This is a genomic window from Rhodococcus sp. KB6, from assembly GCF_001445685.1.
Lineage (GTDB): Bacteria > Actinomycetota > Actinomycetes > Mycobacteriales > Mycobacteriaceae > Rhodococcus_F > Rhodococcus_F qingshengii.
The window spans coordinates 113,786-169,413 of record NZ_LNAK01000122.1; the positions used below are offsets into that span (position 1 = coordinate 113,786).

The following is a 55,628-nucleotide window of genomic DNA, read 5'->3' on the forward strand; positions in this document are numbered from 1 at the left end:
GCATTCGCGCGCACCGTGCCTGCTTCGGAAGTGCAGGTCGGTGACATCGTCAGCGTCTACGACAGCCAAGGCACGCGCATCACCCATCGTGTGGAATCAATAGATCAGCAGGGCAACAACCTTGCAATTGCACAGCTGCGCGGTGACGCAAATCCCGTCACAGACCCAGATCCTTACGTCATCACCGAAGCGGATCGAGTCTTCTTCAGCGTCGACCGACTCGGCTACGTGGCCGTCTGGCTGTCCGGACCGAGTGGGCTTGTGCTTGGTGCGATTGCCGGCGGAGGACTGCTGTACATCGCATTTCGCCCACGAAAAAGGCCGGATGAAGGGGAACCCAGCCTGGATCGTCGGGACGCGCACGGCGATTCCCACGCCTTCAAGGCAATCGTCGCATTGGCAACGGTCGGCCTCACTGCTGTCGGTGCGTCCCAGATCGGTGGCACCAAGGCGGGGTACACCGACACGGCCACGGCAACAAGCATTCAGTTCGGCACTGCTGCAACCTTTCCCACGTCTCCAAGCACAGCCAGTTGCGCGGTGAATTTTGCGCTCGTTGTTCCGGTCGCGGTGACAATCACCTGGCCCGCGACGGTCGGAAGCTCATACCGTCTCATTGCCCGCGATAGCAACGGATCCTTGTTGGGATCGAACGACTACACCGCAACGTCTATTACAGGCTCCATGAGATACGGCTCGGGCGGTACAACAGTCGCGTTCCCGCTCATCGTCGGCACCTACAACATCGAAATCCATGGACTGAGCGGCACGTCGGTCACTCCGTCGTACTCCGGCTACCAATTCAGCATTCTCGTCGGCCTGCTCTACTCGTGTGGCGGTCCGATCAGCGGGACATCTGCTCTCAGTCGATCGGCAGCGCCGGCACTGGCGGCAGACGCTCCGAGCACTCCTACCACGGCCGTCACTTCCACGACCGCCTCATCCACCACACCCACCACGCCCACCACGACATTGGCGCCGGCTGTGACAACCACCAGCACAACTGCACCGTCGACAACCACCAGCACAACTGCACCGTCGACAACCACCTCGTCACCGGCTACAACTACGGCGCCCCAGACGACGACCGCTACAACGACAACGACAACGACAACGGTGCCACCAACTACGACCACCCCGAGCGAGGTTCCCGTCGACGCCCCGGCGACCACGACCGGTCTCAGCGCCCAGAAGCTCTCGACTGCCAGCGGAACGGTTGTGTCCGTGTCGAATTCATCGGGCGCTGAGGTATATCGAGGTCCCGTTGACAGCGACGCTGTCCTGCATTGGCTCACCGGAACCGATCAGTTGTATGTGATCACCACTGGCGGCGTCACCGTCATCGACACGTCAACGGGAGTCTGGGCCGAATCTCCTGCCCCGAGCGAACTTCCGGACGAGATCAAGGCGCTGGTGCCGTGATGAGAAAGACAACGAAAGCTGCCATGGCAGTTGCCGCGGCCGGAGCCGTATTGCTCGGCGGTTCGGGCACATTGGCGAAGTGGACCGACAGTGCGACCCTGACAAGCGCCGCTGTCCAGTCCGGGACCCTGGATCTGGGAGCATGCGTGACCACGAGCGGCGGGGGCTGGTATTCGCAGGTCTACGTCAACGCGCCCACCAATCCGAATCCACTCGTATATATCCCGGACATCACTACCTACCGGCTCAAGCCCGGATTCAACTACACGTATTTCTGCGATTCGAAGGTGATGGCCACCGGCCCACGTCTGAAAGCGAACGTGACAGTCGACAAGACCAAGTTGAGCGGCGGGCTCGCAGCCGCCAACATCGACCTTCGCACGTACGTCACGGATCAGAGCAACAATCTGCTGTACGACAGCACAGCACCGACGCCGAACCTCATCGCGGTCACGTCGGCCCTGAACAACACCAATCTGACGGCGCAGGTGTTGTTCACGATCTACCCCACCGACACGACAAGCTCAGGTCTCACACTGAATACGACGGCGTTGACGATCGACGTCAAACAACTGGGTCTCACGCCCGCACCGTAGAACGCCTTGCCGTCGGAAGTTCGAGGCAAGGCGCTCCAGCGATTCAGCCGAGTGCTCGCTTCAGATCAGCCAACAGATCAGCCGTGTCTTCGAGCCCGACGGACAGACGGACAACGCCGTCTGTAAGACCCACTGCTGCACGGCCTTCCGGCCCCATGGCCCGGTGCGTTGTCGTGGCGGGGTGAGTGATCAACGACTTGGAATCTCCCAAGTTGTTGGAGATGTCGATGACGCGCAGGCCGTTGAGAACCTCGAACGCCCGCTTCTTGCCCTCTCCGTCAGGCGCATCGAGCTCGAACGTGACAACCGTTCCGCCACCGCTCATCTGAGACTTCGCGAGCTCGTGCTGCGGATGCGACGTCAGGTACGGATACTTGACCCACTTGACGCCGGAGTGTCCTTCGAGGAATTCGGCGATCTCGAGTGCCGAAGCCACGGAGTGCCGAATACGAACCGGCATCGTCTCCAGGCCCTTGAGCAGAGTCCACGCATTGAACGGGCTGAGCGCAGGACCGGTGTGCCGCATCAGTTCTCGAACGGGACCGCTGATGTATTCCTCGGTACCGAGAATCGCGCCACCAAGCACGCGCCCCTGACCGTCGATGTGCTTGGTGCCGGAGTACACCACGACGTCGGCCCCCAGATCGAGGCTGCGCTGCAGAAGCGGCGTCGCGAAGACGTTGTCCAGCACTACCTTTGCACCGGCTGCATGAGCAAGCTCCGACACCCGTCGAACGTCGACGAGAGATTGCATCGGGTTGGACGGCGTCTCGAAGAACACTGCCGTGGTAGGCACGGACAGCGCCTCTTCCCACTGCGCGTTGTCCTCACCGTCGACGAAGACGACCTCGACTCCCCAGCGCGGAAGAATCTCGTTGCACACCACGAAGCAGGATCCGAAGAGACTGCGCGCAGCCACCAATCGGTCGCCGTTGGCCAACAGTGCGCCCAACGCCGTGAAGACTGCCGACATTCCGCTGGCAGTCGCAAAGCAGGCTTCTGCACCTTCGATGAGACGCAGACGCTCTTCGAACATCTTGACGGTCGGGTTGCCGTAGCGGGAGTAGACAAAATGATCCACCTCGCCGGTGAAGGCTTGTTCGGCGGCTTCTGCACTCTCGTAGACGAATCCGGAGTTGAGGAACAGCGCTTCGGAAGTCTCCTCGAACCCGGTACGCATCAGTCCGCCGCGAACACCGAGGGTGCCGAGACCGACGTCGTCCGGCAGCGCTCGTTGAAATGCGCCACCCTGGGGAATTCCGCTCACTGCTGCCTCCATGGCAAGCCGATGGCCCGCCAACCTACAAGTCCGCGATGTCCGTCGGCACCCAATGCGCCTTCGAACCCGTCGAGCACGTTGTACGACGGGCCGATGCCCGCCGCAGTCGCAGCTTCCGCCGCACCGATGGAACGTTGTCCGGATCGACACAGGAAAATCACCGGACGCTCCGACCCGGAGGAATCAGCAGTGATGCCGGCTTCCTTCAACTGGTCGACGAAGTTGTCATTGCGCGCGCCGGTCGGGTGGCTCACCCATTCGATCAGTGCAGCCTGCTTGCCGAGGGAGGACACATCGGGGACACCGACGTACTTCCACTCCGCATCGGTCCGCACGTCGACCAGCACGGCGTCGGGGTTTTCGCGGAGCAGCTCCCAGGCTTGCTCCGGCGTCAGATCGCCTGCGTAACTCACGTAGTCCATGTTTTCACAAGACTGCCGTGAGCGCCTGAGCGGGCCGTCAGTTGCAGACGACCCAACGGTTGCCGTCACGGGTCAGGGCCCAGGTCGAGACTCGCTCGCCCGCTCCGCCACCGGTGATCGTCACGTCGGCCCGGGCGCGATCGCCGTTGACCGCGACCCCGTCCACACCCTTCAGCTCGACCGTCCCGTCGACGCCGGCCATAGGACCGTTGCTCGAATTGAAGCTCGCGCAGGTCAGGGTCTTGATCGTCTCCGCGTCATTCCGATTCTCGGCATCGACGTAGTCGGTGACGGAGCGGCTCACGCGGTCCGACTCGGTGACGTTCTCCTCGGCCGGCGAGATCCACGATGCGACGAAGATTCCACCCAGGATCAAGGCGACGATGGCGACAGCCAAGAGGAACGGCCCCGCAGACGCCTTCTTGCCATCGATGTTGTCGGATTCGCGCAGCTCGTCACTCATAACGCCAATAGTCCCCCACAACTAGAAATTGTGGCCCGTCAAGGATCAGGCCCCTACCCCGGATACCCGAGACAACAGGAGAATGGGAGGAAAGAATAGGTTTACCCACAACCGATCGAGTGAGAGTGTGGATCCGTTCGGCCGCAACCGAGGCACTGTGCTTAGGTTCGGCTAAATTGGATACTTGTCGATATGTTGTCCGAACTTCGAAGAAGGTAGCTGTCCTCACGATGACTGACTCCAACCGCCCACTCCGGGTCGCGATCGTCGGCGCCGGCCCCGCCGGCATCTACGCCGCCGACGCCCTCATGAAATCCGACACCGCAGTTTCCGGCCGCGGCGTCAGCATCGACCTCTTCGAGCGCATGCCCGCGCCCTTCGGCCTGATTCGTTACGGCGTCGCGCCTGATCATCCGCGCATCAAGGGCATCATCACCGCCCTGCACAAGGTGCTCGACAAGCCTCAGGTACGCCTGCTCGGCAACATCGACTACGGCACCGACATCACCCTCGACGACCTGCAGTCGTTCTACGACGCGGTCATCTTCTCCACCGGCGCCAACGCCGACCGTGCGCTCGGCATCCCGGGCATCGAACTCGACGGCAGCTACGGCGCGGCCGACTTCGTCTCCTGGTACGACGGCCACCCCGACGTACCGCGTACGTGGCCGCTCGAAGCCGAGAAGGTCGCCGTCCTCGGCGTCGGCAACGTTGCGCTCGACATCGCCCGCGTTCTCGCCAAGACCGGCGACGAACTGCTGCCGACCGAGATCCCCGCCAACGTCTACGAGGGCCTCAAGAACAACAAGGCCGTCGAGGTTCACGTCTTCGGACGCCGCGGCCCGGCCCAGGCCAAGTTCACCCCTCTCGAACTGCGCGAACTCGACCACTCGCCGACCATCGAGGTCATCGTCGACCCCGAGGACATCGACTACGACGAGGGTTCCGAGCAGGCTCGCCGCAACTCCAAGCAGGTCGACATGGTTGCGAATACGCTGCAGGACTGGGCAATTCGCGACGTCGGAGCCCGTCCTCACAAGCTGTTCCTGCACTTCTTCGAATCTCCCACGGAGATCCTCGGTGAAGACGGTAAAGTCGTCGGCCTGCGCACCGAGCGCACTCAGCTCGACGGCACCGGCAACGTCAAGGGCACCGGCACGTACAAGGACTGGGATGTCCAGGCCGTGTACCGCGCCGTCGGTTACCTCTCGCAGAACATCACGCAGTTGCCGTTCGACGACCAGGCCGGCACCGTCCCCAACGACGCCGGACGCGTCGTCGCCGACGACAACGCCGAGGGCGCAGCCCGGTTCATGCCGGCCACCTACGTCACCGGCTGGATCAAGCGCGGCCCCGTCGGCCTCATCGGCCACACCAAGGGTGACGCCAACGAAACCGTCGCGAATCTTCTCGAGGATTCCGTCGACTTCGCGGGCGCCGCGAACCCCGACGAGAACGCAGTCATCGAGTTCCTCGAAGGCAAGCAGGTTCCGTACACGACCTGGCAGGGCTGGTACCGCCTCGACGCGCACGAGCGCAGCCTGGGCGAGCCCGAGGGCCGTGAGCGCATCAAGGTCGTCGAGCGTCACGACATGCTGAAGGCATCCGAGCCCGACCGCGCGAACTGAGTGCGCGGAAGTAACTGAACAGAAGCCCTCCACCGGCCCGACGCGACCCAGGTCACATCGGGCCGGTGGTGTGTGCAGGGACCCAGGGCAACAGGGCAAAATAGACCCCGTGTTTGACGCCCATGTGCATATCATCGACCCGCGCTTCCCGCTGGTCGAGAATCACGGGTACCTGCCTGAGCCCTTCACCGTGGCCGATTACCGGGCCCGGATTGCCTCGCTGAAGGGCCTGAGTGTTGACGGCGGCGCGGTGGTGACCGCGTCGTACCAGGGCAATGACCAGGAATACCTGAAAGCTGCCTTGTCCGAGCTCGGCGAAGGCTGGGTGGGCGTCACTGCTTTGCCACTCGATGCGACGGACGAAGACATCGTTGCTCTGGACGCGCTGGGGGTGCGCGCCGTCCGATTCAATTTGCGCCGCGGCGCCACCGACCTGCGTCTACTCGCCGATCTGGCCAATCGCGCATTCGATCTGGTCGGCTGGCACGCCGAGTTCTACGTCGATGCCACGCTGTTGCTGTCGCTGGAACCCGTCTTCGCCAAATTGCCGGCGGTGAGCATCGACCACTTGGGAATGTCCACCCGCGGACTGCCGTATCTCCTCAACCTCGTAGACCGCGGGGTACGCGTCAAAGCCACCGGGTTCGGACGCACCACCATCTCCGACGTCAGCGATGTGCTGCGCCAGATCCACGCGGTCAATCCCGCTGCGCTGATGTTCGGCACCGATCTACCCGGTACACGGGCACGTCGAGCGTTCGAGGTCCACGACCTGGACGTGATCGCCGACGCTGTCGGCGACGACCTGCCCGCGGTCATGTGCGACAACGCCCGCTCCTGGTACCGCTGCGCTCAGGTGAACGCAACGGCTCCCAGCCACAGCCCCGCCGCGATCAGCGCTCCGAACAGTTCCACCAGCATGGACAATCCGACTGCCTTCACCGCGTGAAGCGTCGACGACCAAGCGATGTCGTAACGGCGCAGCCGCGCTAGTTCCGCGAAATACGTTCCGACGATGAATCCCAGGAACAAGCCCACGACCGGAATCACGAAGAACCCGATGATGCCGACGACGCCGCCGACCACCACCGACAGGTTGGGCACTCCCCCGGACTTCATCCGCTTGCCCGGCCACGTGTACTTCACGATCCCGGTGACCACCAGTGCCAGCGCGGACAGCGCGAACACCGTCCACGCCGTGGCACCACCGGTCATGATCGCCCACACCAGAATTGCACCGAAAACGAGAAGCGTCCCCGGGAGAATCGGAACGACGACACCGATCAGACCGACCAGGATGACCAGCCCGACGAGGACCTCGGCCGCTGGACTCATCCGACGGGACGCACCTTCGACGCAGCCTCGCGAGCACGGTCGCGTGCAGTAGGCACATCGGCGGCCGTCGACACTGCAACACCCATGCGACGACGCGTGAAGCTCTCCGGCTTGCCGAAGAGCCGCAGGTCCGTCTCGGGAACCGCGAGCGCCTCGGCGACGCCGTCGAATCCGATCCCCTTTGCCTCCACTCTGCCGTAGATCACTGCCGATGCTCCCGGAGACGTGAGCGTCGTGTCGACCGGCAAGCCCAGGATCGCGCGGGCATGCAGTTCGAACTCCGAAAGTCGCTGCGTCCGCAGAGTCACCAATCCGGTGTCGTGCGGCCGTGGGCTCACTTCGGAGAAGAAGACGTCGTCGCCCTTCACGAATAGCTCGACGCCGAAGATGCCTCGCCCGCCCAGAGCCGTGGTCACCTTCTCGGCGACGTCTCGGGCCGAGGCGAGGGCAACGGCGGACATCTGCTGCGGCTGCCACGATTCGATGTAGTCTCCGGCCTCCTGCAGGTGCCCGATCGGTTCGCAGAACGACGTCTCGACCTGACCGCTCTCACCGACGGCTCGAACTGTCAATTGCGTTATCTCGTAATCGAAATCGACAAAGCCTTCGACGATCACCCGGCCGTGATTCACACGACCTCCGGCCATCGCGTAATCCCATGCGGCGTCGAGATCTTCGGCGGATCGAACCGTCGACTGTCCCTTCCCCGACGAGGACATGACTGGCTTGATGACGCACGGGAAACCGATTCGGTCTGTCGCTGCCTGCACTTCGGCAAGCGAGTCCGCGAAAGCGTACGGCGAAGTGGGCAGGCCCAACTCCTCGGCCGCGAGCCGACGGATTCCCTCACGGTTCATCGTGAGCTGGGTGGCTCGGGCGGTCGGAATGACCACCGCACCCCCGCGTTCTTCGACGAGTGCAAGCGCATCCGTCGCGATGGCCTCGATCTCGGGAACCACGAAGTGAGGCTTTTCCAACTCGATGACGGCAAGCAGCGCTTCCGGATCGGTCATGTCGACGGTATGAGCACGATGAGCCACCTGGTGCCCAGGGGCATCGGAATACCGATCCACCGCAATCACTTCGATCCCCAGACGCTGCAGCGCGATGACAACTTCCTTACCCAACTCGCCTGATCCCAACATCATCACGCGGATGGAGTTCTCGGTCAGTGGGGTTCCGAATCGGAGCGGAAGCGTCGGCAGGGGCGAAGGCGTCGAATCAAGCTGCATGGGTGCGACTATATGCCAATCCCGATGCAGGTCAGCGCGGTTATCGGCCGTCCACCACACCTTCGCGGCCAAATCCTCGCCGGATCGTTCGGGGTAGCGCAGGTTTGCGATAGGTGCGGGTGGCAGTGTCCGGCTCGGAATTCCGTTGCGGCACGGTGTCGTTGCCGACGCGGTGCACTTTCACGAGGTTGCGCCCAGCACGCTTGGCGTCGTACAGAGCCTCGTCTGCGACGCTCATAAGGGTCGACAGCGCCGGCGTCGCATGATCGACCCACGCGACGCCGACGCTGACGGTGCTCGTCACATCTGATTCGGCCGAGTACTCGACTTGCGCGCCGCGGACCGCCTCGGCGACATCGATTGCTCGCGCGTAGCTGCAGTCCGGAAGCAGAACGGCGAACTCCTCGCCGCCGAGCCTTCCGATCAGATCGCCGTCCGACAATCGGTCAGCGGCCCGCTCGGCGAAGTTCGCGAGAACGCTGTCACCGGTCATATGTCCATGCGTGTCGTTGATGCTCTTGAAGTGGTCCAGGTCGAGCATCAGCAGGCCGACCGGAGATTGTGTGCGAGTCGCGTCGGCAAGTTCCGCTTCCGCGTGGCCGAGGAACGCACCGCGCGAGAGGACCCCGGTCAGATGGTCGAATTCGACGGCAAGGAAGAGCTCACGCTCGGCAGCACGGCGTTCCTCGGTCGCACAGGCAACCGCTATCGGCCCCAACGCGATCAGGGTGACCGCTATGGATGTGATGACGTCCTCGTTCCACGTCGAGGCGGCTTGATCTCCGATGTCGAGTCGACCGCTACCCGCCATCATGAGTGACCACACCGACCAGACCACTGAAACGAAGGCAGTGCTCGGAACCGAGATGCGAGTGGCACACCAGAGGAGAGCTGGAATCGGCAAGACCAGCGCAATCGGCCCTTCGATACTGAGGGCGATCGGCACGCAGGCTGCAGTGGCGAGTAGCGGAACGCTCAGAGCGGCGACAGTTCTGGCGGTCAGTTTCCTGCGGAACTCGGCAAGACTCGATGGGATGGTGAGAGTGAGAATGAGAGGAAGGACCAGCAGGTACGCCATGACCTCGGTGGCACCCCAGTGGAAAAACGTGTCGGCAAAGGACTGACCGCGTAAGAGCCGGTCCAAGGCGCCGGCCGTGGCCGCGGTACCAGTCGCCGCGACGAACGAGACAAAGACCATCCATACCAGCGACTGCGAATCGACCAATCGGAACGGTGTGCGCTTCAAGTAGTACAGAACGAGAACACCGAGCGTCACTCCGGCGAGGTTGGCCCCGTTCAGCTGCAGGGCAAGCGACAGCGAGTTGCCCGTAATCAGGTCAGCGCAGACGTATCCGACGGCCGCGGCGATCCACGTCCGCCATTCGATCAGGACCGGCCATCTGACCATCATTCCCAGCAGAATGGCGTTGGCGCACCAGAAAGTCGCGAGCAAACCTGGTGGGCGCGTGAGGATGCCGATCAACGATGCCGCAAGTACGACGGCCAGCACTAGGAGAAGGCGCAGAAAGCGACTCGTCCCTACCATGCGTCACCTCGCGGTCGGCTACCTCTGAATTCGGGAGCACCGGACGTCGCGGTGACCGTATGCCGATGTCGTCGAACCATCGTACGCAGGTGCTGCCACTCGCAGTTCTGTGTTCACATGCCAAAACGGCAGCTGCGACCATCTCCGCAAACGCGAGTGCCCTCCGGCCACGACAGTGGACAGAGGGCACCTGCATGCAATCCGATCGGCGGAGCCGAATGGACCTGCCGGAAGGGATGACTACTCGGCGGATCCGCTGGACAGACCCGAGAGTGAACCGGTGGACGAGCCCTCGCCCTTGCCGGACAGCGATTCGGTGGGAACGGACTTGAGGAAAGCTCCGAGCGCGGTGAGCAGGGGTCCGAGGGTGCTGAGTGATCCGAACATAGGAGGTTCTCCTGTATGTGAGGTGATGTGATGTTCCAGCGCCATTCCGGCCGCAGGCGGTGGCCGAGATGGTTCGGGAACTTCTGCCGCACGGATGGCTGAACCGCCCCCCGAACAACATCCCGAGCTGTGATGTAGCGCACTTACTTGGCGCTACCTGCATTTATAGACCGGCTTTCCACACTTGTCTAGCTACCTAATAGCTATCAATGCGGACTTTCGGTCACACCTTTACGGATAATTGCAGTTCAAAGGGCAAATTCACCCTCTAGAATGTCCCGTAATGTGATTTAGCTCACAGCGAAAAGCCGAAAAGTGTGACCCGCAGACAACTGCGAGCCACACTTTCGGACAAACTGGACTTACTTATCGGCCGCCGATCCCGTCCCAGGGGTGAGAGAGCCACCACCGAGTGCCGTGAACAGGTCCTTGAGCACCGGAATGAACGTCTTGACGACGCCGCTGAAGTCTTCGAATGAACCCATGTCGGGCCTCCTTTTGTCGGAATGCAGTTGAGATGAAGTGAGGACCGAGAACTACTCGGCGGCCGAACCGGCCGAACCCGAGCCGTCTGCCGATCCCGCGTTCAACTTGGTCACGAATGCAAGAACGCTCTTGAGGAAGGCGTCGAGATTCTGAATCGAGGTCATGCGACTACTCCTGTGTTGTTTCGGAAGATTTCTCGAGGTCGAACGTCAGGAGTTCGAGCTCGCGGTGTCCAGCCCCTGAAGGGTTTTGAGCATGTTGACCAGGGGCAGAAGCTGGAGAATGCCCCAGCCCATACCGTTGGCCTTGAGGAGGTTTCCGAGGGATCCCATATGTGACTCCTTGCATGAATATCTATGACGCGGCGCACGTTTTGTTCGCTCCACGTCTTTGTAGCCAAGCTAAATACGTACGTCCAGTTTGTTTCTGTCCAAGCGAAAACGTGACACATTGGATGAATATGTAAACCTGCAGTTCACGTGCTGTGACCTGAATCCAATCTCGAATTCGAGTGTGTTCGAGATCACAGTCAATTAGGACAAAAGGATGCAATCGTCAGAGTCGGTGCCAACCTCGACCGCGATCTGTCATACCGTGTGCGTGTGATCAATCGCGAACGAGCGGCAACCGAGGCAACTCACCGGGAACCGTCGTGCTAGCAAAACTCCTCAAGACGTACCTGCCGCCGTACCGCTGGTTGCTTGCCGGGGTCCTCGCACTGCAACTCTTCGGGGCCATCGCGTCGTTGGTCCTCCCCACACTCAACGCGCGGATCATCGACGACGGCGTCGCCCGAGGCGACACCGGATTCATCATGTCCACCGGCGGGATCATGCTCCTGGTCTCGCTTGCGTCGATCATCGCGTCGGTCGCATCGACCTATCTGGCTGCAAAATCGTCGATGGGCTTCGGCCACGACGTTCGAGGCGCCTTTTACAAGGCAGTCGGCAGTTTCTCGGATCGCGAATTCAACAGTTTCGGTGCGCCGACGCTGATCACACGCAACACCAACGACGTCCTGCAGATCCAGGCCCTGGTCATGCTGACGTCCTCGATGCTCGTCAGCGCCCCACTTATGTGCATCGGCGGCATCATCATGGCTCTGCGCGAGAACCTGCAGATGTCCTGGCTCCTGACGATTTCGGTGCCACTGCTCGGCATCACCGTCTCGGTCGTGGTGGCCAAGCTGATCCCGCATTTCCGGACGATGCAGACGCGCATCGACAACATCAATCGATCACTGCGCGAACAGCTCACCGGTATGCGTGTCATTCGCGCCTTCGTTCGCGAACCCGACGAGACGATCCGCTTCGACAAGGCCAACAAGGAACTGACCGACACTTCGCTCCTCATCGGCCGGTACCAGGCGGTTCTGCTGCCCACCGTCATGTTGATCGCCAACCTGTCGAGCGTGGCGGTCCTGTGGTTCGGCGCGCATCTGGTCGACACCGGGGACATGCAGATCGGACAGATCAGCGCCTTCCTCGCCTACGTCATGCAGATCCTGATGTCGGTGGTCATGGCGACCATGTTGGCCGTCGTGATCCCCCGCGCCGCCGTGTGCGCCGACCGCATCACCGAAGTACTCGACACCGAGGCGACCGTGCCCGCGCCGGCCCAGCCCCTTCGCCCGACCAGCCCATACGGCGTGGTCGAGTTCGGTGGAGCCGGATTCACGTATCCGGGAGCAGAAACGCCGGTTCTGTCGAATGTTTCGATGCGATGCATGCCAGGCACGGTCACCGCGATCGTGGGCAGTACGGGCAGTGGCAAATCGACCCTCGTCTCACTCATCCCCCGGCTCTTCGACGTCACAGCCGGCGCCGTCCTGGTCGACGGCTTGGACGTCCGTGGCTGGGATCAGGACGAACTCTTCGCCAACTTCGGATACGTGCCCCAGAAGGCCTATCTGTTCGCCGGCACGATCGCGAGCAATATCCGCTACGGAAACCCGACCGCCACCGACGACGACATCTGGGCAGCCCTCACCATCGCCCAGGCAGACGACTTCGTCCGGGAACTCTCCGACGGTCTCGAGTCACCGATCGCGCAGGGCGGCGGCAATCTCTCGGGCGGACAGAAACAACGTCTCGCCATCGCCAGAGCGGTGGTCCGCAGACCCCGGATCTTCGTCTTCGACGATTCGTTCTCCGCTCTCGACATGCATACGGACGCCGCGGTCCGACGCGAACTCCGGACGGTTTCGACTCATTCGACGGTCATCATCGTGGCTCAGCGCGTCGCATCCATCATCGATGCCGACCAGATCATGGTCCTCGAAGACGGTGCGCCGGTCGGCCTCGGCGACCATCAGTTCCTTCTGGCCAACTGTCCGACGTACCAAGAGATCGTGGCTTCCCAGATTCCCGCGGAGATGAGCGCATGACCAGCCCGCAGGACCCGACATGGGGCGGCCCCAACAGCCAGTACTTCGACGATGCCCCGACGGTGGTGTTCGCCAAGATCCCGAGCGAACCTGAATCCGCGGACGGGGATGCGAAGTCGAGTAACCCCGAGACCCCCGACAAAGAGCCGAAGCCCGCGCTGACCGCGACGGACACCAAACCTCGCCACTTCAAGGCGACGATGAAGCGGCTTCTCTCGCTTCTGCAGCCGCACAAGTTTGCGGTCTTCTGTGTCGTCGTTGCGACGATCGCCAGCATCGCACTCTCCGTCGCAGTGCCGAAGATCCTCGGTCACGCGACAGACCTCATCTTCGCCGGGTTCATCGGCAAGAGCCTGCCCGCCGGACTGACCCGCGAGCAGGCCGCAGACGCCATCCGGGCATCAGGGAATTCGACGTTCGCCGATCTTGTCGCCAACTCGACCGACGTCGTTCCCGGTGTGGGTCTGAACTTCGACGCCATCGGCAAGGTCGTCATGCTCGCGATCGGCGTGTACTTGCTCTCGTCGCTGCTTGCCTGGTTGGAAGCATTCCTCCTCAACATCATCGTCCAGAAGACCATCTACAACCTGCGTGCCTCGGTGGAGGCGAAGCTTCACCGTCTCCCCCTTCCGTATTTCGACAAGACACCGCGCGGCGAGATCCTCAGCCGCGTCACCAACGACATCGACAACATCTCGTCGACGCTGTCGTCGACGTTGACCTCGCTCCTGACGTCGGTGCTCACCGTCCTCGGCGTCCTGACGATGATGTTCGTCATCTCTCCGATGCTTGCCCTGATCGCACTAATCGCGGTGCCGGTATCGGTGCTCCTCGTTGCCAGGGTCGCCAAGCGAGCACAGGTGTTGTACAAGGCTCAGTGGACCGAGACGGGCAAGATCAACGCGCAGATCGAGGAGAACTACAGCGGTCGCGACCTGGTACGCGTGTACGGGCATCAGGCCGAAGCCGAGCGTGAATTCGCCGAGCAGAACAAGAAGCTCCTCGACGCGTCCTTCGGCGCACAGTTCCTCTCCAGCCTGATCATGCCGGTCATGAACTTCGTCGGAAACATCACCTACGTGCTGCTCGCTGTGGTCGGCGCTCTCAAGGTCGCCAGCGGCAACATGTCACTCGGTGACGTTCAGGCCTTCATCGTCTATTCGCGCCAGTTCAGCCAGCCACTGACGCAGATCGCGTCCATGTCGACGAGCCTGCAGTCCGGAGCCGCGTCGGCGGAGCGGGTCTTCGAGCTTCTCGACGAACCCGAGCAGTCGCCCGACATCGACGTGCCGCTTCTCCCCGAGCCCGCCGGACGTCATCGCAACGTCGGTCACATCGAGTTCGAGAACGTCTCGTTCCGGTACGAGCCGGACAAGCCGTTGATCGAGAACGTGTACCTCACGGCCCGGCCCGGGCAGATGGTCGCCATCGTCGGGCCCACCGGTGCCGGCAAGACCACCTTGGTCAACCTGCTCATGCGCTTCTACGAAGTCGACTCCGGCCGAATCACTCTCGACGACGTCGACATCTCGCAGATGCGCCGCTCCGACTTGCGCAAGCACGTCGGCATGGTTCTGCAGGACACCTGGCTCTTCGGCGGCACGATCCGCGACAACATCGCATACGGCCGACTCGACGCCAGCGAATACGAGATTCACGAAGCCGCACGCGCTGCCTTCGTCGACCGCTTCATCCACACCCTCCCGGACGGGTACGACACCGTGCTGGACGAGGAGGCGTCGAACATCAGCTCCGGCGAGAAGCAGCTCATCACGATCGCTCGTGCATTCCTGTCGGAGCCGTCGCTGCTGATTCTCGACGAGGCGACGAGCTCGGTCGACACACGTACGGAACAGCTTGTGCAGCAAGCAATGTCCGCGTTGCGCGTCGGGCGGACCAGCTTCATCATCGCGCACCGGCTCTCCACCATCCGTAACGCCGATCTGATCGTCGTGATGGAGGCGGGCAAGATCGTCGAGCAGGGCACACACGACGAACTCATCGCAGCGGCGGGCGCGTACTTCCGTCTCTACAACGCTCAGTTCGAGGGTGCCGCCGTCTAGTGATCGGCGCCTCCCTCGGTGGACACAGTGCCCCGGAGCACACCTGATCGATTCGACACGTTACCGTCGGGTCAGAAGTGTTGTCACCGTCTGAATTGGGAGTGCGTGTGTCTGCAGAAGCTGTGGAGAAGAAGGGCCCGCTCGCGGGCATTCGGATCGTGGAATTCGCTGGATTGGGACCGGGCCCGCACGCCGCGACACTGTTGGCGGACATGGGCGCCGACATCGTCATCGTGCAGCGCGCAGGGCAGATTCCGCAGGACTCGAACGCAACCGACCAGATCAAGCGCGGCCGCCGCATCGTCGAGGCCAACCTGAAGGACCCGGCCGACGTCGCGAAAGTGCTCGATCTCCTGGGCCGCGCCGACGTCCTCATCGAGGGTTTCCGCCCCGGCGTCATGGAACGCATGGGACTCGGACCCGACGTGGTCTCGGAGCGCAATCCGCGCCTCGTCTACGCCCGTATGACGGGCTGGGGACAGGAAGGACCGCTCGCCAACGCCGCCGGTCACGACATCAACTACATCTCACTGACCGGTGTCCTCAACGCCATCGGACGCAAGGGTGAACGTCCCGTCCCGCCGCTCAACATGGTCGGCGATTTCGGCGGCGGTTCCATGTTCCTGATCTTCGGCATTCTGTCGGCTCTCGTCGAGCGCTCGACGTCCGGTAAGGGCCAGGTCGTCGACGCGGCAATGGTCGACGGAACCCTCGCGCTCTCCCACATGATGTGGGCATTCCGCGGTCGCGGCGTCTGGTCCGACGAGCGCGGCGTCAATCTCCTCGACACCGGCGCTCCGTTCTACGACACCTACGAGACCTCCGACGGCAAGTACATGGCCGTCGGATCCATCGAACCCCAGTTCTACGCATTGCTGCTCGAGGGCCTCGAACTCGATCCCGCGACGCTCCCTCACCAGATGGACACGTCCAAGTGGGACGACATGAAGAAGCTCTTCACCGAAAAGTTCCTGTCCAAGACTCGCGACGAGTGGGCCAAGATCTTCCTCGGCACCGACGCCTGCGTCTCCCCTGTCCTGACTTTCGCCGAGGCTCCGTCCAACGAACACATCGCGGCTCGCGGTTCGCTCATCGAACTGGACGGCGTCACCCAGCATGCTCCCGCACCGCGCTTCTCGCGCACGCCCACCACGACGCCTGCTGCGCCGGCGCGTGAGGCGACGGATATCGATACGGTCTGGACCTAGGGCCTTCGGCCCCTGTGCGCCTTTTTGGTAGTTACTGCAACCAAAAAGGCGCACGGGGCGTCAGCCCAACCTGTAGAACCTGAACATCTCGTGCTCGATCGGCAGCACGTCCACCCGCTCGAAACCTGCCGCGTTGGCATAGCTTTCGAGTGTCGAGTGCCTCATCACCGTCCCGGTGGCAATGCTTCCCGGATGCGAAAGACTGTCCGGTAAGCAGCAGGTCAGCGAAAATCCGTACAGCAATTGCTCGATCGGACCCGCCTCGGGATCGAACTCATCCGCCGTTCGTTCGTCCATCACGATCACCGGAGCGCCCGGCTGGGCAATCGCCCGAGCCGTGGACAGAAAACCCACCGGATCCGGAACGTCGTGAAGGCACTCGAAAGCGAAGACGGCGTCGTAGGTCCCGGCATCGGCTCGCCCGGCCTCAGGAGCCTGTCCGGCGACGTCGACCAACGAGAAATGCACGCGGTCGTCCACCCCCCGATCATGAGCGTTACGACGGGCAGCGTTCACCGACGCCGCGTCGACGTCGAAGCCGTGCACTTCGATCTTCGGGTATCCGAGGGCGAGCGCGATCGACGACCAGCCCTCCCCCATCCCGAGATCAGCGACCTGCCCGCCGTCCGTAAGTGTGGCGTGCAGGTCGGTGACCACCGGCAGAAACTGCTGACAGAGCTGCTGGAGATACATCGGCCGGTTCAGCAGCGCCTGACCCTCGCGAGCATCGGGGCCCATCGATTCCCACGTGACTCCCCCGCCGTGACGATAAGCGTCGAGTAGACGTGGCATCGACGACGTCGTCGCGACGAACAGCCTCGCCAGCGGCGCCAGGAAAAGTAGGTTCTCGTCGTCGACCAGAACATCGGCGTGGGCCTGCGGCAGGCTGTACCGGCGATCGGCATCCGAATTGACGTCCACATAACCGGCGACGGCCTGCTGCTCGAGCCACTCCCGCGCATATCTTTCGACGGTCCCTGTCCGGTCCGCCAGCTCCGTCGACGTGAGCGGGCCATGATCGCTCAGCGCGCGGTACCAGCCCAACCGGTCGCCCAGATACACGGCCTGCAGCTCCGATGCCCCGAGCGTGGCCGCGAACAATCGTTCTGCGAGCGCTTCCGCCGCACTGGTTCCCGCTGCGCCTGTACCGTCTACCGCCGTCATGCCCTACCTCCTGGTTTCACACCACTTTCAGGGTGTGTACCCAGTTCTCAGACGACGACCATTCGTTGGTCTGCCGTGTCGCGATCCGTCGCGAGAGTGTCGTACGCAGCGGCGATGGACGCAACGCCGCGAATGAGGTCCTCGGGAGAACGTGCGTACGGCACGCGGATGAATCGTTCGAACGCACCTTCTACGCCGAAACGGGGGCCGGCGGCAAGGAGTACGCCGAAGTTGGGTGCCACCGCCGCCAACGCCGTCGAGACGGGCGCGGACATTCGCATCCAGACCGACATTCCGCCGGAACCGATGGTGGGACGCCAGTCCGGCAGATGCTCGGCCACCGCACCGAGGAGTACCGCACGCTGTTCTCGCAGAACTTCGCGACGCTGTTCGAGCAACGAGCGGTCGTCGGCGAGCAAGTAGGCGGCTGCCAACTGATCCATGACGGGAGTACCGAGGTCGACCGCGGCACGCGCCCCCACCAACTGGGTGATGAGCGCGGCATCGGCGCGAATCCAACCGACACGTAGCCCGCCCCACAGCGACTTCGCCGTCGAACCGAGCGTCACCACTTCGGTTTTCGCTGCGCCTCGCCCATGTGAGGCGACCGGCGCCGGCGGTGGTGCGTCGAGCCACAGATCCACCATCGTCTCGTCGACGACCAGAGTCATTCGCGTTTCGTGCGCAATCTTCGCAAGCTCGGCGCGGCCGGAAGAGTCCATGCAGAGGCCGGTCGGGTTGTGAAAGTCGGGGATCAGGTATGCCATTCTGGCAGCGGTTTGCCTTGCTGCACTACGAATCCCGTCGAGATCCCAGGCTCCGGCTGCTGCGAACTCCGGTCGGACCGGAACCGGTACGGGCCGAGCGCCGTTTCGCCGAATCGCTTCCAGCGCATTGGGGTACGTCGGATGATCGACCAGCACTCGCTCGCCGGGTGAGGTGAGCACCGACAGCAACAATCGAAGCGCGTGCTGCGCACCCGAGGTCACCATGATCTGTTCGGCGGTGGTGGGAAGACCCCGCGCCGTGTAGCGCTGCGCGATCACGTCACGCAAGTCGGCGATCCCGACCGGTTCCATCCCGTGCGTGGGCAGGAAGTTCGGAAGTTCCTGCAGCGCAGACGCATACGCCAGTTCGACCTGAGCGGCGGGAGCTGCCATCGCCGCGTAACTGAGGTCGACGACGGGTCCACTCGGCCCGGGTTGATGGGAGCGGAACATCAACCCGTTCGGCCGCGCGCCGGCAGGCAATGCCACGGTGCTTCGCGAACCCTGCCTGCTGATCAGGTACCCCTCGTCGCGCAGCACCGAGTACGACGACGTGATCGTGGTCCGACTGAGTTCGAGTACCGCCGCAAGTTCACGCTCACTCGGCAGTGCGACCCCCAGCGGAACGCGACCGTCGTGCACAAGCAGGCGGATACCGTCGGCGAGCGCACGGTACGCGGGCCTGCGTCCGGACTCTTCCTGCCAGGATCCCAGATCGCGCGCAAGCGAACGGGCACCGAGAACTCGAGTCATCATGCAGTCCAGTATCGACAACTTGGCTATGTAACTCAATACCAGTCGAGTTGATCATATGTCCATGACTACCTTCGCAACCCTGATCGGCATCGGACTCTTCGTGGCACTCGTCTACTTCTTCGCGCCCGCCGAAGGTGAAGGTACATACATTCGGTTGGAGCAGTTTCGCCTGGCAGCACCCCTCGGCGGCATCTTCCACGACAAGACTTCAGACCGCGAGAACGACGCTGTCAGACCCCCGTGCGATTGTGATCAGGGGGAAGAATTCACTGATCTCAGTCCAGTTGCGTAAAACTGGACTCTTTTCGCACTCAGAAAGTCTCCAGAGAGGGTTCCCATGCCGGCTTCCAAAAAGATTCTCTATATCGATCTCGACAACACCTTGGTCAACTTCCAGTCGGGCATCGATCGCCTGACCGACAGCGTCCGAGAGAAGTACAAGAACGACCTCGACGAAGCGCCGCACATCTTCTCTCGCATGGATCCTCTCGACGGCGCTATCGACGCCTACCACCAACTGGCACAACAGTTCGACACCTACATCCTCTCGACAGCGCCGTGGAAGAACGCCACAGCCTGGCACGACAAGGTTCTGTGGGTCCAAGAGCACCTCGGAATGGAGGAAGGCAGCGTCGCGTACAAACGACTGATCCTCTCGCACCACAAGCACCTCAATCGAGGCGACTACCTCGTCGACGACCGCGGAGCAAACGGAGCAGATCGATTCGAGGGTGAGTGGATCAAGTTCGGCAGCACCAAGTTTCCCGACTGGAAGACCGTCACCGCACACTTGTCGAAGCTGGCTTGAAACACGAAATCCCCGCTCATGCTTGCATGAGCGGGGATTTCGAGGGAACGAACTAGCGGACGATCTCGCGCCGGACGATCGTCTCGTCGCGGCCGGGGCCGACACCGATGCAGGAGATGAACGCACCCGAAAGCTCTTCGAGACGAAGCACGTAGTTCTGCGCATTCTGCGGCAGTTCCTCGAAGGTGCGAGCCTCCGAGATGTCTTCCCACCAGCCGGGCATCTCTTCGTAGATGGGCTTGGCGTGGTGAATGTCGCTCTGTGACATCGGCATTTCGTCGTGGCGGACACCGTCCACCTCGTACGCGACACAGATCGGCACGGTGTCGAGGCTGCTCAGCACGTCCAGCTTGGTGAGGAAGTAGTCGGTGATGCCGTTGACGCGCGTCGCGTAACGCGCGATGACAGCGTCGAACCATCCCGTACGACGAGCGCGTCCGGTGGTGACACCGACCTCGCCGCCCTGCTTCGCCAGGTATGCGCCGTGATCGTCGAACAGCTCCGTCGGGAACGGACCGGAACCGACACGCGTCGTGTACGCCTTCAGGATGCCGAGCACTGTGGTGATCTTGGTGGGACCGATTCCCGAACCGACCGCCGCACCACCCGAAGTGGGGTTGGACGAGGTCACGTACGGGTACGTGCCGTGGTCGACGTCAAGCAGAGTGCCCTGCGAACCTTCGAGCAGAACGGTCTCGCCGCGCTCGAGGGCGAGGTTGAGTTCCAGGCGCGTGTCCGAGATGCGGTGCTTGAAACCCTCGGCCTGCGTCAGTACCTCTTCGACGACCTGCTGCGGGTCGAGTGCCTTGCGGTTGTAGATCTTGACCAGCACCTGGTTCTTGAATTCGAGTGCTGCTTCGACCTTCTGGGTCAGGATCTTCTCGTCAAGGACGTCCGCGGCACGGACACCGACACGGGCGATCTTGTCCTGGTAGCACGGGCCGATACCGCGGCCGGTCGTGCCGATCTTCTTCGCTCCCAGGAAGCGTTCGGTGACCTTGTCGATGGCCACGTGGTACGGCATGATCAGGTGCGCATCAGCAGAAAGCAGCAGGCGGGACGTGTCCACGCCGCGCTCTTCCAGGCCTGCCAATTCGGTCAACAACACACCCGGGTCGACGACGACACCGTTACCGATGACGTTGTTGACGGCGGGGGTGAGGATTCCGGACGGGATGAGGTGCAGTGCGAACTTGTCACCGTTCGGCAGAACCACGGTGTGTCCGGCGTTGTTACCGCCCTGGTATCGCACGACCCACTGAAGCTGCTCGCCCAGTAGATCTGTAGCTTTGCCCTTACCTTCGTCGCCCCACTGGGCGCCGATCAGGACGATTGCCGGCATGACGTTGTCTCCTACGGTCGACGTGCAGCAGTTGTCCCGCCGCATTGGTACTGCCTGGCTTCCGCGCACATGATGCAGCGCCGAACTGTTGCAGTGACCGAAGGAGCAGTCTAGCCCAGAGCACCAGACCAGACCTGACGGTCCAGAATTTGGCCGGTGACCATCACGATTGCGAGTCGACACAGACACTCGCACTAAGATCGTCGGCAGTGATTCGGACGGCCATTTCGGGGAAGGGTGGCGAGGTCCCACTACCCGAGAAGAAGTCTTGATCGAGCTAGGAGTGGCTTTGACCCCTGTGGTGCTCAAATGTGGCGATTCGCCGGTTCCACTCCCCCTGGGTGAACTCACGTCGTTCACTGTCCCTGAACTTCCGGAGAAGCAAGACTTCGACGAGGCACTGTCCCAACTGCAGGTCGTGACGGAGCCTCGCTTGATCGTCGTGGGTAACGACGGCGCGTTTGCCGCGGCATTGACGCGGTTGATGCGATTGGAGCGACTCAACGTCGAACTCGCCTACGTCACCGAGAACAGGTCCGACGCAACCGACGCGTACAAACTCGCGACCGGTGCACGAGCTGCGCGCACGGCCTTGAAAGGCACAGTCCACACCGTGCCGCTCATTCGCGACGACGCTGGAATCGCGCTGGTAGGTGCAGCAACTGTCACGGGTCCGGCGGATGCAGACGAACTGATCGGCGAGGCCTACGTCGACGACAACAAGCTGTTCTCCGGCACAGTCCCCGGCATCCGGATAGTGCCGAGCCCCAAGCTCCCCGGGATCAAGGCATCAGTCGACCGCAAGAGCCGCTGGAGCGGGCGACGCTGGCTGGAAGGCCGAGCCATTCAACTGGGCTCGCCGGCAGCGCGACTGGTACGCGACGGGGTGGCCAACCCACGCGATCTGAAGCGTTCGACCTTCTACCGGCACGACAAGACTTGGTTGTTGGTCAGGTGAGAACCGGAGCAGCACGGTCGGCGGTTCGGCCGAGCCCTGTCTTCCTCGGCGTCGTTGCGATCACTGTCATCGCCGGAATCGTCGCTTGGAACTCGACGTGGGGTTCCATCGCGGGCCGCGCGGGTGTTTTTGTCCTCGTGGTTGCCGGCTGGGTGGTCACGCTCTGCTTGCACGAATTCGCGCATGCCTATCTGGCGTGGCGTCATGGAGACACCGACGTCGAGGCTCGTGGCTACCTGACGCTCAACCCGCTCAAGTACAGCCATCCGATGCTCTCGATCGGTCTGCCGGTGCTGTTCATCGCATTGGGCGGCATCGGGCTTCCCGGCGGCGCCGTGTACCTGCGCACCGGGATGTTCCCGCCCAAGGTGCAGGCCCGAATATCGCTCGCCGGTCCGTTCACGAATGCCGTCGCCGCCGTGATCCTCCTCGTCGTCATACGTACGTACGGCTCATCGGCCGAGCATCTGACGTTCTGGGCCGGCCTCAGTTTCCTGGCTTTCTTGCAGGTCATGGCAACAGTTTTGAACCTGCTCCCAGTCCCGGGTCTGGACGGTTACAACGCGCTGGAGCCCTACCTCGCACCCAATACACGGCACCAACTCGACCAGTTCAAGCCGTACGGACTGCTCCTGCTGGTTGCGCTCCTGTTCGTCCCACAGATCAATGTCGTCTTCTTCGACGCGATCTACTGGATCTTCGAATTGAGCGGTGTGTCCGACTACTACGCCATGCTCGGTAACGCCCTCATGCGTTTTTGGACGTGATCGAGTGCGCTGGAGGAGACTCGTGAGAGTCTGACATTTCAGACATTCATTCTTCTTCAGGGGAGCATCGATGATTGCGACGTCATTTCAGTCCGGCGGAGTGGAGTACACCCTCACGCGGGCCGAGATTCGACACGTGGAGGCACTGATCGACTTGCTCGCCGACGACCCGATCGGCAGCACCCGGGAGACGACCAACCCCGAAGCCCGAACGATCTACGAGGACGCGTTCAAGCGAATCGACGAGGATCCGGCTCAACTTCTCGTCACCGTTCTGGTCGGCGACGCGGTAATCGGCACAATGCAATTGACCTTCATTCCGGGTATGAGCCGGATGGGTGCCACGCGACTGCAGATCGAAGCTGTTCGCGTCCACGAGGACTACCGAAGTAAAGGCATCGGCAGTTCGATGATCCGATGGGCCTGCGAAGAAGGTGCCCGGCGCGGCGCGTTCCTGGCGCAGCTCACCTCGGATCAAACTCGCAAGGAAGCTCACGACTTCTACGAGCGACTCGGATTTGTGGCCTCCCATGTCGGGTTCAAGAAGTCACTGAGCTGACGCCCTGCCACAAAACTCCCAAACGCGGGGACTCCCAAACGCGAGCTCGAGCACCGGGGCGTAGAGGTGCCCCGGTGCTCACGTCTTCAGTTGTCGCGATTCACGCCGCTGTGGGTGGGCTGTTCCCGCCGATCGGATGCTGGTGCGGATCGATCGACATCGGCGGATAGAACACCGATTTGCGATCCGGCCCGATCTCCACCCGCCACTCCGTGTGATGCATCGTCCGATGATGATGACCGCACAACAAGATCAGATTGTCGAGATCCGTTGGGCCGCCATCGTTCCAGTGAACAATATGATGGGCATCGCACCACCCCGACGGCGTCCCGCACCCCGGAAACGCACACCCGCCATCCCGAACCGCCAACGCCCGCCGCTGCGGCACCGTCGCGGTCCTTGCTTCTTTGCCGCAGTCGAGCGGAACACCATTCTCATCCAACAAAATCCGCGTCACCGTGCAATCGCACGCCAACATCCGCGCAGTATCGATACTGATCGGACCCACCCAATCCGCCCACGCGAACCCCAACTCCTCAGTGGACGGCAGGAGGTCTTTCAAAGCCTGCAGATCCGTCATGTCTTTCGCGGACACAGTCACCGTGATGTGCGGTTTCACTCCGCCTTCGATCGGACCCAACCCCGCCCGCTCGTACCGCCGCAGTAATTCGCAAAACCCGTCCGCCCGCCGTAATGCCGGCGTACGCGTGTCTTTGACGCCGTCCTTCTCCGGTGTCGGAGCCGACAGGCTCGACAACAACGTCATCAACCGGGCCCCGTTCACAGCATCCAGATCACCCTTCACAGTTACTCTGCCGTACAGGCCTTTCGACGCGTAGAACTCGTTACGCTCCGAATCCTCGCCGACCGGGACGCCGTCCTCGCGCTTGCCGTACTGCTTCTCGATCCGCCGAATCGCCGCCCGCACCGCATCACAATCAGCAATGTTCTTCGACGCCAACCACAACAAGATCCCGCGGGCCTTGTCCACATCCGCCGGCGTCATGTTCTTCGGTGGATGCTGACAAAGCGACGCCACCTGACGGGCTTTCAACGCATCCACGTCACCACGATGAAACGCATCCGCGACAACAGGTTCGAGCATCAACAACCGCGCCAACCCGACCAGCAGACTGCACTCACCGATCTCCAGATTCGTCGACCCATGCAACCACTGCGCGATCGCCCGAAAACCCTTCCCACCGAGAACCTCACGGGAAAACATCTCCACGATCAGCAACACCATCCGCGACTGCAACTCGTGCCGGGCGCGCACCAGATCCAGAACCTCACCCTTGAGGTCCTCGCCATCCAGCTGCCACGCATCCCGACTGTCCATGCTCAAAGTTTAATCGAACATACTTTCGATAACCAGAGACAAACCGGACAACTTCAAGAAGACCTACACTCGAGAGCTGTTGAGATGCATCGCTATTCGCGCAACCGCCGACGCGATTCGTTGACAGAGACCCGCAACTCCCCCAAAGGCACTTCACGACCCGACTCACTGCGCACCTCGACGCGAACGCGCTCACCAGTAGCGTCGTCGGCCACCTCCAACGGTCCACCTTTTCCGCCGTGCAGATACTTGTCGCCCCACTGCATCAGCGCGAGAACCGCCGGCAGCAGGTCACGGCCCTTCTCGGTGAGCACGTACTCGTGCCGCGTCCGCTTTCCAGGCTCCTTGTACGGCACACGCTCGAACAGTCCCGCCTCAGTGAGTTCTTTCAGCCTCGCCGACGCAACCGCCTCGGTGATGCCGACTCGCGACGCGAAGTCGTCGAAACGCGTTGTGCCGTAATAGGCCTCTCGCAGAATGAGCATCGCGGACCTGGTGCCGACCACTTCCATGGCCCGCCCGATCGAACAGTGCGTGGCCCGCCAGGCGTCGCGATCTTCGAGCACTCCGGTCAGTCGTACAGCGTCCATGCAATTCACCATACCCCCTGGCTTGCCATAACCATAGCCAGAGTCTAGATTGCTGACTATGGAACTTCATAGCCAGCCGGTTCGGACCGGACCCCTGCTCGCGATACTGTCGGGGGCGCCGTTTGTCGCCAGCCTCGATCTTTTTGTGGTCAACGTGGCCTTCGGCGACATCGCCAAGAGCTACCCGGGTCACTCGCTCGGCGAGTTCAGTTGGATCCTCAACAGCTACGCGATCGTCTACGCCGCACTGTTGATACCCCTCGGACGCTGGGCGGACAGGATCGGGCACAAGCGCGCCTTCATCGCCGGCCTCGCACTGTTCACCCTCGCCAGCGCCGCCTGTGCCTTCAGCCCGTCCTTGTGGGCACTGGTGGCCTTCCGTATCGTCCAGGCAGTCGGCGCCGCAGCGCTCACCCCGGCCAGCCTCGGGCTTCTGATCAATGCGCTTCCCGCCGCGAAACGTCAATCCGGCGTTCGCATCTGGGCAGCCGCCGGCGCTGCAGCAGCTGCATTCGGCCCTGTCGTGGGCGGCATCCTCGTAGAGGCCTCGTGGCGCTGGGTCTTCCTGATCAATGTTCCAGTGGGCATCGTGTTGCTCTACTTCGCAGTCCGACTCGTACCGGATACAACACACAAGGACCCCGATGCCGGTATCGACTTCGTCGGCGCTGCCCTCCTCACCGTCGGAATCGGCTCTCTCGCGCTGGCACTCGTCCAGGGTCCGGACTGGGGATGGACCGACAATCGCGTTCTGATCGCCTTCGCCGTGGCCACCGTGACACTACTCTCGTTCTGGTGGAGCAACTCTCGTCACCGGACTCCGTTGATTGCTCCGGATCTTCTGAAGATCCGCTCGTTTGCCTGGTCCAACGTCACCGCCATCCTGTTCAGCGCAGCATTCGCCGCGGGTCTTCTCTCGAACATCCTGTGGCTCCAGGAAGCCTGGGGATACTCCGCTCTGCGAACCGGTTTCGCCGTCTCACCGGGTCCGCTTCTCGTTCCGCTGTTCGCCATCGTCGGCGGATCGCTGACGCGCAGGTACTCGGCGGGACGCGTCGCCGCACTCGGCAGCCTTCTGTGGGCAGTCGGAACCGTACTCGTTCTCGTCTCGGTTGATACGACGCCTAACTACGCGACCGGACTCCTACCAGGCTGGATCATCGCCGGGATCGGTGTCGGTCTTGCCCTGCCGACCATTCTGTCGCAGGCCACGGCGGATCTGGCACCTGCCAGATCGGCCACCGGTAGCGCAATCGTCAGCATGAGCCGACAGATCGGAACCGTTCTCGGCGTGAGCGTTCTGATCGCGGTTCTCGGCTCTGCTGTCGACTACGACACCTTCCGCCAGGCCTGGTGGGTGATCTTTGCCGTCGCGCTTGTGTCTGCCCTGGCATCACTGGGAATGACGCCTGCGACCACACCCACCCCGGTTGTCCCTGTTGAATCCGCCATCCCTGAAAGGAATTTGTCATGAGAGACGCAGTTATCGTCGAAGCCGTTCGCACTCCGATCGGCAAGGGAAAGGCGAACGGCGCCCTGCACGGCATCAACGCCGTCGACCTCCTCGCCCACAGCCTCAAGGCGGTAGTCGAACGCACTGGAATCGATGCAGCACTGATCGACGACGTCATCGGTGGAGCGGTAAGCCAAGTCGGTGAACAGAGCCAGAATGTCACTCGCACTGCCCTTCTCGCCGCCGGCTACCCTGAGTCGGTACCGGGAACCACCGTCGACCGACAGTGTGGAAGTAGCCAACAAGCAGTTCATTTTGCCGCTCAGGGCGTCATTGCCGGTGCGTACGACATCGTTGTCGCTGCCGGAGTCGAGTCGATGAGCCGAGTCCCTATGGGCTCGAGCAGCATCGGGCGCGAATCACTCGGCGTGGGTTTCGAAGAGCGCTATCCGGACGGTCTGGTACCGCAGGGCATCAGCGCCGAATTGATCGCTGCCAAGTGGGGACTGAGCCGCACCCAACTCGACGAGTTCTCGGCGTCGAGCCATCGGAAAGCCGCGCTGGCAACCGAGAGTGGTTACTTCACCAAGGAACTCGCCACGCTCCCGCAGCTGTCGGTCGACGAGGCCATCCGCCCCGGCACCACGGTCGAGACCCTGGCCGGCCTACGGACCGCCTTCGAATCCGACTACTACGCACAGCGATTCCCACAGATCGACTGGTCCATCACCGCGGGCAACAGCAGCCCGCTTTCGGACGGCAGTTCGGCGGTGTTGATCACGACCAGTGAGATCGCCGCGAAACTCGGCCTCACCCCGAAGGCACGATTGCACAGCTTCGCAGTTGCCGGCGACGATCCGCTCTACATGCTCACCGCGGTCATCCCGGCTACGCAGAAGGTCCTGGCCCGTGCGGGATTGACGGTCTCGGACATAGATCTGTTCGAGGTCAACGAGGCCTTTGCCCCAGTGGTCCTCTCGTGGGCAGCGGACACCGGCGTCGACCTCTCCAAGGTCAACGTCCACGGCGGCGCCATCGCGCTCGGCCACCCACTGGGCGGCAGCGGAACGCGGATCATGACCACCCTGGTCAACGCGATGGAGCAGCGCGGCGCGCGCTACGGACTCCAGACCATGTGCGAGGCAGGTGGGTTGGCAAACGCGACCATCCTGGAGCGTCTGGGCTGAGCGATCCCCGATGGACGGCATTCCGACATCAGTGACCGAGTGCCGTCCATTCGGGATCCGGCTTGCGCGCAACGACCCGAAACACGATTCCGCCCCGGCCGCTGCGCTGCACCTCGTCGATCAGGAAACCGGCGTTTTCGAGGTATTCAACCGGTTGACGGGTGAGATGATCGGCACCGAACCGAACAAAAAGCGGTTCGACGACCTTCATCAACGTACGAGCAACAACGTTCTTGCTCGGTCCGTGCTCGGCGAGGACGAATCGACCACCGGGTACCAGGACTCGAAATGCTTCGCTCGCAACTCGGTCCGGATCGGGGATCGTGCAAAAGGCGTAGGTCGAGACCAACGTGTCCACGCACTCGTCGGGAACATCGAGTGCTTGCACGTCTCCGAGTCGTAGGTCGACTTCGGTCTTCACTCCTTCGGAGACCTTGAGCCTGGCCTGATCGAGCATCGCAGTCGAGATGTCCACGCCGATGACGTAATCGACGTCGTCTCCGTAGAGAGGCAGGTTCAGTCCGGTACCCACGGCGATCTCGACCACGCGGCCATGCGCCTGGTCCACGGCCCATTTCCGGGCGTCACCGAGCACAAAGCGTTCGAAGCGCCCGATCTGTCGGTCGTAGTGCGCCGCCATTGCGTCGAAAGTCTTGGCGACCTGTGCAGTGTCTGGTTCACGCATAGTGCCCCGTTTCGATCGATCTTCTGTGCAGTCTTACACGCGAGCACCGGGTCGGGAAGACCTTTCGTGACGAAGGGCAACCGACCTCGCGAGGTCGTCCCTGACGGATGCCCCCGGTATCGTTCCAGGTGACCTGACCTCACCTACGACGATCATGGATAGAGACCTCGTGCGATCAAGTAACTGCGTCACCGGTTCGGTCCGGCCACCTTTTTCCACTGATTCCACTGGAGGTCTGTGATGGCCGGCGGACTCTTCGCCCTGCTCGACGACGTCGCAGCCCTGGCTCGCATGGCTGCCGCCTCGATCGACGACGTTGCCGCCGCAACCGGTAAGGCGACCGCCAAAGCGGCCGGCGTGGTGATCGACGACGCAGCCGTCACGCCGCAGTACGTCCGTGGGCTCGCAGCCGAACGCGAGTTGCCCATCATCAAGCGCATCGCCATCGGATCGCTGCGCAACAAGCTGCTGATCATCCTTCCGATCGCTCTGCTGCTGAGTCAGTTCCTCCCCTGGCTGCTGACGCCACTGTTGATGGTCGGCGGCTGTTACCTCAGCTACGAAGCGGTTCACAAGATCTGGGGTGCAATCTTCGGCCACGGTGACCACCACGAGGCCGCTGACGAGCATCCTCGCGACGAAGAAGCAGTGGTTTCGGGCGCCGTCCGCACCGACCTGATCCTGTCCGCCGAGATCATGGTGATCGCACTCAACACCATCGCAGGCGAAGGCTTCTGGAGCCGATTGGTGATCCTTGCCGTCGTGGCGGTCGTCATCACCGTGGTCGTCTACGGCGTCGTCGGACTGATCGTGAAGATGGACGACATCGGATTGAAGATCGCCGAGACGTCGTCTGGCTTCACCCACAAGGTCGGCCGAGGCCTCGTTCGCGGCATGCCTCACGTGATGTCAGTGCTCTCGGTCGTGGGTACCGCCGCGATGCTGTGGGTCGGTGGCCACATCCTGTTGGTCGGCATCGACGAACTGGGCTTCCACCCGCTCTACGACGCCGTTCATCACGGCGAAGAAGCAGTCAGTGACATCGCCGGAGTCGGTGGCGTGCTGGCGTGGATCGTCAACACACTTGCCTCGGCAGCACTGGGCCTGGTGGTTGGCGCCGTTATCGTCGCCGCTCAACTGGGTATCACCCGCATGCTCGCAAAGCGTTCTGCGACGGCTTAGCTGTCGTGCCCGTGGCGGAGCACCATCTGCTCCGCCACGGTGCGTATCCCTTCACGCAAAGACGAGGGTACGAGCACCTCGACGTCGGCTCCCAGCCCGATCAACTGGGAGAGCGCGACATCTTCGCTCTCGAGTTTCAGCTCGGCACTCACCCATCCGTCGTCGTCCTCGGGCCCCACTCCGACGGCAGCGGCAAGCTCGCCCACCACATCGGGGAGCCTGCGCCTCCCCTCGGGCGACAACCGCACCCGGCAGTCGAAGCGAAGCAGCGACCGGTCGAACTCGGCCATCGACGCCGCCCACCACGACGGCAGGTCGAAATCCGCCGGCCGAGTGAACGAATCATCTTCTACCACGGCATTTTTGATGCGCCCGACTCGAAACGACAGCGTTCGACCGTTCATCCCCGCCACCAGATACCAAACACCGGCTTTGATGACCAGACCCAGCGGATCGACCGTCCGCTCGCGATCGCGATAGGCGAAGCGCAGTCGACGCGAGTCCAGCACAGCGGATGTGACGATCGGAAGCGCAGAGATGTCGTCGACGCCGCCGAACCAACCCGGAACGTCCACGAGAATGCGGTCCTGCCACAGTCGTGCACTCTCGCGCAGGGGACCGGGCAGGGAGCGGAGCAGTTTGGCCCCCGCCGAACCGACGGCGTCGGATCGCCCGAGATCTGCAGCGATGGACGGCACACCCAACAGCATGAGTGCGGACGTCTCGTCGTCCGTCATGCCGGACAACTTGGACTGCCATCCGTCGAGCAGACGGATGCCACCACCAGGGCCGCTCTCGGTCCAGATCGGCACACCGGCAGCCGACAACGAGGCCACGTCGCGGTAGATCGTCCGCACTGACACACCGAACTCGTCGGCCAACTGCTCGGCGACGACGCCGCGACTCCCCTGCAAACGCAGCATGAGTTGGAGCAACCGCGCGGATCTCATGGACCGAACATTACCGAGAATCACTGACAGAAGTTGTCAGGAATAGCGGTGCACAATGACCGTCATGGTCACTTGGAAGCAGTTCTCCGAAGAAGTACCCGCTCTTGCCGTCGCGGTCCAAGCACGATTCAAAGCCCACAAGCATCACGTCCTCGCAACGCTGCGCAAGGACGGTTCACCGCGGGTCAGCGGCACCGAAGTCGAAATCCTCGACGGGCGTCTGGTGCTCGGTTCGATGTTCGGCGCACTCAAGGCGAAGGATCTCATCCGTGACGGGCGCTACGCCCTCCACAGCAATCCCGGTGAGCACACCATGGAGGGCGGCGATGCGAAGATCGCCGGACTCGCACGCGAGGTGACCGGCGACGAGTTCGAAGCCGTGCTCGCGAGCTACACCTACGAGGTTCCGAAACCACTGCACCTCTTTGTCCTCGACATCGACGAGGTGGTGCACACGACGGTCGACGACGAGCACATGTACGTCGATCTCTGGAAGCCAGGCAAGGAGATCACCCGCTTCACCAAGTGACGTTCTTCTCGCAATGCTCGCCGTTGGCACACGATTCCACCTGAACGGTGGCGTGGGAAAGACCGTGACTCTCGAGGACGGTGCGCGCGGATTCCAGAACGTTCGACGAATTCGCGTCACTGGTCAGGTGGACCGTCGCGACATCCATGCCGGTGGTGAGCGTCCAGACGTGTAGGTCGTGAACACCCATCACGCTCGGCAGCGCCGCCAGGTCGGCCTCGACTGCTTCGACGTCGACGTCGGCCGGCGACGCCTGCGTCAGAATGCGCAGCGATGCTGCGGCCAGTTTGATCGCGCGCGGCACCACCCAGAGCGAGATGAGAACACCGACGACGACGTCTGCCCACGTCCAGTTGAACAGCAGGACAAGGCCACCGGCGATCAGAACGCCGACGCTACCGACGGCGTCGGCAAGCACTTCGAGGTAGGCGCCACGCACGGCCAGGCTGTCCTTGGAATCGCCGCGCAGCATCAGCATCACGACGATGTTCGCGGCCAGGCCGGCGGCCGCCGTGATGATCAGGGCGCCGCCCGGGATCTCGGGTTCGTTACCGATGCGGCCGATTGCCTCGTAGAAGACCCAGGCGGCGACGGCCAGCAGCATCACCGCATTGGCCATGGCGGTCAGCACTTCGGCGCGGTGCCAACCGAAGGTCCTGGCCGCGGTGGCGCTGCCCCTCTTCGCGAGCAGCAGCGCCGTCAGTCCCATGGCCATACCCACCACGTCTGTGAGCATGTGACCGGCGTCGGCAAGCAGAGCCAACGAGTTGATCAGGATGCCGACCGTGGCCTCGAGTACGAGGAACGCAACGAGGATCGCAAGCGCGATCGCCATTTTTCTGATGCGTTGCGGTGACGGTCCTACGCCGACCGAATCTGCTGCCGAGTGGCCATGTGAATGACCGTGCCCTGCTCCCATTTGTCCTGTTCCCTCCCAAGTCCTTCTCAGAGCATATGCATACATTCGCATACATACAATGAGTTGCTCAGTGAGCGGGAAACGGCAGAGGTCAGTGATCCGGCTCGTAGGCGGGATGAGGCACGGTGGGCGGCAGAGTGGCGATCGACGAGATTCGCTTCATGCCCGCGACCTGCAACAGGTCGACGACCAGCGATCGAATCTGGGCGAACACCACCGTCGAGGACAGGCCTGCGTTCTCCACTATCGCCGGTTTCAGTTCCTTCGCGACCGAGCGCAGGACGCGCGCTGCTTCGGCCTGATCAGGCTGCTCCCCCGGCTCCGCCAGGATCATGTCCTCGAGAACTTCGACGGCTTTCGACAAGCGCTCGACCTGAGCCACCAGGCGCGGATCGAGGATCTCGTCGTCCCTGACCAACGTCAACGAACGACGCGCGAGCACTCGAATGTTGCGCATCGCGTTGTCGATGGGATCGGCTGTCGCCATGAGCCTTTCGAGGCGAGGCCGACTGTTCCAGTACAGCGGGGAGATTCGGCTGATCTCGCGCCCGCCGAGAAGGTTACTGCGCAACCCGTCGATGGCACCCTGAGTTGCGCGCGCCTTCTGCAGTGCCTTCACGATCGGGTCCGGGTCATTCGCGACGAGGCCGTCTGCCACCAATTGCAGTACCTCGGAAGCGGTTCCGAGGATCGATGCAGCATCCTTGCGCGCGCGTCGTACCGGGTGGGTGGGGATGATCGCGACCACCGCGATACCCACCAGGCCACCGACAAGGGCATCGATCATGCGATCGGGACCGCCGCTGCCGCCCGGCGGGATCAGCGTCGCCACCAGCACAGCCGAGTTTCCCGCCTGCATGGAGAAGATCGGCCCGCTGTTGAGAAGCACCGCGACGGACATCGCCAGCACGACAACCAAACTGATCTGCCACGGTCCGCTCCCGATACCGGAGATGATCAGATCACCGATTCCGATACCGACCGTGACTCCCGCAACCAACTCGAACGAGCGTCGTAGTCGTGCACCCAACGACAGACCGAGCGAGACCACAGCGGCAATCGGCGCGAAGAACGGCGCGTGGTGCCCGATCACCGTGGTGGCAACCCACCACGCCAATCCGGCCGCCAAGGCACATTGAATGATCGGTAGCGCCGACGTCTGAAGTCGACGCACCGATTTGCGAGCCCGGTCCTTGATGCCGGCCCGGCTCGGACGGAAACTGCTAACCGAGGCCAAGCGCTTCGGCGGCGTTGGGATCGCAGTCTTCGAGCAGATCGAGGCAACGCGCGTACTCGTCGGCTTCACCAATCGTCTTCGCGGCCTTGGCCAGGACTGCGACGCAACGCAGGAAACCACGGTTCGGTTCATGGCTGTAGGGCACGGGACCGAAACCCTTCCAACCGTTGCGACGCAGTTGGTCGAGTCCGCGGTGGTATCCGGTACGCGCGTAGGCGTAGGCCGTGATGGTTTCGCCCTTGTCCAGGGCAGCCTCGGCCAGGTAGGCCCACGCAATGGAGGCAGTGGGGTGGTCGGCCGCTACCTGGGCCGGTTCAGCGTGGTTGAGCAGTGCCGATTCCGCGTCGTCGTCGCCGGGAAGCAGAGTGGGCTTGGGTCCGAGCAGGTCACCGAATTGGGTCATGCGCTCATTGTGCCCGCTACGCCTTTCTGCCACAGGACCGCCTCGCCGACGGTCGGAGTTATGCAGGCTACATACCGGTCGTTACCCTGACATGGTCATTGCTGCATAAGACCGAAGGGTTACCCGTGCCGGACTCGAAAGACGACAACTCGAAAAAGAGCGCAGCACCGAAGGGTGCGCCCGAGAAGTCGGCCCCGACCGAACCTGCGACTGTGGCGATCCAGAAGACAGACAAGGCCTCGAAAGCGGACGGCGACGCCAAAGCTGCCAGCGCACCAACCGTCGCGATCCCCAAGGCAACTCAGGCAACCACAGCAGCACCGACACCCCAGCCCAAGCCGGAGCCTGCCACCGTCGCGATTCCGAAAGCCGCGCAGCCGACACCACCACCACCGCAGCGCGCTGCGCCTCAACCGCAGCAGCGCGCCGCGCCTCAACGTGTGGGTGTCGCAGCGACCCCACCGCCGGCTCAGCCGATGCCGACTCGCATCGAGCCCGCCGCGCCGGAGAAGACCAAGCGCAGCGGCAAGGGCTGGTACATCGCGGCAGCAGCGGCCGGCGTCGCCGTCCTCGCGGCGATCGGCGTCGCCGTATTCGTCTCGTCCAACAGCGGTAGCGGTGAAAGCTCACCCGAAGCTCAGGTCCAGACCGCCATCTCGACGTATGTCGACGCTCTGCAGACCGGCGATCTGGCAACGCTGCGAACGTCGACCTGTGGGGCGTTGGGCGAGTACTACCGCACCATTCCCGACGCAGCGTTCGCTCAGGTCCACGACAATGCCGTCGCTCAGAAGACGATCCCGCAGGTCGGAGCCGTCGACGCGGTGCGCATCACCGACGACACCGCGATCGCTCAGGTCCAGGCGAGTTTGCCGAGCACGGGCGAGCAGTCGTGGCGCACGTTCGACCTCGAGCGCCAGGACGGCACGTGGAAGGTCTGCGATCCCAGCAAGTAGGTACCTGAACAGAAAATGCGCGCCGGCGAGAATTTCGCCGGCGCGCATTTTGTTCTGTGAAGCGCAGTTGTGAAACCGATCAGCCTGCCGACACCGAGCGTCCGGCCGACTTCAGGTCGTTGCACGCCTCGACGACGCGAGCCGTCATGCCGGCTTCGGCCTTCTTGAGGTAGCTGCGCGGGTCGTATGCCTTCTTGTTTCCGACCTCGCCGTCGACCTTGAGGACGCCGTCGTAGTTGGTGAAGAAGTGTCCGGCGATCGGACGGGAGAACGCGTACTGGGTGTCGGTGTCGACGTTCATCTTGACGACGCCGAAGTTCAGCGAGTCCTCGATCTCCGACTTCAACGATCCCGATCCACCGTGGAAGACGAAGTCGAAGGGCTGCGAACCGGAAGCCAGGCCGAGCTTGGCAGCGGCGACCTTCTGGCCCTCTTCGAGAACCTCGGGCTTGAGCTTGACGTTGCCCGGCTTGTAGACGCCGTGGACGTTGCCGAAGGTGGCGGCAAGGAGGTACTTGCCCTGTTCGCCGATGCCCAGAGCATCGACCGTCTTCTCGAAGTCTTCGCTCGAGGTGTAGAGCTTGTCGTTGATCTCGGCTTCGACGCCGTCTTCTTCGCCGCCGACGACACCGATCTCGACCTCGAGGATGATGCGTGCAGCCTTCGAGAGGGCGAGCAGTTCCTTGGCGATGGCCAGGTTCTCGTCGATCGGGATAGCCGAGCCGTCCCACATGTGCGACTGGAACAGCGGGTTACGACCGGCGTCGACGCGCTCCTGCGAGATCGCGAGCAGCGGACGCACGTAGGTGTCCAGCTTGTCCTTCGGGCAGTGATCGGTGTGCAGCGCGATGGTGACGTCGTACTTTGCCGCGATCACGTGTGCGAACTCGGCGAGCGCAACAGCGCCGGTGACCATGTCCTTGACGCCCAAACCGGAACCGAACTCGGCGCCGCCCGTCGAGAACTGGATGATGCCGTCACTGCCGGCGTCCGCGAAGCCCTTGATGGCTGCGTTGATGGATTCGGAGCCGACACAGTTGATGGCGGGGAAGGCAAAGGAATGCTCCTTGGCCCGACCAAGCATCTCGGCATAGACCTCGGGAGTTGCGATAGGCACGGCGGGAGTCCTCCATATACGTGTCGTTCGGAGCGCTCGGCGATGTGAAAGCGCTTCGTGTGGTCCTAGCAGTATGGCAAGTCCGACTCGTCACGTCTCTTTGCGGTCTCGGCCTGCCGCCACCGACGCGATGACCTGCGGTGGTGGGAAACACTCAGATTCGGCCGGTACTCTGGCCACCGTGAATGTGCAGGCAGCAACTGAATCCGTGACGAACCTGGCCTTGCTGCCCGGCTTCCTCGATCCCGTGAACCTCTTGAATTCCTTCGGAACGTGGGTTCTGGTGGGATTGCTTCTGGTGGTCTTCATCGAATCAGGCCTGCTGTTTCCGCTCTTGCCCGGCGATTCGCTCCTCTTCACCGCAGGGCTGATCGCGGCGTCCAAGTCCACCGAGATCGAACCGTTCGCGCCACTGTGGGTGCTCCTGGTGACGATTCCGATCGCCGCGATTCTGGGTGACCAAGTCGGGTTCTACATCGGCACCAAGGGCGGAACTGCCCTGTTCAAGACGGACGACGCGCGGTTCTTCAAGAAGAAGTACATCGACGAGTCACACGCCTTCTTCGAAAAGCACGGCCCGATCACCATTATCCTGGCTCGGTTCGTGCCGATCGTGCGTACTTTTGCTCCGGTTGTCGCCGGCGCTTCGAAGATGAAGTACTCACTGTTCCTGACGTACAACATCGTCGGCGGCATCCTGTGGGGTGCCGGCGTGACTTTGCTCGGCTACCTCCTGGGGCAGATCGAATTCATCCGCGACAATGTCGACTACATCTTCATCTTGATCGTCCTGGTGTCGGTTCTGCCGATCGTCTTCGAAATCGGGAAGCGAATTCTGGCGTCGAGACGTGGTGAAACGGCGAATACTTCCACTACGGACAATTCGACGGTGACAGTCCCCGAAGACCCCACCCCCTGATTGCAGAACGAGGCGAAGAACTGACGACGATGACGCTCGCATCCGGCAGTTTCTCCCCGCTCGAGACTGCCGGGCCTCTGTTGGTCTGGATCATCGTCGTCACGTTCGTCTTCATCGAGTGCGCGATCATCCTCGGGTTGTTTCTCCCCGGTGATTCGCTTCTGATCACAGCCGGAATCGTTCTTGCCGGCCACGAATCCGGCGCGGGCCACGTGTGGGCGTTGTCTGTCGGTGCGATGATCGCGGCCATTGCCGGCAACCAGGTCGGGTACGTCATCGGCCACCGGACCGGCAATCACATCAAAGCCCGTAAGGGCGGCAAGTACTTCACCGAGAAGAACCTGCACCGCGTGAACATCCTGTTGGAAAAACACGGGTTCTGGGCGGTCCTGATTGCTCGCTGGGTTCCGTGGGTGCGCACCCTGTGCCCGATGGTCGCGGGCGCAGCCAAGATGAACCACACGCGCTACACCATCGCGAGCACCATCGGCGCGATCATCTGGGCGCCCGTGCTCCTGCTACTCGGTTTCTACGGTGGCTCGTTCCTCGATCGCGTGCCATGGTTGCTGCCCGCCGTGCTGATCGTGATGATGGTCAGCTTGGTCATCGGTACTGCGCTGGGAATCTGGCAGTACCGCAAGGAGATGGCCCGACCGGCCGAAGACGTCGAGGTCGAAGAAGTCCTCGACTAGAAGCTGACTGCTCAGTGCAGGTGGCCCTGGTCCCACGCCGGCAGCGGGTCTTCGTAGCGAGTCCATGCCCGCGGTCCTTCGCGTAGTTCGTCATCGGTCAGCAGAGCCGGATCGAGGATTCGTGACGGCCCCGCCGGGTCCAGTTTCACTCCGATGAACACGATCTCCTGCCCTGGCACCTCCGCCGCCGACGCCCACAGTTGAGCCGGTTCGATGACGAGGTTGGGGCCTGCCTGCGACCAGATCGCGGCGAACTCGGGCCGACTGGCGATCCAGCAGAATCCCTTGCTCCGCAGGAGTCCGGCGAACTGACCGAGCGCGGCCTCGAGTCGCGCCGGATGAAAGGGTCGCGAGGCGCGGTATGTGACGCTGCGTATTCCGTATTCCTCGGTTTCCGGGGTGTGCCCACCGGCCAGTTCCTCGTCCCAACCGGGTACCTGCGCAGCAAGTTCCGGGTTGTAGAGACCGGTTTCGAGGACTCGGTCGAGGGTGACTTTGCCGTGATCTGTTCGAATCAGTTGAGCGGTGGGGTTGAGCCTACGAAGCGTCGCCTCGACGGTTCCTGCCGCCCGCGGGCTCACCAGGTCGGTTTTGTTCAGCAAGATGACGTCGGCGAACTCCACCTGATCGACCAGGAGATCGGAGATGCTGCGTCCGTCCCCCTCCCCGGCTTCGAGGTTGCGCTCGTCCAGTCGTTCGCCTTTTGCCAGTTCGCCGAGGAAGGTCGACGCGTCCACCACGGTCACCATGGTGTCGAGCTTCGCGAGCGAGCCGAGGCTGAAACCGTCCTCGAATTCCCAGTCGAAGGTGGCCGCCACCGGCATCGGTTCGGAGATGCCGGTGGACTCGATCACCAACTGATCGAATCGCCCCTCTCGGGCCAGGGCGCCGACGGCGTCGATCAGATCCTCACGCAGCGTGCAGCAGATGCATCCGTTGGTCAGCTCGACCAACTTCTCTTCCGTGCGGTCGAGATGACCCTGGCCCGCGACGAGGGCCGCGTCGATGTTGATCTCGCTCATGTCGTTGACGATGACGGCGACCCTCCGGCCATCGCGATTGGCGAGAATGTGGTTGAGGAGTGTGGTCTTGCCTGCGCCCAGAAATCCGGACAGCACGGTTACCGGTAGCTGCTTCATTCCTTAATGGTAACCATTGTCATTATCGACAACAGCGGGCGGGCCTACTGCACTGCAGAGGCACTACCCGAGAACTGGCTCTCGGGCCTCGGCAAACCGAAATGATCACGAAGGGTCGTACCCGAGTATTCGGTCCGGAAAAGACCGCGATCCTGCAGGATCGGGACCACACGCTCGGTGAAGATCTCGAGCCCACCCGGGTAGTACGGCGGCATGACGTTGAAGCCGTCAGCAGCACCGCTCGTGAACCACTCCTCGATCGTGTCGGCTACCTGCTCGGCGGTTCCGGCAAACACCCGGTGCCCGCGCGCACCCGCCAATCGATGAAGGAGGCCACGAACCGTCGGACGCTCGCGCTCGACGATGCCGGCGATCACCTGCAATCTGCTTTGCTTGTTGTCGGTGACATCCCCTGCAGCCGCGAACAATTCGACAGGAACCGGTGCATCCAGTTCCAGATTCCGAACATCGGCCCCGGTGAGTGCACCGAGTTGCGCGAGGCCGTACTCCGGCGAGGTCAACTCGTTGAATTCTCGCTCGAGCGCCTTGGCCTGCTCCTCGGTGTCACCGATGAACGGGCTGATTCCGGGCAGGATCTTGACGTGGTCGGGGTTACGCCCGAACTGCGCAGCCCTCGACTTGATGTCGGTGTAGAACGCCTGAGCATCGGAAAGTCTCTGGTGCGCTGTGAAGATCGCCTCCGCGTACTGACCGGCAAATGCGCGACCGTCGTTGGACGCACCGGCCTGCACCAGCACAGGGTATCCCTGCGGAGTTCGCGGTGCGTTGAACGGTCCCCGCACCCGCAGATGCCGCCCGACGTAGTTGATCTCGTGAATCTTGTTTCTGTCCGCGTAGATTCCGTTCTCCCGGTCCAGACTGATCGCGTCGTCCTCCCAGCTGTCCCACAACCGCACCACCGCGTCGACGAATTCCCGTGCGCGCGAATACCGGTCCCCGTGATCCGGGTGCTTGGCCAGCCCGAAGTTGGCTGCCGCCAGATCCGTACCCGTGGTGACGATGTTCCACCCCGCGCGTCCGTTCGAGATGTGGTCGAGCGAGGCGAACAGCCGAGCCAGGTTGTACGGCTCGTAGTACGTGGTCGACGCCGTCGCGATCAATCCGATTCGCTCGGTCGCCACTGCAATGGCCGTCAACAAGGTGATCGGCTCCAATGTCCCTGCGGGACCGTGCTCGACGTCGCTGCGCAACGCGGGACCGTCGGCGAAGAAGATTCCGTCGAACTTCGCCGCCTCAGCAGTGCGAGCGATCTCCTGGAAATACGTGACGTCGAACAGACGTTCCGGGGTTGTCCACGGATGACGCCACGCCGCTTCGTGATGACCGGCGGGGTGGATGAACGCGTTGAGGCTCAGTTGGCGCGGAGAATCAGACATGCCTGAATGCTGGCAACTGCCGCCGCAGTCCGACAGGGTTAGGGTTCGCGTGATTCCAACTCAGGGTGGGCAGGTCGGTATCGTCACATGGGTGAGCCGCGTAGTCGTAGCCGAGTTCGTACCGTCCGGAGCGACAGCAACTGTTCTTCATCAGTGGTGTGAGGTGTTCGCCGAAGGCCAACGTCACCTGTCCGGGACTGCGCCGACAGCGACTGCGCTGATGGAAATGATCGAGGCCGAGGACAATTCGGCCGATGTACGGCGTTGGATTGCACGCGACGCCGGCACCGACGAGGTCCTCGGCATCGCCCAGGCACGACGCAACTCGGCCGAAGCCGATCTCGCAGAGTTTCGGATGTACGTGACACCCCACGCGCAGCGACGAGGGGTAGGACGAGCGCTTGCCGAACTCGTCGAAGTCGACATCGCCGGGTTCGGCGTGCGAAGAATCAGAGTGACGGCGCTCGTCGGAAGCGCAGCCGAGCATTTCCTGCGATCGTTCGACGGTCACCGCGTGTTGCTTCGGTTGGCCAACCAGGTTCAGCACCTCAGCCCTCCCACCGCACACAGCACCCGCCCCGGCTATCGAATCGTCAGTTGGCGCAACCGAACCCCGGACGAGCTGATCCACTCCTTCTCGGAGGCTTTGAACCGACTCCTCGACGCGCCGGGCGCTGAACTGCAGGTGCCCGAACGTAATTGGGGAGCCGACGAGGTCAGATCGTGGGAACAGAAGATGACGGGTGGCTCTCAAGTACTCCTGGTGTGCTGCGCGGTCGACGACAGCGTCGGCGAAGTAGCCGCAGCGACAGTGGTGACGGTGGACGAACATGACAGCACCCACGCATCGCAGCACGACACCGTGGTACTTCCCCAGCACCGCGGACACGGTCTCGCTCAGTGGGTCAAGGAGCAACAAGCGTCTGTGTTGGCAGCTGAATTTCCCTCCGTGCGAAAGATTTACACAACGGTGAACGCGGAGAATCACCCGATGCTGACCGTCAATCGGAGCCTGGGATACCAGACCGTCGCGGAGCGGATCCTGGTGGAAATCAGGAGAGCCGAGAGTGCGCCGCACAAGCCTCGGTGACGATCTTCCTCCACAGGAGCGGGTGAGACTGCCAGAAGTTGTGCGCGACACCGTCGACGACCTCGAAACTACCGTTAGGCACGAGCTCGGCCAGTTGCTGCAACGGCCACGACGGGCGAATGTCGTCGGCCGCCGCGAGAAATGTCATGGGCACTGGTGAGTCGGCCAACTGCCGAAACAGCTGTGGTTCATGGATCCATTCGATGAACGATTCTTGAAGCGATTGCCAGACAACAGGTTCCCAAGGTATCTGCGGGTCCGGCTCGATTCCCGCTTCGTACTGCTTCGACCATGTCCGGTCCTTGTGGAGGCCGTGCCCCGCGATGCCGACGACGCCGGACACCGATTCCGGACAGTCGAGTGCGTACCGCACCGCCAAGTCGGATCCCCACGAGTGCCCCAGCACGACCCAGCTGCCGATCCCGAACGTGCGTCGGACGAGTTCGAGGTCCGCAACGGCCTGCGCCATCGTATGAGCGCCGCCACCGGACCGGCCGACTCCGCGTGGCTCAGGGCACCACGCGCGCATTCCTTCCGGAACCAGCTCGTCGTGAGCAAGATAGTGAACGCATCCCGGGCCGCCGGAGAGAACCAGAACGTCCGCCCCTGCCCCACCGACATCGACGTGAAGACGTACGCCGTCCGTGTCGACCACGTGCCGGGATTCCATGAGGAAAAAGCCTAACGCTTACGCGGGTATCCAGCCGCCGAGACGACAAATGCCGCCTCCATGAGCATCCACCCACCTACCTGCACCGAGAGGTCTCGCTCGGGCACGCTCGACGAGCGCACGGTTCCGGCGGCGAAGGTGGCGATGTCGCCGGACAGACTCGGCAACTGAGCATCCTTGGTCCAGTCGTGCCCGAACAGCGGCAGACCTTCGATCTGCAGTCTGTTGTTCCAGGCCGCTTCCGCGGAGGACAGAACGATCTGCGCTGCGAGTTCGCGCGCTCGCAGGTCCTCGTGAGTCTCCCAGGACAGGTTCACCACCACGAACGCGAGGTAGCGAGCCAGGATTGCGTTGAACAGTCCGCCGTCGCCTCCGCCACCGCCCGTGATGACTCCGTACTCGGTCATGCCGTCGTACACCGCGTCGACGAGTTTGTGGACTCGCTCGCGGTGGCGCGGTTCGCCCAATCGCGTCGACAACTCGGTTTCCAACCCCAGCGTGACGCCTTGACAGTACGAGTAGATCGCGCGCTCGAGGGTGCCGTCGCGGCGGATACCGTCGAAGATCAGTCCGGAGTCCGGATCCCGCAGCGTCTCGTCGATCCAGTCGGCCGTTGCCTGCGCACGCCAGAGTTTTCCGGTGCGCGCCAGCATGATTCCGGCGGGTCCGTTTGCCGGCGTGTTGTAGAAATCGGAGCCTTTGCACCACGGAATACCGCCGCCGTCGGCCGGGGACCACGAATCGAAGAGTTGCGATTCGAGCGCCTGAACCGCGGTTCGGTGATCGACCGAGAACATGCGTTGCGCACGTTCGAGCGAGAGGCCCAGCCACGCCATGTCGTCGTAGTAGTTGTTGGTCCACGCCGAGACGTTGCGGACCCGCACACTGCGGGCAACCTTCGCGACCCGGCGACGACGCTTGGGGGTCGGGTCACGTTCGAGTGCGTCGATCGCAGTATCGAGCAGGTGCGCTTGCCACCAGTAGTGCCACGGCTTGAACATCCGCTCGCGTCGAACAGCAGGCCAGGCAACCACGCCGAGTGCTGTCCGGGGCATTCCCCACAGGCGCCGAAGGTGACGACTGACTATCGCGCCCTCAGCCGCATCGGCCCGCTCTGCCCACACTTCCTGCATAACTACCTATCCTGTCTGGTCGAGGCGCTACACGCTAGCCGGAATTCGCGAGCGAGATCAGCGGGAATCGGCGAGATCGGCATGCTCACGTACCCACGCGTGCATCGCGATGCCGGCCGCGACACCGGCGTTGATGCTGCGAGTCGAACCGAATTGTGCGATCGAGACCGTCATGGACGCAACCTCTTTCGCATGATCGGTCACTCCGGGGCCTTCTTGACCGAACAGCAGGATGCACTCCCGCGGCAGGCTTGCCGTTTCCAGCGGCACCGACCCCGGGGTGTTGTCGACGGCCACGATCGTGAGTGAATTCTCACGGGCGTACTCGACGAGTTCGCCGATGTCTGCATGGTGAACGATGTGTTGGTATCGATCGGTCACCATGGCGCCCCGCCGATTCCAGCGCCGACGCCCCACGATGTGGACCGCGGCCGCGGCAAACGCGTTGGCCGTGCGGACCACCGTGCCGATGTTGGCGTCGTGCGCGAAGTTCTCGATGGCGACATGCATCGTGTGACGGCGCGAGTCGATATCCGCGACTATCGCTTCCCGCGTCCAGTACCGATACTCGTCCAAGACGTTTCGACGATCACCCTCGGCCAGAAGTACCGGGTCGTAGCGCTCGTCGGTCGGCGGTTCCGTGTCGTGCTCCTCGGCCCAGGGTCCGACGCCGTTGGGATTCTCGCCCCACTCGGTGGGTCCCGGTTCACCGGCTCCGCCGGACACGTCGTCGGCTGCGACTTCGGTCATCAGAACACCTCGTTGGAATCTGCAGCCACGGTGAAGCCGTGCGTGGTCTGATCGTTGACACACGAGACGTCTGTCGCGGTGGTCGTACAGGTGAAACCCAGTTTGCTCAGCGGTTGACCGGCCGCCAACACCGGATCGGCGTCGGGGCCGCCAGAGGTGTACACCTCTCCGCCCGAACACATGAAAGCACCCTCACCCTCGTCGGTGACGCGAATACCGTTGCCCCAGTTGACCATGCAGCTCTCCGGCCGCGGCGGAACGGGAGTGGTCGTTCCCTCGCACCCGGCTTCGATTCTGGTGGGCAACTTGATGATGCCGCACTGGAAGTTTCCGTCGGGAGTGGTAAAGTAGTACGACTCGTTGCGCTCGAACTGCACGTCCGTGAGTGTCGTCGTCGGTGGCAGCGTCGTGGTCGGTGGTTCGGTGGTCGTGGGGACGACGGGCGCGACGGTGGTGGTTGTCGTCGGCACTGCGGTAGTGGTGGACGAACTGGGCTGCGCCGCTACGGTCGGCGCTGAATCCGCCTCCCCGCTGCACCCTGCGAGCACGAGCGCCGACCCGACGCCCAACAAGACGAACCCCACCCGAACACGAACCACCCGACTACCTCCACACACGTCATCTTGGCCCAGCAACAGCCGACAGTGCACTCTATCGTGCGGTCGACTAAGTGCTGGTGACGCGCTTGTTCATCAGCCGTGAGAGCCACGCGGGCGAGAACCGCGACGCGCTGAGGAAGAGCTTCGCCTGAGTTCCGACCGGGTAGTGAACCTTTTGCATCCGTCCGGCGCCGCGTGTGGCCGCCCACAGTTCCTGCGCGACGTCGGTTGCAGTCAGCTTGATACCCAACGATCTGGTGGCTCCGGTGTCCATTCCAGTGACCATCGCGGTCTGGACGAACAACGGCCAGAGCGCGAGAACACGGATGTCGTGCTGTGCCCATTCCAGATCGAGCGCCTCGGTCAGGCCGCGGATCGCGAACTTGGTTGCACCGTACGTCGCCAGTTCGGGCTGGCCGTAGATCGCCGAAGCGGAGCACAGATTGACCACCTGGGCGCCGACGGTATCGCGGAGGTACGGGAAAGCCGTGTGCGTGCCGTTGAGGGTGCCGGTGATGTTGATGTCGACCATCCGGCGATGCGCCGCAAGAGAAATATCCTCGAACCGTCCCGACGAGAGCACGCCCGCATTGTTGATCAGGATGTCCAGACGCCCGGACTCCCCGGCAAAATCGGCCAGACACTGCGCCCATCCCGCCGGATCGGTGACATCCAGGACACCCGTCACGACACTGCCGCCGAAACCGTCGATCTCGGCCTTCAAGGAGGCAAGGCCGTCGTCGTCGATGTCGAACGCGCCGACGCGGTATCCGTTGCGCGCGAACAACAGCGACGTCTCCCGCCCGATTCCAGCCGCAGCACCGGTGATGAAGACGTTCGGTTCGCTCATCCGGTCAGGCTATCCTGGATGTGGAGGAAATCTGATGAATCACCGTCGCGTCGTACACACCGTGTGTTTCATCGCGGTGGGGTATCTGATCGTGCTCGCCGTGTGGCTCGGATGGCTGGTCGAGCACACTCCGCCTGGCACGCTGCCCTATCAGATCGGCGGGCTGCTCGCCGCTTTCGGCTCGGTTCTCGGATTCGGAATGGCATGGGCCAACCGCCCGACCCGCGCCGAGCGCAAACTCGAAAAGCACGGCCTCGAAGGGTGGGCACGAATCGACACCGTCACACCCCTGCGCCGAACCGTCGACGGCGAATTGGCCAAGCTCGCACTCCACCTCACGGTTCCAGGTTCCGATTCGTACTCGGGCCGGATCGAGTACGAGATCCGACCCGAGTACAAAGACAAGATCACTCCCGGATCCACAGTCACCGTCATGGTGGACCCGAAGAACCGAGACCGAATCATGCTGTGCCCGTGAAGGACTAGACGCTCTTCTTGCGTCCCAGCGCCAACATGCCCTCCACCAGCATCAGCTGCGCTCCCGCGTACGACGCCAGGATCACTCCCTCGGCAGCAGCGCGGCCGGCAGCCCCGCGGATGAACAGACGACGCACCACGATCAATCCGTCGGATGCGGTGAAGAGCACTCCGCCCAATCCGAGCCAGGAGCGTCGATCCTTGTTCGGGACGACCACGTCGAGCACGGCGTTGGACTGCGGTGCCAGAGCGGGGTCCGCCGACAACGTCGAGGTGGTTCCCAACATCAATCCATATCCGGTGAGCGGCGTCGACACGCTCGGGGCCTTGGCACGGAGCAGTCCGGACGCCGTCGACCAACCGCTGATGCGGGGCCGCAGGGCAGCGCGGGTCGGCCGAGCGCCGCGGCGCAGCAGGAGCGCCGAGTAACTGGCCTGCATCACCGCGAACGAGGACGCGCCCTTGATCAGACGAGCATCGTTGTCCGGGTCGATCATGAACACGTCGCCGACAGTTGCAGCGGCGAGACCGGCCAGAAGCAGTGCGGTATCGGCAGTTTCCGTCTCCGAGCGCTTGCGCAGCACTCGGGCGGCCAGAGCGGGTGCGATCAACGGCTTCGCGATCTGCTGAACCCGCTCGTTACCGACTACTGCCCCGACCACTGTCGCTGCCGTCGCCGCCGCAAAAACTGCGTGCTCGATGCCCCACTTGCCCGCCATCACAATCCTCCTGTTGGTTACACGTCCAACAGCGACCGTACTGGGTCACTCAGGCGGCATCGCCGGATTTGACGTCCGCGCCGTAGACATCGACGTATTCCTGCCCCGACTGGTCACAGAGCACTGCCATCAATTCGTCCGTCGCCGCACGCACGACGGCCTGGTAGCCACGAAGTTCGCGGTACCGAGAGAAGTCGATCGGCTCCCCTACCGTGATCCGGACCTTGCTGAAGCGCCACATCCGCGTACCCGGCGGGTTGACTGCGTCGCCGCCGTGTACGACGACGGGAATGACCGGCGCCCCGGTTTCCAAGGCAACTCGAATCGCTCCGGTCTTTCCCTTGTACAGGCAACCGTCGGGTGATCGTGTTCCCTCGGGGTAGATCCCCCAGACACCACCCTTGTCGAGAATCCCGATGGCCGTGTCCAACGCCGCACGGGAGGCGTCGGCGCCGCTACGGTCGATCGGCACCTGACCGGCCCCACCGAAGAACCAGCGCTGCATCGCGCCCTTCACACCGGTCCCGGTGAAATATTCACTCTTCGCGACGAAGGTGATGCGTCGGCGCACCATGAGAACCAGGAAGAACGAGTCGACGACTGCCCGATGGTTGCCGGCGAGAATCACCGGCCCCTTCTTGGGGATGTGGTGCTGACCCTCGATCGTCGGCCGCCCGAACAGCCAGAGGACCGGGCCGATCAGGACGTATTTGAACAGCCAATAGAGCACAGGGCATCACCTTTTCCGTCTAGTAGACAGTGTCTACGACGTGAATAGTAGACACTGTCTTCCATGACTGTCAGCAGCCTTCGCGAAACACTCGTCGCCACCGGCGTCGAGATTCTCGATGCCGTCGGCGCCACAGAACTGACGCTACGGGAGATAGCGCGTCGGGCGGGCGTGTCGCACGGCGCCCCGCGGAGATACTTTCCGACCCACAACAGCCTGCTAGCCGCAATTGCCTCACACGGCCTGCGCGATCTCGCCGACAGACTCGATCCCGTCCTCGCCGGCAAACAACCCGCTCGTAGCCGATTGATCTCGGCAGCAATCGAATACGTGTCATTCGCCCAGGAGCGACCGGCGATGTTCGAGTTGATGTTTCGCCACGACCTCCTCGAGGGCGCAGGCAGCAACCTCCGAGAGTCTTCTCTCCCACTCTTCGCCGCCCTGCAATCCCTGACCGAAGAGGCCGACGCCTCCGATCCCACCACATCTGCGTTGAACATCTGGACCGGAACCCACGGCATCGCAGTGCTGGCGGCAAATCGAAGCCTCACACTCGTCGCACCCGACCTCGATGTGCCGTCGCTGGTAGCCACCGCCGTGACGGACCACCTTCCACGGACTCGTTGATTTACATAGTTAACCTATGCAATAATATTCTTCGTGACAGACGAAGAACAGCAACTGCACGAACTACTCGTCGACCTCGTGAGCAATACGCACCGCTTCGCGAAGCTGGCAGGCTCCTTCGCGTCCGATCAGTACCCACGCGCCTGGCTGCGCGCACTCTCGCTACTCGAGGAATACGGCGAAATGCGGATCAGCGACTTCGCTCGACTCGACAGAAGCTCGCAGCCCTCTGCCACTGCACTACTGCGCAAACTCGGCGAGAACGGTTACGTCGAACGGCGCGCCGACCCCGAGGACGCCCGGGCAGTTCGAGTGGCCATGACGGACAAGGGACGAAAGATCTTGAACGACGGCCGAAACGAGATCGCCGACGCTCTAGTCCCCCACTTCGTCGAACTCGGGCCCGATCAGATCAAGAAACTGGCCGACGGATTGGCCGAATTGCGTTCCATCATCAAGACTTCCGATCCCAGCTGAAACACCCACCACTGAAAAAGGAGGTGGCCGTGAGCAACACGACCGCGACATCAACGCACCAGAACGAGGCTCCGCCGAGCCTCCTGAAACAACCGAAAGCGGTGTGGGCGGTAGCCTTTGCCAGCGTCATCGCCTTCATGGGCATCGGATTGGTCGATCCGATCCTCAAACCGATCGGCGAACAACTCGACGCCACACCGTCGCAGGTTTCGCTGCTGTTCACCAGCTACATGCTCGTCACCGGCGTGGCCATGCTCATCACCGGTGTGGTGTCCAGCCGCATCGGCGCCAAGAAAACACTTCTTGCAGGCCTTGCCATCATCATCGTGTTCGCTTCTCTGGCAGGCGCTTCCAGCACCATCGGCCAGATCGTCGGATTCCGTGCGGGCTGGGGACTCGGCAATGCACTGTTCATCGCAACGGCGCTCGCGGCAATCGTCGGCGCGGCCAGCGGCGGCGTGGCACGGGCGATCATCCTGTACGAGGCTGCATTGGGCATCGGTATCGCAGTCGGACCGCTGGTCGGCGGAGTTCTCGGTGACATCAGCTGGCGCGCACCTTTCTTCGGCGTCGCAGCCCTGATGGCGGTCGCCTTCATTCTCATCGTGGTGATGCTTCCGAGCGCACCCAAGCCCGAACACCACACGTCCATCGCTGCGCCCTTCCAGGCGTTGCGGCACCGCGGGCTACTCACCGTTGCCATCACCGCGCTGCTCTACAACTACGGATTCTTCACGCTGCTCGCGTACACGCCGTTCCCCCTCGACATGGGGGCGTACCCGATCGGATTCATCTTCTTCGGTTGGGGCCTGATGCTGGCGATCTCGTCGGTTTTCCTCGCCCCTCGCCTGCAACGACGCTTCGGCACCCTGCCGATGATGATGCTGGCACTGATCCTGTTCGCACTCGACCTGGGCATGATGGCGCTCTTCACCGAGAACAAGATCGTCTTGATCGTCGGTGTCGTCCTCGCCGGTTTGTTCCTCGGCGTGAACAACACACTCATCACCGAAACCGTCATGATCTCAGCTCCCGTGGAGCGGTCGACCGCCTCGGCTGCTTACAGCTTCGTTCGATTCGTCGGCGGCGCCGCTGCTCCGTGGGTAGCCGGCAAGCTCGGCGAATCCAACGTCCACATGCCGTTCTGGGTCGGCGCGGTGCTCACCCTCGCCGCCGTATTCGTCCTGTCGAGCGGACGTAAGGTTCTCGCTCACGTCGACGACCACGATCCCGCGCCGCACAGCGTCGACGAAGCACTCGCCGTCACCGTAGGCGACTGACCCCTGTGAGTGGTTGAGGAGCGCAGGGACTCCTTAACCACTCACGGGGCGTCAGCTCAGGTTCAGATCTTCCAGGCCCAGCAGCGAGCGGTACTCGACGCCCTCGGCACCGATCACCGCATCCGCACCCGTCGCGCGATCGACGACCGTAGCGACTCCGACCACGGTGGCCCCTGCCTCGCGCAGGGCCTTCACTGCTGTCAACGGCGAATTGCCCGTCGTGGTCGTGTCCTCGACAACCAGGACACGCTTGCCGACGATGTCCGGGCCCTCGATCTGGCGCTGCATCCCGTGGGCCTTCGCGGCCTTGCGGACGACAAACGCATCGATCGGTCGGCCGGGAGCGTGCATCACTGCCATAGCGACCGGATCGGCGCCCATCGTCAAACCGCCGACGGCGTCGAAATCCCAGTCCGCGACCAGTTCACGCAGCAGCGAGCCGATCAGCGGCGCTGCCTTGTGGTGAAGTGTCGCGCGGCGAAGGTCGACGTAGTAATCGGCTTCCTTGCCCGAGGACAACGTCACCTTTCCGTGTACAACAGCCAATTCGCGCACCAGCGCAGCCAAATCCTCACGATCGCTCATGAGTGCTCAGCCTACCGACCACTGCCTTGTGTTCGGCTTCTGCCTCTGGGCTACGTCCGGCTTCCGCCTCTGGGCTACGTCCGGCTTCCGCCTCTGGGCTACGTCCGCCCGCGGCCACGTCCGACGATGTTGGTCAGCCGGCGAACCAGCCCCTTGGGAACGAGACGCCCGGCCGTCGTGAGGACCTTGTACTGGAATCCCGGAATACTGATGACCTTGTCGTCACCGAGATCCTTCATCGACGCCGCAACCACCTGGTCGACGCTCAGCCACATCGGCTTGGGGATCGTGGACATCTCGATGCCCGCGCGCTCGTGGAACTCGGTGCGAATGAAGCCCGGGCACAGCGCCTGCACGCGCACTCCCGTCCCGGCCAACCCGCCGGACAGCCCTTCGGTGAACGAGATGACATAGGCCTTGCTTGCCGAATACGTCGAACCCCGCCCGGACAGCAGGCCCGCGACGCTCGCCACGTTGACAATCGTTCCGTGCGCCGACGCGATCATGCTGGGCAGCGCCGCACGGGTCAGCCGCATCACGGCGGTGACGTTGACGTCGAGTTGAGACTGAAGGAGCGCCGGATCGGCGGTCCAGAACTCGCCGGAGGTACCGAATCCGGCGTTGTTCACCAACACCTCGACGCCTTTCTCCAGACGAAGCGCGACCGTGTCGCGTCCGGCCTCCGATGCGAGATCGGCAACCAGAATCTCCGACTCGGTGCCGAACATCGTCTTCAACTCGGACGCGAGGTCGTGCAATCTGACCTCGTCACGTGCGACGAGAACCAGGTCGTATCCGAGGGAGGCGTATTTCTTGGCGAAACCGGCGCCGAGACCAGAGGTGGGTCCAGTCACCAGGGCAACGGGACGCACAGGGCGATCCGAGTGGGAAGTCGACATACCGGCCACGCTAGTGGTTATCGCGCCTGGACGGGAACCTTAAAGGTCAGTCGACCGGGCGAATTGTGCCCGAGCGCTGCGACGCCGGGCGCTGAGCCGGCTTGTCAGCCGCCTCGGGCTTGCGCAGCGATTGATCCGGACGTGGCGCAGATTCCCGCGGTGCGGGCTCACGCGGTGCGGACTCACGCGGGGCAAATTCACGCGGCGGAGCGTCGCGGGGCGGCTGCTCTTGACGCGAACGGGGCTGTTCTACCGGATCCGGAGTTGGGCGAGACTTCTCGGCGCCCGGCCGCGGGCGGCTCGGATCGTGATCGACCTCGAGTTCGTTGGGATCGGTGACGGGAGGCAGGACATGCAGAATGCCGGACAGGCGCGCAACCGACTCGATTGCCGCGTCCCAGTCCCGGCCGTTACTGGTCACCGGAAGCGAACCGAGCGTCCACTGCCCTTCGCTCCACAGCATGCTGATCGACGGCGGAACCGATTCGGTGAACGCCACCATGCGCTGATCACAGACACGACGTGCGATCTCGAGATCGGTCGCGAAGACGACTCGTGAACCGATCGCACCCAACAGGTTCAGGTCGCCGTCCTTGGGCGGAGCCGTCGACTTCAACCGAAGATCGATGTCGACGTCCGACCCGATCTCGCGGCGAACAGCCACGATGGTTGCGGTCTCCTCCAGGTCGAACAGCACGAACTGCTCTCCGCGACGGCGGCCGCGGACGACGTCGGTAGCAGTCAGGTAGTCCTGCTTGGCCATGACCGCGCGGTGCCATTCGCCTGCCAGCTGATCGTCAGTGGCCGTGTACGTGTAACCCTGCGCCTTGGCCCAGATCTGACGCACTCGCCCGGATTGATCTCGCCTCGTCCTGTCGACGTACAGAAGCGCACCCGCGCCTGCGAGTGCAATTGCTGCCAGTCCGAACCACATTCCAGTCATCACCCTCCAGGGTAGCGACTCGCGGCCTCAACCTCCCGCGACACCCTGGTGGACTCGCCCGATGTGTCGTGAACGACTCAGTTGCCGAACTTCGGCAGCGACGTACTCAGAATCGTGTTGGCGGTCATCGTGCCGTTCTCCACCGGCGTGCCGTCGACGACGATGTTGTCTCCCGGTTGCAGATCGGCGATGGTGGCGCGGTTGAGCGCGATGAGCGTGGTGTCCGCGGTGGTCAGAATCGTCACCTGCGAACCCCCGATCGAATCGATGACCAACGTGCCGCCGTCGTTCGACTTCACGGTGCCGACGGCTCCCCCGGCGTCACCGATGACTTCGCCGAGCCCGCCTGGAAGCTGGCTGAGCGGAGAATCCGTCGTCGGAGTCGGCGCCGTGGTGCTGGCCTTCGGCGGTGTAGTGGTCGGCGCCTGCGTCGTGGTGGTCGGGGGAACGAAAGCGGTCTGGGTGCCCTTGTCGTTCGAGCCGAACGCCGAGAACGCGATGATCGCGATCACGGCGACCAGGATCCCGACCACACCGGCGGCCACCCACGTCGCGAGCTTGCGCTTCTTACCGCCGCCCGACGATCCATCGTCGATGAACGGCTGTTCCGGCGGAACTCCACCGCCACCACCGGCAACCGGATACTGCTGTGTATTTCCGTACTGCTGCGTGTTCCCGTACTGATCCGGGTTCCCGTACTGCTGAGCGGTGTACGGCGGATAGGCCTGCGTCGCACCAGGCGGCGGCGCCTGCGGATCGAACTGCGGGTTGTAGGCAGGGAACGCCTGAGTGGGATTCGGCTGCTGCCCCTGCTGACCCTGCTGCCCCAAGTACTCCGTGTTCTGATCCGGGCCCCCGTAGGGATACTGCTGTGCCCCCGGATACTGCTGTGCCCCCGGCTGCTGACCGAAATACTCCGTCGGCTGGTTCGGATTCTGGCCGGACACCGTCCCGTACTGCTCCGTCGGCTGGTCGGGCGTACGCCCCCACACCTCGGTGGCCTCGGGATCCTCACGGCGCGGCCCACCCGAGTTACGCGGATCGTTCTCATCGGTCATGCCTGGCTCACCTTCGGTTGGGACGAAAGAGCGTCGGAGTCGTTCGGAGAGGCGCGGGTGCACTCGTCCCCGGTTCGAGCATCCAGCCATCCAGGGTAGAACAAAATGCGAATGCCCCGCCGATCCAAGTGGATCGACGGGGCATTCCGCTTACCGAATCAGGAGAGAACCAACTGATCCGCGTCCTCGCTGACACCGACGTGCACGGTGTCGCCGTCCTGGACCTTGCCGGCCAGGAGCAGCTTGGCGAGCTGGTCGCCGATCGACTGCTGAACGAGTCGACGCAATGGCCGAGCGCCGTACAGCGGGTCGTAGCCGCGCACTGCGAGCCACATCCGAGCCGCACCGTTCACCTCGAGGGTGAGACGACGCGCAGCCAGACGCTTCTGCAACTGCTCGAGCTGGATGTCCACGATGTGCTCCAACTGCTCCTCGGAGAGCGAGTCGAAGATGACCACGTCGTCGAGACGGTTGATGAACTCCGGCTTGAACGCGTGGCGTACCGCATCCATGACCTGCTCCCGCGTGCCACCGGATCCCAGGTTGGAGGTCAGGATCAAGATGGTGTTGCGGAAGTCCACCGTGCGGCCTTGACCGTCGGTCAGTCGGCCTTCGTCGAGCACTGCAAGCAGGACGTCGAACACGTCCGGGTGTGCCTTCTCGACCTCGTCGAAGAGGACCACCGAGTACGGGCGTCGCCGAACTGCTTCGGTGAGCTGGCCGCCGGCTTCGTAACCGACGTATCCCGGAGGGGCACCGACGAGTCGGGCCACCGAGTGCTTCTCACCGTATTCGCTCATGTCGATACGGATCATCGCGCGCTCGTCGTCGAAGAGGAAGTCCGCCAAGGCTTTGGCGAGCTCCGTCTTACCGACGCCGGTCGGGCCGAGGAACAGGAAGGAACCGGTGGGCCGATTGGGGTCGGCGACACCTGCTCGGGCGCGGCGAACCGCATCCGAGACGGCGACGACGGCGTCGGTCTGGCCGACGACGCGCTTGCCGAGTTCGGACTCCATGCGGAGCAGCTTCTCGGTTTCGCCTTCCATCATCCGGCCGGCGGGGATTCCGGTCCAGGCTGCGACCACGTCTGCGACGTCGTCGGGCCCGACCTCTTCCTTGAGCATCACGTCACCGTCGGAGGCAGCTCCGGAAGCGGCTGCTGCCTCTTCCAGTTCCTTCTCGAGCGCCGGGATACGGCCGTAGCGCAACTCGGCTGCCTTGCCCAGATCGCCGTCACGCTCAGCGCGTTCGGACTCTCCTCGCAGCGTTTCGAGCTGTTCCTTCAGCACGCGCACCGAGTCGATGGCCTGCTTTTCGTTCTGCCAGCGGGTGCTGAGCTGATTGAGCTTTTCGCGGTCGTCCGCGAGTTCCTGACGCAGCTTCTCGAGCCGAGCCTTGGACGCGTCGTCGGTTTCCTTCTCGAGTGCCACTTCTTCGATTTCGAGTCGGCGAACCATGCGTTCCACCTCGTCGATCTCGACGGGACGCGAGTCGATCTCCATACGAAGTCGCGATGCGGCTTCGTCCACGAGGTCGATGGCCTTGTCCGGCAGGAACCGCGACGTGATGTAGCGATCCGACAGCGCGGCAGCCGCCACCAACGCGGAGTCGGTGATGCGCACGCCGTGGTGCACCTCGTAGCGCTCCTTGAGGCCGCGCAGGATACCGATGGTGTCCTCGACCGAGGGCTCACCGACGAGCACCTGCTGGAAACGACGCTCGAGTGCTGCGTCCTTCTCGATGTACTTGCGGTACTCCTCGAGTGTGGTCGCACCGACCAGCCGCAGCTCACCACGGGCGAGCATCGGCTTGATCATGTTGCCTGCGTCCATCGCGGATTCACCGGTGGCTCCGGCGCCGACGATGGTGTGCAACTCGTCGATGAAGGTGATGACCTGTCCGGCACTGTTCTTGATGTCGTCGAGGACAGCCTTGAGGCGTTCTTCGAATTCACCGCGGAACTTGGCACCGGCGACCATGGACCCGAGATCCAGGGACACGACGGTCTTGCCTCGCAGCGATTCCGGGACGTCACCCGCGACGATGCGTTGGGCAAGGCCCTCCACGATCGCGGTCTTGCCGACGCCGGGCTCACCGATGAGTACCGGGTTGTTCTTGGTACGACGCGAGAGCACCTGCACGACACGGCGAATCTCGGTGTCGCGACCGATCACCGGGTCGAGCTTGCCGCTACGTGCAGCTTCGGTGAGGTCGGTGGAGTACTTTTCCAGCGCTTGGTAGGTGCCTTCGGGCTCCGGGCTGGTGACGCGAGCGCTGCCGCGGACGGTGGTGAAGGCTTCACGCAATGCGTCCTGGGTGGCGCCATGACGTACGAGCAACTGTGCGACGTCGGAGTCGCCGCCGGCCAGTCCGTAGAGGACGTGCTCGGTGGAGACGTATTCGTCGTCCATCTCGGTGGCGAGGTGCTGAGCAGCAGTGAGTGCCGCGAGTGCCTCACGCCCGAGTTGCGGGG

At 63.0% G+C, this 55,628-nt stretch carries 58 protein-coding genes (2 of these 58 running past the window's edge); 24 read left to right on the forward strand and 34 right to left on the reverse strand.

The window, feature by feature from the left end:
* Positions 1-1,422, forward strand: partial view of a signal peptidase I gene (locus tag ASU23_RS19250; protein ID WP_172827076.1) — the 3' portion only. 189 nt of this gene lie to the left of the window's left edge; 1,422 of the gene's 1,611 nt are visible here — the last part of the coding sequence; its start codon lies beyond the left edge, outside the window; its stop codon occupies positions 1,420-1,422.
* A complete protein-coding gene (locus tag ASU23_RS19255) occupies positions 1,422-2,018 on the forward strand; it encodes an alternate-type signal peptide domain-containing protein (RefSeq protein WP_047269470.1) in 597 nt (198 codons plus the stop codon). Before ASU23_RS19250 ends, ASU23_RS19255 begins: the two co-directional genes overlap by 1 nt.
* Positions 2,019-2,061: 43 nt before the next feature.
* Here ASU23_RS19255 and ASU23_RS19260 read toward each other — a convergent pair whose 3' ends face one another.
* Genes ASU23_RS19260 through ASU23_RS19270 form a run of 3 tightly spaced genes read right to left on the reverse strand, consistent with a single transcriptional unit; the run spans position 2,062 to position 4,182 of the window.
* Entirely contained in the window at positions 2,062-3,285 is a 1,224-nt protein-coding gene (locus ASU23_RS19260; protein WP_172403504.1) for an O-succinylhomoserine sulfhydrylase, read from the reverse strand.
* On the reverse strand, positions 3,282-3,710 hold the full coding sequence (locus tag ASU23_RS19265) for a rhodanese-like domain-containing protein (protein ID WP_007726822.1): 429 nt from the start codon (positions 3,708-3,710) through the stop codon (positions 3,282-3,284). The genes ASU23_RS19260 and ASU23_RS19265 overlap by 4 nt, the downstream gene beginning before the upstream one ends.
* 46 nt (positions 3,711-3,756) lie before the next feature.
* The gene (locus ASU23_RS19270) at positions 3,757-4,182 is read right to left on the reverse strand and encodes a hypothetical protein (RefSeq protein WP_007726820.1); all 426 of its coding nucleotides are present in this window, start codon (positions 4,180-4,182) and stop codon (positions 3,757-3,759) included.
* A gap of 230 nt (positions 4,183-4,412) precedes the next feature.
* Here ASU23_RS19270 and ASU23_RS19275 point away from each other — a divergent pair, with 230 nt between their 5' ends.
* Both ASU23_RS19275 and ASU23_RS19280 read left to right on the forward strand, forming a co-directional pair.
* The gene (locus tag ASU23_RS19275) at positions 4,413-5,810 is read left to right on the forward strand and encodes an FAD-dependent oxidoreductase (RefSeq protein WP_003944405.1); all 1,398 of its coding nucleotides are present in this window, start codon (positions 4,413-4,415) and stop codon (positions 5,808-5,810) included.
* A 109-nt stretch (positions 5,811-5,919) separates the two neighbouring features.
* Positions 5,920-6,759 carry an amidohydrolase family protein gene (locus tag ASU23_RS19280; protein ID WP_223304639.1) on the forward strand — a complete coding sequence of 280 codons (840 nt, stop codon included), beginning with the start codon at positions 5,920-5,922 and terminating at the stop codon, positions 6,757-6,759.
* On the opposite strand, the gene ASU23_RS33490 is transcribed toward ASU23_RS19280, so the two are convergent.
* The 6 genes from ASU23_RS33490 to ASU23_RS35135 form a co-directional block, all read right to left on the reverse strand.
* Entirely contained in the window at positions 6,663-7,145 is a 483-nt protein-coding gene (locus tag ASU23_RS33490) for a DUF456 domain-containing protein (protein ID WP_042924222.1), read from the reverse strand. The genes ASU23_RS19280 and ASU23_RS33490 overlap by 97 nt on opposite strands.
* Entirely contained in the window at positions 7,142-8,377 is a 1,236-nt protein-coding gene (gene purT, locus ASU23_RS19290; protein ID WP_058038531.1) for a formate-dependent phosphoribosylglycinamide formyltransferase, read from the reverse strand. The genes ASU23_RS33490 and purT overlap by 4 nt, the downstream gene beginning before the upstream one ends.
* A 40-nt stretch (positions 8,378-8,417) precedes the next feature.
* On the reverse strand, positions 8,418-9,923 hold the full coding sequence (locus ASU23_RS19295; protein ID WP_253741405.1) for a sensor domain-containing diguanylate cyclase: 1,506 nt from the start codon (positions 9,921-9,923) through the stop codon (positions 8,418-8,420).
* Positions 9,924-10,163: 240 nt separating this feature from the next.
* Positions 10,164-10,310 carry a hypothetical protein gene (locus ASU23_RS19300; protein WP_007726811.1) on the reverse strand — a complete coding sequence of 49 codons (147 nt, stop codon included), beginning with the start codon at positions 10,308-10,310 and terminating at the stop codon, positions 10,164-10,166.
* A 362-nt stretch (positions 10,311-10,672) separates the two neighbouring features.
* On the reverse strand, positions 10,673-10,795 hold the full coding sequence (locus tag ASU23_RS35130) for a hypothetical protein (protein ID WP_019749478.1): 123 nt from the start codon (positions 10,793-10,795) through the stop codon (positions 10,673-10,675).
* A gap of 210 nt (positions 10,796-11,005) precedes the next feature.
* Positions 11,006-11,128, reverse strand: coding sequence for a hypothetical protein (locus ASU23_RS35135; protein WP_003944443.1), 123 nt, complete (start codon positions 11,126-11,128; stop codon positions 11,006-11,008).
* Positions 11,129-11,448: 320 nt separating this feature from the next.
* Between ASU23_RS35135 and ASU23_RS19305 the strand changes: the two genes are divergently transcribed.
* The 3 genes from ASU23_RS19305 to ASU23_RS19315 all read left to right on the forward strand — a co-directional run bounded on the left by ASU23_RS19305 (position 11,449) and on the right by ASU23_RS19315 (position 16,453).
* Positions 11,449-13,182, forward strand: coding sequence for an ABC transporter ATP-binding protein (locus ASU23_RS19305; protein ID WP_007726810.1), 1,734 nt, complete (start codon positions 11,449-11,451; stop codon positions 13,180-13,182).
* On the forward strand, positions 13,179-15,245 hold the full coding sequence (locus tag ASU23_RS19310; protein WP_003944426.1) for an ABC transporter ATP-binding protein: 2,067 nt from the start codon (positions 13,179-13,181) through the stop codon (positions 15,243-15,245). Before ASU23_RS19305 ends, ASU23_RS19310 begins: the two co-directional genes overlap by 4 nt.
* A 107-nt stretch (positions 15,246-15,352) precedes the next feature.
* Entirely contained in the window at positions 15,353-16,453 is a 1,101-nt protein-coding gene (locus tag ASU23_RS19315; protein ID WP_042924245.1) for a CaiB/BaiF CoA-transferase family protein, read from the forward strand.
* A 60-nt stretch (positions 16,454-16,513) separates the two neighbouring features.
* Here ASU23_RS19315 and ASU23_RS19320 read toward each other — a convergent pair whose 3' ends face one another.
* On the reverse strand, positions 16,514-17,617 hold the full coding sequence (locus tag ASU23_RS19320; RefSeq protein ID WP_058038533.1) for a bifunctional 2-polyprenyl-6-hydroxyphenol methylase/3-demethylubiquinol 3-O-methyltransferase UbiG: 1,104 nt from the start codon (positions 17,615-17,617) through the stop codon (positions 16,514-16,516).
* A gap of 47 nt (positions 17,618-17,664) precedes the next feature.
* Positions 17,665-19,140 carry a PLP-dependent aminotransferase family protein gene (locus ASU23_RS19325; RefSeq protein WP_019749471.1) on the reverse strand — a complete coding sequence of 492 codons (1,476 nt, stop codon included), beginning with the start codon at positions 19,138-19,140 and terminating at the stop codon, positions 17,665-17,667.
* 61 nt (positions 19,141-19,201) lie between these two features.
* On the opposite strand from ASU23_RS19325, the gene ASU23_RS19330 reads away from it, so the two are divergent.
* Positions 19,202-19,432 carry a hypothetical protein gene (locus tag ASU23_RS19330; protein WP_003944349.1) on the forward strand — a complete coding sequence of 77 codons (231 nt, stop codon included), beginning with the start codon at positions 19,202-19,204 and terminating at the stop codon, positions 19,430-19,432.
* Positions 19,433-19,477: 45 nt separating this feature from the next.
* Positions 19,478-19,948, forward strand: a complete 471-nt coding sequence (locus ASU23_RS19335) for a hypothetical protein (protein ID WP_054826000.1) — start codon at positions 19,478-19,480, stop codon at positions 19,946-19,948.
* A 52-nt stretch (positions 19,949-20,000) separates the two neighbouring features.
* Here the strand turns inward: ASU23_RS19335 and ASU23_RS19340 are convergent, their stop codons facing one another.
* The gene (locus tag ASU23_RS19340) at positions 20,001-21,290 is read right to left on the reverse strand and encodes an adenylosuccinate synthase (protein ID WP_003944351.1); all 1,290 of its coding nucleotides are present in this window, start codon (positions 21,288-21,290) and stop codon (positions 20,001-20,003) included.
* 283 nt (positions 21,291-21,573) lie between these two features.
* Here ASU23_RS19340 and ASU23_RS19345 point away from each other — a divergent pair, with 283 nt between their 5' ends.
* The 3 genes from ASU23_RS19345 to ASU23_RS19355 all read left to right on the forward strand — a co-directional run bounded on the left by ASU23_RS19345 (position 21,574) and on the right by ASU23_RS19355 (position 23,574).
* Positions 21,574-22,248, forward strand: a complete 675-nt coding sequence (locus ASU23_RS19345; protein ID WP_080961056.1) for a hypothetical protein — start codon at positions 21,574-21,576, stop codon at positions 22,246-22,248.
* The gene (locus ASU23_RS19350) at positions 22,245-23,015 is read left to right on the forward strand and encodes a site-2 protease family protein (protein WP_003944319.1); all 771 of its coding nucleotides are present in this window, start codon (positions 22,245-22,247) and stop codon (positions 23,013-23,015) included. The genes ASU23_RS19345 and ASU23_RS19350 overlap by 4 nt, the downstream gene beginning before the upstream one ends.
* A 70-nt stretch (positions 23,016-23,085) precedes the next feature.
* Positions 23,086-23,574 carry a GNAT family N-acetyltransferase gene (locus ASU23_RS19355; protein WP_007726792.1) on the forward strand — a complete coding sequence of 163 codons (489 nt, stop codon included), beginning with the start codon at positions 23,086-23,088 and terminating at the stop codon, positions 23,572-23,574.
* Positions 23,575-23,674: 100 nt separating this feature from the next.
* Here the strand turns inward: ASU23_RS19355 and ASU23_RS19360 are convergent, their stop codons facing one another.
* Both ASU23_RS19360 and ASU23_RS19365 read right to left on the reverse strand, forming a co-directional pair.
* Complete coding sequence (locus ASU23_RS19360; protein WP_058038534.1) at positions 23,675-24,913, reverse strand: HNH endonuclease signature motif containing protein; 1,239 nt, start codon at positions 24,911-24,913, stop codon at positions 23,675-23,677.
* A 92-nt stretch (positions 24,914-25,005) separates the two neighbouring features.
* Entirely contained in the window at positions 25,006-25,503 is a 498-nt protein-coding gene (locus ASU23_RS19365; RefSeq protein WP_003944415.1) for a helix-turn-helix domain-containing protein, read from the reverse strand.
* Positions 25,504-25,561: 58 nt separating this feature from the next.
* Here ASU23_RS19365 and ASU23_RS19370 point away from each other — a divergent pair, with 58 nt between their 5' ends.
* Both ASU23_RS19370 and ASU23_RS19375 read left to right on the forward strand, forming a co-directional pair.
* Complete coding sequence (locus ASU23_RS19370; protein ID WP_058038535.1) at positions 25,562-26,977, forward strand: MFS transporter; 1,416 nt, start codon at positions 25,562-25,564, stop codon at positions 26,975-26,977.
* Positions 26,974-28,143, forward strand: coding sequence for a thiolase family protein (locus ASU23_RS19375; RefSeq protein ID WP_058038536.1), 1,170 nt, complete (start codon positions 26,974-26,976; stop codon positions 28,141-28,143). The genes ASU23_RS19370 and ASU23_RS19375 overlap by 4 nt, the downstream gene beginning before the upstream one ends.
* A 28-nt stretch (positions 28,144-28,171) precedes the next feature.
* Here the strand turns inward: ASU23_RS19375 and ASU23_RS19380 are convergent, their stop codons facing one another.
* Entirely contained in the window at positions 28,172-28,828 is a 657-nt protein-coding gene (locus ASU23_RS19380; RefSeq protein ID WP_058038537.1) for a class I SAM-dependent methyltransferase, read from the reverse strand.
* Between the two features lie 240 nt (positions 28,829-29,068).
* On the opposite strand from ASU23_RS19380, the gene ASU23_RS19385 reads away from it, so the two are divergent.
* Positions 29,069-30,010, forward strand: a complete 942-nt coding sequence (locus tag ASU23_RS19385) for a DUF808 domain-containing protein (RefSeq protein WP_007726787.1) — start codon at positions 29,069-29,071, stop codon at positions 30,008-30,010.
* Here ASU23_RS19385 and ASU23_RS19390 read toward each other — a convergent pair.
* Complete coding sequence (locus ASU23_RS19390) at positions 30,007-30,960, reverse strand: YafY family protein (protein ID WP_058038538.1); 954 nt, start codon at positions 30,958-30,960, stop codon at positions 30,007-30,009. The two genes, ASU23_RS19385 and ASU23_RS19390, sit on opposite strands and share 4 nt — an antisense overlap.
* A gap of 64 nt (positions 30,961-31,024) precedes the next feature.
* Here ASU23_RS19390 and ASU23_RS19395 point away from each other — a divergent pair, with 64 nt between their 5' ends.
* Entirely contained in the window at positions 31,025-31,489 is a 465-nt protein-coding gene (locus ASU23_RS19395; protein WP_054826589.1) for a pyridoxamine 5'-phosphate oxidase family protein, read from the forward strand.
* On the opposite strand, the gene ASU23_RS19400 is transcribed toward ASU23_RS19395, so the two are convergent.
* The 3 genes from ASU23_RS19400 to ASU23_RS19410 form a co-directional block, all read right to left on the reverse strand.
* Positions 31,479-32,408 carry a cation diffusion facilitator family transporter gene (locus tag ASU23_RS19400; RefSeq protein WP_058038539.1) on the reverse strand — a complete coding sequence of 310 codons (930 nt, stop codon included), beginning with the start codon at positions 32,406-32,408 and terminating at the stop codon, positions 31,479-31,481. The genes ASU23_RS19395 and ASU23_RS19400 overlap by 11 nt on opposite strands.
* Positions 32,409-32,499: 91 nt before the next feature.
* Positions 32,500-33,645, reverse strand: coding sequence for an aromatic acid exporter family protein (locus ASU23_RS19405; RefSeq protein ID WP_003944297.1), 1,146 nt, complete (start codon positions 33,643-33,645; stop codon positions 32,500-32,502).
* Entirely contained in the window at positions 33,632-34,048 is a 417-nt protein-coding gene (locus ASU23_RS19410; protein WP_007726781.1) for a DUF3151 domain-containing protein, read from the reverse strand. Before ASU23_RS19410 ends, ASU23_RS19405 begins: the two co-directional genes overlap by 14 nt.
* A 125-nt stretch (positions 34,049-34,173) precedes the next feature.
* Here ASU23_RS19410 and ASU23_RS19415 point away from each other — a divergent pair, with 125 nt between their 5' ends.
* Positions 34,174-35,004: a nuclear transport factor 2 family protein gene (locus tag ASU23_RS19415; protein WP_058038540.1), complete on the forward strand. Its 831-nt coding sequence runs from the start codon at positions 34,174-34,176 to the stop codon at positions 35,002-35,004.
* A gap of 79 nt (positions 35,005-35,083) precedes the next feature.
* On the opposite strand, the gene fbaA is transcribed toward ASU23_RS19415, so the two are convergent.
* Complete coding sequence (gene fbaA, locus ASU23_RS19420) at positions 35,084-36,121, reverse strand: class II fructose-bisphosphate aldolase (RefSeq protein ID WP_007726777.1); 1,038 nt, start codon at positions 36,119-36,121, stop codon at positions 35,084-35,086.
* A 181-nt stretch (positions 36,122-36,302) separates the two neighbouring features.
* Here fbaA and ASU23_RS19425 point away from each other — a divergent pair, with 181 nt between their 5' ends.
* Both ASU23_RS19425 and ASU23_RS19430 read left to right on the forward strand, forming a co-directional pair.
* Positions 36,303-37,040 carry a VTT domain-containing protein gene (locus ASU23_RS19425; protein WP_277921643.1) on the forward strand — a complete coding sequence of 246 codons (738 nt, stop codon included), beginning with the start codon at positions 36,303-36,305 and terminating at the stop codon, positions 37,038-37,040.
* A 29-nt stretch (positions 37,041-37,069) separates the two neighbouring features.
* On the forward strand, positions 37,070-37,732 hold the full coding sequence (locus ASU23_RS19430) for a DedA family protein (RefSeq protein ID WP_003944306.1): 663 nt from the start codon (positions 37,070-37,072) through the stop codon (positions 37,730-37,732).
* A gap of 11 nt (positions 37,733-37,743) precedes the next feature.
* On the opposite strand, the gene ASU23_RS19435 is transcribed toward ASU23_RS19430, so the two are convergent.
* Entirely contained in the window at positions 37,744-38,871 is a 1,128-nt protein-coding gene (locus tag ASU23_RS19435; RefSeq protein WP_058038542.1) for a GTP-binding protein, read from the reverse strand.
* Between the two features lie 44 nt (positions 38,872-38,915).
* A complete protein-coding gene (locus ASU23_RS19440; protein WP_058038543.1) occupies positions 38,916-40,268 on the reverse strand; it encodes an LLM class flavin-dependent oxidoreductase in 1,353 nt (450 codons plus the stop codon).
* A gap of 91 nt (positions 40,269-40,359) precedes the next feature.
* Here ASU23_RS19440 and ASU23_RS19445 point away from each other — a divergent pair, with 91 nt between their 5' ends.
* Positions 40,360-41,358, forward strand: coding sequence for a GNAT family N-acetyltransferase (locus tag ASU23_RS19445; RefSeq protein WP_233272363.1), 999 nt, complete (start codon positions 40,360-40,362; stop codon positions 41,356-41,358).
* On the opposite strand, the gene ASU23_RS19450 is transcribed toward ASU23_RS19445, so the two are convergent.
* The 5 genes from ASU23_RS19450 to ASU23_RS19470 form a co-directional block, all read right to left on the reverse strand.
* Complete coding sequence (locus tag ASU23_RS19450; RefSeq protein ID WP_042452181.1) at positions 41,321-42,028, reverse strand: alpha/beta fold hydrolase; 708 nt, start codon at positions 42,026-42,028, stop codon at positions 41,321-41,323. The genes ASU23_RS19445 and ASU23_RS19450 overlap by 38 nt on opposite strands.
* An 11-nt stretch (positions 42,029-42,039) precedes the next feature.
* Positions 42,040-43,161 carry a glycoside hydrolase family 76 protein gene (locus ASU23_RS19455; protein WP_003944321.1) on the reverse strand — a complete coding sequence of 374 codons (1,122 nt, stop codon included), beginning with the start codon at positions 43,159-43,161 and terminating at the stop codon, positions 42,040-42,042.
* Between the two features lie 57 nt (positions 43,162-43,218).
* Entirely contained in the window at positions 43,219-43,911 is a 693-nt protein-coding gene (locus tag ASU23_RS19460; RefSeq protein WP_042452183.1) for a TrmH family RNA methyltransferase, read from the reverse strand.
* Positions 43,911-44,510, reverse strand: a complete 600-nt coding sequence (locus ASU23_RS19465) for a DUF6636 domain-containing protein (protein WP_003944380.1) — start codon at positions 44,508-44,510, stop codon at positions 43,911-43,913. The genes ASU23_RS19460 and ASU23_RS19465 overlap by 1 nt, the downstream gene beginning before the upstream one ends.
* Positions 44,511-44,577: 67 nt before the next feature.
* Positions 44,578-45,360, reverse strand: coding sequence for an SDR family oxidoreductase (locus tag ASU23_RS19470; protein ID WP_058038545.1), 783 nt, complete (start codon positions 45,358-45,360; stop codon positions 44,578-44,580).
* 34 nt (positions 45,361-45,394) lie between these two features.
* On the opposite strand from ASU23_RS19470, the gene ASU23_RS19475 reads away from it, so the two are divergent.
* Positions 45,395-45,838: a hypothetical protein gene (locus ASU23_RS19475; protein ID WP_007726759.1), complete on the forward strand. Its 444-nt coding sequence runs from the start codon at positions 45,395-45,397 to the stop codon at positions 45,836-45,838.
* 4 nt (positions 45,839-45,842) lie between these two features.
* Here ASU23_RS19475 and ASU23_RS19480 read toward each other — a convergent pair whose 3' ends face one another.
* Entirely contained in the window at positions 45,843-46,556 is a 714-nt protein-coding gene (locus ASU23_RS19480) for a lysoplasmalogenase (RefSeq protein WP_058038546.1), read from the reverse strand.
* A gap of 49 nt (positions 46,557-46,605) precedes the next feature.
* Positions 46,606-47,286, reverse strand: a complete 681-nt coding sequence (locus ASU23_RS19485) for a 1-acyl-sn-glycerol-3-phosphate acyltransferase (protein ID WP_003944312.1) — start codon at positions 47,284-47,286, stop codon at positions 46,606-46,608.
* 63 nt (positions 47,287-47,349) lie between these two features.
* On the opposite strand from ASU23_RS19485, the gene ASU23_RS19490 reads away from it, so the two are divergent.
* From ASU23_RS19490 to ASU23_RS19500, 3 genes are read left to right on the forward strand one after another with little or no spacing between them, the layout of a single operon-like run.
* Entirely contained in the window at positions 47,350-47,913 is a 564-nt protein-coding gene (locus ASU23_RS19490) for a TetR/AcrR family transcriptional regulator (RefSeq protein WP_058038547.1), read from the forward strand.
* Between the two features lie 33 nt (positions 47,914-47,946).
* Entirely contained in the window at positions 47,947-48,390 is a 444-nt protein-coding gene (locus ASU23_RS19495) for a MarR family winged helix-turn-helix transcriptional regulator (protein ID WP_058038548.1), read from the forward strand.
* A gap of 23 nt (positions 48,391-48,413) precedes the next feature.
* On the forward strand, positions 48,414-49,670 hold the full coding sequence (locus ASU23_RS19500) for an MFS transporter (protein WP_058038549.1): 1,257 nt from the start codon (positions 48,414-48,416) through the stop codon (positions 49,668-49,670).
* A gap of 51 nt (positions 49,671-49,721) precedes the next feature.
* Here the strand turns inward: ASU23_RS19500 and pyrE are convergent, their stop codons facing one another.
* From pyrE to clpB, 5 genes are all read right to left on the reverse strand, one after another.
* Positions 49,722-50,255 carry an orotate phosphoribosyltransferase gene (gene pyrE / locus ASU23_RS19505; RefSeq protein ID WP_003944385.1) on the reverse strand — a complete coding sequence of 178 codons (534 nt, stop codon included), beginning with the start codon at positions 50,253-50,255 and terminating at the stop codon, positions 49,722-49,724.
* 98 nt (positions 50,256-50,353) lie between these two features.
* Positions 50,354-51,154 (reverse strand): SDR family oxidoreductase, encoded by an 801-nt coding sequence (locus tag ASU23_RS19510; RefSeq protein ID WP_037131478.1) that lies wholly within the window; start codon positions 51,152-51,154, stop codon positions 50,354-50,356.
* A gap of 46 nt (positions 51,155-51,200) precedes the next feature.
* Positions 51,201-52,088: a hypothetical protein gene (locus ASU23_RS19515; protein ID WP_003944407.1), complete on the reverse strand. Its 888-nt coding sequence runs from the start codon at positions 52,086-52,088 to the stop codon at positions 51,201-51,203.
* 86 nt (positions 52,089-52,174) lie between these two features.
* A complete protein-coding gene (locus ASU23_RS19520; protein ID WP_058038550.1) occupies positions 52,175-53,155 on the reverse strand; it encodes a hypothetical protein in 981 nt (326 codons plus the stop codon).
* A gap of 158 nt (positions 53,156-53,313) precedes the next feature.
* Positions 53,314-55,628, reverse strand: the 3' portion of a protein-coding gene (gene clpB / locus ASU23_RS19525; RefSeq protein WP_003944290.1) for an ATP-dependent chaperone ClpB. Its footprint extends 238 nt past the window's final position; the window shows 2,315 of its 2,553 coding nt (coding positions 239-2,553); its start codon lies beyond the right edge, outside the window — the gene reads right to left on this strand; its stop codon occupies positions 53,314-53,316.

Excerpts from the sequence above, each read along its gene's own strand:
- ASU23_RS19255 (WP_047269470.1), top strand. The coding sequence starts at position 1,422 with ATGAGAAAGACAACGAAAGCTGCCATGGCAGTTGCCGCGGCCGGAGCC.
- ASU23_RS19515 (WP_003944407.1), bottom strand. The coding sequence starts at position 52,088 with ATGTGGTTCGGACTGGCAGCAATTGCACTCGCAGGCGCGGGTGCGCTT.
- ASU23_RS19330 (WP_003944349.1), top strand. The coding sequence starts at position 19,202 with ATGACTACCTTCGCAACCCTGATCGGCATCGGACTCTTCGTGGCACTC.
- ASU23_RS19480 (WP_058038546.1), bottom strand. The coding sequence starts at position 46,556 with ATGGCGGGCAAGTGGGGCATCGAGCACGCAGTTTTTGCGGCGGCGACG.
- ASU23_RS19320 (WP_058038533.1), bottom strand. The coding sequence starts at position 17,617 with ATGACGGCGGTAGACGGTACAGGCGCAGCGGGAACCAGTGCGGCGGAA.
- ASU23_RS19410 (WP_007726781.1), bottom strand. The coding sequence starts at position 34,048 with ATGACCCAATTCGGTGACCTGCTCGGACCCAAGCCCACTCTGCTTCCC.
- ASU23_RS19325 (WP_019749471.1), bottom strand. The coding sequence starts at position 19,140 with ATGATGACTCGAGTTCTCGGTGCCCGTTCGCTTGCGCGCGATCTGGGA.
- ASU23_RS19470 (WP_058038545.1), bottom strand. The coding sequence starts at position 45,360 with ATGAGCGAACCGAACGTCTTCATCACCGGTGCTGCGGCTGGAATCGGG.
- ASU23_RS19430 (WP_003944306.1), top strand. The coding sequence starts at position 37,070 with ATGACGCTCGCATCCGGCAGTTTCTCCCCGCTCGAGACTGCCGGGCCT.
- ASU23_RS19310 (WP_003944426.1), top strand. The coding sequence starts at position 13,179 with ATGACCAGCCCGCAGGACCCGACATGGGGCGGCCCCAACAGCCAGTAC.
- ASU23_RS19520 (WP_058038550.1), bottom strand. The coding sequence starts at position 53,155 with ATGACCGATGAGAACGATCCGCGTAACTCGGGTGGGCCGCGCCGTGAG.
- ASU23_RS19375 (WP_058038536.1), top strand. The coding sequence starts at position 26,974 with ATGAGAGACGCAGTTATCGTCGAAGCCGTTCGCACTCCGATCGGCAAG.
- ASU23_RS19395 (WP_054826589.1), top strand. The coding sequence starts at position 31,025 with ATGGTCACTTGGAAGCAGTTCTCCGAAGAAGTACCCGCTCTTGCCGTC.
- ASU23_RS19460 (WP_042452183.1), bottom strand. The coding sequence starts at position 43,911 with ATGACCGAAGTCGCAGCCGACGACGTGTCCGGCGGAGCCGGTGAACCG.
- ASU23_RS19355 (WP_007726792.1), top strand. The coding sequence starts at position 23,086 with ATGATTGCGACGTCATTTCAGTCCGGCGGAGTGGAGTACACCCTCACG.
- ASU23_RS19380 (WP_058038537.1), bottom strand. The coding sequence starts at position 28,828 with ATGCGTGAACCAGACACTGCACAGGTCGCCAAGACTTTCGACGCAATG.
- ASU23_RS19490 (WP_058038547.1), top strand. The coding sequence starts at position 47,350 with ATGACTGTCAGCAGCCTTCGCGAAACACTCGTCGCCACCGGCGTCGAG.
- ASU23_RS19370 (WP_058038535.1), top strand. The coding sequence starts at position 25,562 with ATGGAACTTCATAGCCAGCCGGTTCGGACCGGACCCCTGCTCGCGATA.
- ASU23_RS19475 (WP_007726759.1), top strand. The coding sequence starts at position 45,395 with ATGAATCACCGTCGCGTCGTACACACCGTGTGTTTCATCGCGGTGGGG.
- ASU23_RS33490 (WP_042924222.1), bottom strand. The coding sequence starts at position 7,145 with ATGAGTCCAGCGGCCGAGGTCCTCGTCGGGCTGGTCATCCTGGTCGGT.
- ASU23_RS19440 (WP_058038543.1), bottom strand. The coding sequence starts at position 40,268 with ATGTCTGATTCTCCGCGCCAACTGAGCCTCAACGCGTTCATCCACCCC.
- ASU23_RS19270 (WP_007726820.1), bottom strand. The coding sequence starts at position 4,182 with ATGAGTGACGAGCTGCGCGAATCCGACAACATCGATGGCAAGAAGGCG.
- ASU23_RS19295 (WP_253741405.1), bottom strand. The coding sequence starts at position 9,923 with ATGGTAGGGACGAGTCGCTTTCTGCGCCTTCTCCTAGTGCTGGCCGTC.
- pyrE (WP_003944385.1), bottom strand. The coding sequence starts at position 50,255 with ATGAGCGATCGTGAGGATTTGGCTGCGCTGGTGCGCGAATTGGCTGTT.
- ASU23_RS19300 (WP_007726811.1), bottom strand. The coding sequence starts at position 10,310 with ATGTTCGGATCACTCAGCACCCTCGGACCCCTGCTCACCGCGCTCGGA.
- ASU23_RS19365 (WP_003944415.1), bottom strand. The coding sequence starts at position 25,503 with ATGGACGCTGTACGACTGACCGGAGTGCTCGAAGATCGCGACGCCTGG.
- ASU23_RS19385 (WP_007726787.1), top strand. The coding sequence starts at position 29,069 with ATGGCCGGCGGACTCTTCGCCCTGCTCGACGACGTCGCAGCCCTGGCT.
- ASU23_RS19275 (WP_003944405.1), top strand. The coding sequence starts at position 4,413 with ATGACTGACTCCAACCGCCCACTCCGGGTCGCGATCGTCGGCGCCGGC.
- ASU23_RS35130 (WP_019749478.1), bottom strand. The coding sequence starts at position 10,795 with ATGGGTTCATTCGAAGACTTCAGCGGCGTCGTCAAGACGTTCATTCCG.
- ASU23_RS19435 (WP_058038542.1), bottom strand. The coding sequence starts at position 38,871 with ATGAAGCAGCTACCGGTAACCGTGCTGTCCGGATTTCTGGGCGCAGGC.
- ASU23_RS35135 (WP_003944443.1), bottom strand. The coding sequence starts at position 11,128 with ATGGGATCCCTCGGAAACCTCCTCAAGGCCAACGGTATGGGCTGGGGC.
- purT (WP_058038531.1), bottom strand. The coding sequence starts at position 8,377 with ATGCAGCTTGATTCGACGCCTTCGCCCCTGCCGACGCTTCCGCTCCGA.
- ASU23_RS19390 (WP_058038538.1), bottom strand. The coding sequence starts at position 30,960 with ATGAGATCCGCGCGGTTGCTCCAACTCATGCTGCGTTTGCAGGGGAGT.
- ASU23_RS19400 (WP_058038539.1), bottom strand. The coding sequence starts at position 32,408 with ATGGGAGCAGGGCACGGTCATTCACATGGCCACTCGGCAGCAGATTCG.
- ASU23_RS19450 (WP_042452181.1), bottom strand. The coding sequence starts at position 42,028 with ATGGAATCCCGGCACGTGGTCGACACGGACGGCGTACGTCTTCACGTC.
- ASU23_RS19340 (WP_003944351.1), bottom strand. The coding sequence starts at position 21,290 with ATGCCGGCAATCGTCCTGATCGGCGCCCAGTGGGGCGACGAAGGTAAG.
- ASU23_RS19510 (WP_037131478.1), bottom strand. The coding sequence starts at position 51,154 with ATGTCGACTTCCCACTCGGATCGCCCTGTGCGTCCCGTTGCCCTGGTG.
- ASU23_RS19335 (WP_054826000.1), top strand. The coding sequence starts at position 19,478 with ATGCCGGCTTCCAAAAAGATTCTCTATATCGATCTCGACAACACCTTG.
- ASU23_RS19455 (WP_003944321.1), bottom strand. The coding sequence starts at position 43,161 with ATGCAGGAAGTGTGGGCAGAGCGGGCCGATGCGGCTGAGGGCGCGATA.
- ASU23_RS19360 (WP_058038534.1), bottom strand. The coding sequence starts at position 24,913 with ATGGACAGTCGGGATGCGTGGCAGCTGGATGGCGAGGACCTCAAGGGT.